The 57,671-nt window shown below is 38.0% G+C and carries 47 protein-coding genes and 2 pseudogenes; 21 read left to right on the top strand and 28 right to left on the bottom strand.

Annotation, left to right across the window (positions count from 1 at the left end):
* Positions 1-206 precede the first annotated feature (206 nt).
* Positions 207-758, top strand: coding sequence for an SHOCT domain-containing protein (locus ACPDHL_RS08000; RefSeq protein WP_430532252.1), 552 nt, complete (start codon positions 207-209; stop codon positions 756-758).
* Between the two features lie 320 nt (positions 759-1,078).
* On the opposite strand, the gene ACPDHL_RS07995 is transcribed toward ACPDHL_RS08000, so the two are convergent.
* The 6 genes and pseudogenes from ACPDHL_RS07995 to ACPDHL_RS07970 form a co-directional block, all read right to left on the bottom strand.
* On the bottom strand, positions 1,079-1,483 hold the full coding sequence (locus ACPDHL_RS07995; RefSeq protein WP_430532251.1) for a hypothetical protein: 405 nt from the start codon (positions 1,481-1,483) through the stop codon (positions 1,079-1,081).
* Entirely contained in the window at positions 1,464-2,567 is a 1,104-nt protein-coding gene (locus ACPDHL_RS07990; protein ID WP_430532250.1) for an RHS repeat-associated core domain-containing protein, read from the bottom strand. Before ACPDHL_RS07990 ends, ACPDHL_RS07995 begins: the two co-directional genes overlap by 20 nt.
* Before the next feature lie 280 nt (positions 2,568-2,847).
* Entirely contained in the window at positions 2,848-3,195 is a 348-nt protein-coding gene (locus ACPDHL_RS07985; protein WP_430532249.1) for a hypothetical protein, read from the bottom strand.
* A 4-nt stretch (positions 3,196-3,199) separates the two neighbouring features.
* Positions 3,200-4,054 (bottom strand): annotated as a pseudogene (locus ACPDHL_RS07980) (RHS repeat-associated core domain-containing protein); the annotation flags it as partial.
* A 122-nt stretch (positions 4,055-4,176) separates the two neighbouring features.
* Complete coding sequence (locus ACPDHL_RS07975) at positions 4,177-4,491, bottom strand: hypothetical protein (RefSeq protein WP_430532248.1); 315 nt, start codon at positions 4,489-4,491, stop codon at positions 4,177-4,179.
* A 216-nt stretch (positions 4,492-4,707) separates the two neighbouring features.
* Positions 4,708-5,025, bottom strand: a complete 318-nt coding sequence (locus ACPDHL_RS07970) for a CHC2 zinc finger domain-containing protein (RefSeq protein WP_430532247.1) — start codon at positions 5,023-5,025, stop codon at positions 4,708-4,710.
* Between ACPDHL_RS07970 and ACPDHL_RS07965 the strand changes: the two genes are divergently transcribed.
* Positions 5,008-5,349, top strand: coding sequence for a helix-turn-helix domain-containing protein (locus tag ACPDHL_RS07965; protein WP_430532246.1), 342 nt, complete (start codon positions 5,008-5,010; stop codon positions 5,347-5,349). The genes ACPDHL_RS07970 and ACPDHL_RS07965 overlap by 18 nt on opposite strands.
* Positions 5,350-5,457: 108 nt before the next feature.
* Here the strand turns inward: ACPDHL_RS07965 and ACPDHL_RS07960 are convergent, their stop codons facing one another.
* From ACPDHL_RS07960 to ACPDHL_RS07930, 7 genes are all read right to left on the bottom strand, one after another.
* Positions 5,458-5,994, bottom strand: coding sequence for a hypothetical protein (locus tag ACPDHL_RS07960; RefSeq protein ID WP_430532245.1), 537 nt, complete (start codon positions 5,992-5,994; stop codon positions 5,458-5,460).
* The gene (locus ACPDHL_RS07955) at positions 5,994-6,692 is read right to left on the bottom strand and encodes a hypothetical protein (RefSeq protein ID WP_430532244.1); all 699 of its coding nucleotides are present in this window, start codon (positions 6,690-6,692) and stop codon (positions 5,994-5,996) included. The genes ACPDHL_RS07960 and ACPDHL_RS07955 overlap by 1 nt, the downstream gene beginning before the upstream one ends.
* A 298-nt stretch (positions 6,693-6,990) precedes the next feature.
* Positions 6,991-7,314: a hypothetical protein gene (locus ACPDHL_RS07950; RefSeq protein WP_430532243.1), complete on the bottom strand. Its 324-nt coding sequence runs from the start codon at positions 7,312-7,314 to the stop codon at positions 6,991-6,993.
* Positions 7,314-18,122, bottom strand: coding sequence for an RHS repeat-associated core domain-containing protein (locus ACPDHL_RS07945; RefSeq protein ID WP_430532242.1), 10,809 nt, complete (start codon positions 18,120-18,122; stop codon positions 7,314-7,316). Before ACPDHL_RS07945 ends, ACPDHL_RS07950 begins: the two co-directional genes overlap by 1 nt.
* A gap of 12 nt (positions 18,123-18,134) precedes the next feature.
* Positions 18,135-19,901 (bottom strand): hypothetical protein, encoded by a 1,767-nt coding sequence (locus ACPDHL_RS07940; protein ID WP_430532241.1) that lies wholly within the window; start codon positions 19,899-19,901, stop codon positions 18,135-18,137.
* A gap of 677 nt (positions 19,902-20,578) precedes the next feature.
* Positions 20,579-21,205, bottom strand: coding sequence for a 2OG-Fe(II) oxygenase (locus tag ACPDHL_RS07935; RefSeq protein WP_430532240.1), 627 nt, complete (start codon positions 21,203-21,205; stop codon positions 20,579-20,581).
* Between the two features lie 172 nt (positions 21,206-21,377).
* Positions 21,378-22,304, bottom strand: coding sequence for a bestrophin family protein (locus ACPDHL_RS07930; RefSeq protein ID WP_430532239.1), 927 nt, complete (start codon positions 22,302-22,304; stop codon positions 21,378-21,380).
* 246 nt (positions 22,305-22,550) lie between these two features.
* Between ACPDHL_RS07930 and ACPDHL_RS07925 the strand changes: the two genes are divergently transcribed.
* The 6 genes from ACPDHL_RS07925 (at position 22,551) to ACPDHL_RS07900 (ending at position 29,648) form a co-directional block, all read left to right on the top strand.
* Positions 22,551-23,147, top strand: coding sequence for a superoxide dismutase (locus ACPDHL_RS07925; RefSeq protein WP_430532238.1), 597 nt, complete (start codon positions 22,551-22,553; stop codon positions 23,145-23,147).
* A gap of 1 nt (position 23,148) precedes the next feature.
* Positions 23,149-23,595, top strand: coding sequence for a tetratricopeptide repeat protein (locus ACPDHL_RS07920; protein ID WP_430532237.1), 447 nt, complete (start codon positions 23,149-23,151; stop codon positions 23,593-23,595).
* A gap of 16 nt (positions 23,596-23,611) precedes the next feature.
* A complete protein-coding gene (locus tag ACPDHL_RS07915) occupies positions 23,612-24,583 on the top strand; it encodes a ribonucleotide-diphosphate reductase subunit beta (RefSeq protein ID WP_430532236.1) in 972 nt (323 codons plus the stop codon).
* 28 nt (positions 24,584-24,611) lie between these two features.
* Positions 24,612-26,945 (top strand): ribonucleoside-diphosphate reductase subunit alpha, encoded by a 2,334-nt coding sequence (locus ACPDHL_RS07910; protein ID WP_430532235.1) that lies wholly within the window; start codon positions 24,612-24,614, stop codon positions 26,943-26,945.
* 210 nt (positions 26,946-27,155) lie between these two features.
* Complete coding sequence (gene nhaC / locus ACPDHL_RS07905; protein WP_430532234.1) at positions 27,156-28,601, top strand: Na+/H+ antiporter NhaC; 1,446 nt, start codon at positions 27,156-27,158, stop codon at positions 28,599-28,601.
* 138 nt (positions 28,602-28,739) lie between these two features.
* Entirely contained in the window at positions 28,740-29,648 is a 909-nt protein-coding gene (locus ACPDHL_RS07900; protein WP_430532233.1) for a DUF4822 domain-containing protein, read from the top strand.
* A 56-nt stretch (positions 29,649-29,704) separates the two neighbouring features.
* On the opposite strand, the gene ACPDHL_RS07895 is transcribed toward ACPDHL_RS07900, so the two are convergent.
* On the bottom strand, positions 29,705-30,604 hold the full coding sequence (locus ACPDHL_RS07895; protein WP_430532232.1) for a helix-turn-helix domain-containing protein: 900 nt from the start codon (positions 30,602-30,604) through the stop codon (positions 29,705-29,707).
* Between the two features lie 142 nt (positions 30,605-30,746).
* On the opposite strand from ACPDHL_RS07895, the gene ACPDHL_RS07890 reads away from it, so the two are divergent.
* On the top strand, positions 30,747-31,370 hold the full coding sequence (locus tag ACPDHL_RS07890; RefSeq protein WP_430532231.1) for an urease subunit gamma: 624 nt from the start codon (positions 30,747-30,749) through the stop codon (positions 31,368-31,370).
* A 21-nt stretch (positions 31,371-31,391) separates the two neighbouring features.
* A complete protein-coding gene (gene ureC, locus ACPDHL_RS07885) occupies positions 31,392-33,098 on the top strand; it encodes an urease subunit alpha (protein WP_430532230.1) in 1,707 nt (568 codons plus the stop codon).
* 208 nt (positions 33,099-33,306) lie between these two features.
* On the opposite strand, the gene ACPDHL_RS07880 is transcribed toward ureC, so the two are convergent.
* The 5 genes from ACPDHL_RS07880 to ACPDHL_RS07860 all read right to left on the bottom strand — a co-directional run bounded on the left by ACPDHL_RS07880 (position 33,307) and on the right by ACPDHL_RS07860 (position 36,591).
* On the bottom strand, positions 33,307-34,422 hold the full coding sequence (locus ACPDHL_RS07880) for an FUSC family protein (protein ID WP_430532229.1): 1,116 nt from the start codon (positions 34,420-34,422) through the stop codon (positions 33,307-33,309).
* A 238-nt stretch (positions 34,423-34,660) separates the two neighbouring features.
* Positions 34,661-35,194, bottom strand: a complete 534-nt coding sequence (locus tag ACPDHL_RS07875) for an NADPH-dependent FMN reductase (protein ID WP_430532228.1) — start codon at positions 35,192-35,194, stop codon at positions 34,661-34,663.
* Positions 35,195-35,338: 144 nt separating this feature from the next.
* Complete coding sequence (locus ACPDHL_RS07870) at positions 35,339-35,596, bottom strand: DUF6952 family protein (protein ID WP_158963096.1); 258 nt, start codon at positions 35,594-35,596, stop codon at positions 35,339-35,341.
* Between the two features lie 18 nt (positions 35,597-35,614).
* Complete coding sequence (locus ACPDHL_RS07865; RefSeq protein WP_430526921.1) at positions 35,615-35,923, bottom strand: thioredoxin family protein; 309 nt, start codon at positions 35,921-35,923, stop codon at positions 35,615-35,617.
* A gap of 29 nt (positions 35,924-35,952) precedes the next feature.
* Positions 35,953-36,591 (bottom strand): peroxiredoxin, encoded by a 639-nt coding sequence (locus ACPDHL_RS07860; RefSeq protein ID WP_430532227.1) that lies wholly within the window; start codon positions 36,589-36,591, stop codon positions 35,953-35,955.
* 324 nt (positions 36,592-36,915) lie between these two features.
* On the opposite strand from ACPDHL_RS07860, the gene ACPDHL_RS07855 reads away from it, so the two are divergent.
* Positions 36,916-37,248, top strand: a complete 333-nt coding sequence (locus tag ACPDHL_RS07855; protein ID WP_430532226.1) for a hypothetical protein — start codon at positions 36,916-36,918, stop codon at positions 37,246-37,248.
* 77 nt (positions 37,249-37,325) lie between these two features.
* Positions 37,326-37,787 (top strand): annotated as a pseudogene (locus tag ACPDHL_RS07850) (inner membrane CreD family protein); the annotation flags it as partial.
* 513 nt (positions 37,788-38,300) lie between these two features.
* Here the strand turns inward: ACPDHL_RS07850 and ACPDHL_RS07845 are convergent.
* On the bottom strand, positions 38,301-39,689 hold the full coding sequence (locus ACPDHL_RS07845) for an aminopeptidase P family protein (protein ID WP_430532225.1): 1,389 nt from the start codon (positions 39,687-39,689) through the stop codon (positions 38,301-38,303).
* A gap of 54 nt (positions 39,690-39,743) precedes the next feature.
* Positions 39,744-40,457, bottom strand: coding sequence for an SDR family oxidoreductase (locus tag ACPDHL_RS07840; protein WP_430532224.1), 714 nt, complete (start codon positions 40,455-40,457; stop codon positions 39,744-39,746).
* 160 nt (positions 40,458-40,617) lie between these two features.
* On the opposite strand from ACPDHL_RS07840, the gene ACPDHL_RS07835 reads away from it, so the two are divergent.
* Complete coding sequence (locus ACPDHL_RS07835) at positions 40,618-41,970, top strand: amidohydrolase family protein (RefSeq protein WP_430532223.1); 1,353 nt, start codon at positions 40,618-40,620, stop codon at positions 41,968-41,970.
* 335 nt (positions 41,971-42,305) lie between these two features.
* On the opposite strand, the gene ACPDHL_RS07830 is transcribed toward ACPDHL_RS07835, so the two are convergent.
* On the bottom strand, positions 42,306-43,325 hold the full coding sequence (locus ACPDHL_RS07830; RefSeq protein WP_430532222.1) for a hypothetical protein: 1,020 nt from the start codon (positions 43,323-43,325) through the stop codon (positions 42,306-42,308).
* 419 nt (positions 43,326-43,744) lie between these two features.
* Here ACPDHL_RS07830 and ACPDHL_RS07825 point away from each other — a divergent pair, with 419 nt between their 5' ends.
* The 7 genes from ACPDHL_RS07825 (at position 43,745) to ACPDHL_RS07795 (ending at position 53,793) form a co-directional block, all read left to right on the top strand.
* The gene (locus tag ACPDHL_RS07825; RefSeq protein ID WP_430532221.1) at positions 43,745-44,560 is read left to right on the top strand and encodes a 2,3,4,5-tetrahydropyridine-2,6-dicarboxylate N-succinyltransferase; all 816 of its coding nucleotides are present in this window, start codon (positions 43,745-43,747) and stop codon (positions 44,558-44,560) included.
* Positions 44,561-44,639: 79 nt separating this feature from the next.
* On the top strand, positions 44,640-46,505 hold the full coding sequence (locus ACPDHL_RS07820) for an LTA synthase family protein (protein WP_430532220.1): 1,866 nt from the start codon (positions 44,640-44,642) through the stop codon (positions 46,503-46,505).
* A 75-nt stretch (positions 46,506-46,580) separates the two neighbouring features.
* Positions 46,581-47,330 (top strand): glycosyltransferase family 2 protein, encoded by a 750-nt coding sequence (locus tag ACPDHL_RS07815; protein WP_430532219.1) that lies wholly within the window; start codon positions 46,581-46,583, stop codon positions 47,328-47,330.
* Between the two features lie 40 nt (positions 47,331-47,370).
* Positions 47,371-48,135, top strand: a complete 765-nt coding sequence (locus ACPDHL_RS07810) for a glycosyltransferase family 2 protein (protein WP_430532218.1) — start codon at positions 47,371-47,373, stop codon at positions 48,133-48,135.
* Between the two features lie 50 nt (positions 48,136-48,185).
* Positions 48,186-49,673 (top strand): hypothetical protein, encoded by a 1,488-nt coding sequence (locus ACPDHL_RS07805; protein ID WP_430532217.1) that lies wholly within the window; start codon positions 48,186-48,188, stop codon positions 49,671-49,673.
* Between the two features lie 67 nt (positions 49,674-49,740).
* Positions 49,741-53,409 carry a phosphoribosylformylglycinamidine synthase gene (purL, locus tag ACPDHL_RS07800; protein WP_430532216.1) on the top strand — a complete coding sequence of 1,223 codons (3,669 nt, stop codon included), beginning with the start codon at positions 49,741-49,743 and terminating at the stop codon, positions 53,407-53,409.
* A 159-nt stretch (positions 53,410-53,568) separates the two neighbouring features.
* Positions 53,569-53,793: a hypothetical protein gene (locus ACPDHL_RS07795; protein WP_430532215.1), complete on the top strand. Its 225-nt coding sequence runs from the start codon at positions 53,569-53,571 to the stop codon at positions 53,791-53,793.
* A 127-nt stretch (positions 53,794-53,920) separates the two neighbouring features.
* Here the strand turns inward: ACPDHL_RS07795 and ACPDHL_RS07790 are convergent, their stop codons facing one another.
* The 6 genes from ACPDHL_RS07790 to ACPDHL_RS07765 all read right to left on the bottom strand — a co-directional run bounded on the left by ACPDHL_RS07790 (position 53,921) and on the right by ACPDHL_RS07765 (position 57,224).
* Complete coding sequence (locus ACPDHL_RS07790) at positions 53,921-54,238, bottom strand: rhodanese-like domain-containing protein (protein WP_430532214.1); 318 nt, start codon at positions 54,236-54,238, stop codon at positions 53,921-53,923.
* A gap of 86 nt (positions 54,239-54,324) precedes the next feature.
* Complete coding sequence (locus ACPDHL_RS07785; RefSeq protein ID WP_430532213.1) at positions 54,325-55,341, bottom strand: hypothetical protein; 1,017 nt, start codon at positions 55,339-55,341, stop codon at positions 54,325-54,327.
* A gap of 17 nt (positions 55,342-55,358) precedes the next feature.
* A complete protein-coding gene (locus ACPDHL_RS07780) occupies positions 55,359-56,006 on the bottom strand; it encodes a hypothetical protein (protein WP_430532212.1) in 648 nt (215 codons plus the stop codon).
* A gap of 511 nt (positions 56,007-56,517) precedes the next feature.
* Positions 56,518-56,760 carry a hypothetical protein gene (locus ACPDHL_RS07775; protein WP_430532211.1) on the bottom strand — a complete coding sequence of 81 codons (243 nt, stop codon included), beginning with the start codon at positions 56,758-56,760 and terminating at the stop codon, positions 56,518-56,520.
* Positions 56,738-57,010, bottom strand: a complete 273-nt coding sequence (locus ACPDHL_RS07770) for a hypothetical protein (RefSeq protein WP_430532210.1) — start codon at positions 57,008-57,010, stop codon at positions 56,738-56,740. Before ACPDHL_RS07770 ends, ACPDHL_RS07775 begins: the two co-directional genes overlap by 23 nt.
* Positions 56,997-57,224 carry a hypothetical protein gene (locus tag ACPDHL_RS07765; RefSeq protein ID WP_430532209.1) on the bottom strand — a complete coding sequence of 76 codons (228 nt, stop codon included), beginning with the start codon at positions 57,222-57,224 and terminating at the stop codon, positions 56,997-56,999. Before ACPDHL_RS07765 ends, ACPDHL_RS07770 begins: the two co-directional genes overlap by 14 nt.
* Before the next feature lie 127 nt (positions 57,225-57,351).
* Here ACPDHL_RS07765 and ACPDHL_RS07760 point away from each other — a divergent pair, with 127 nt between their 5' ends.
* Positions 57,352-57,648: a hypothetical protein gene (locus ACPDHL_RS07760; protein WP_430532208.1), complete on the top strand. Its 297-nt coding sequence runs from the start codon at positions 57,352-57,354 to the stop codon at positions 57,646-57,648.
* The last annotated feature ends 23 nt before the right edge of the window (positions 57,649-57,671 follow it).

The raw sequence follows: 57,671 nt of genomic DNA, 5'->3' as shown, positions 1-57,671 counted from the left end.
CCTCTCTTTAGTTCAATTACCTATTTTCTCCTTAGGTCTCCGCTGCCTAACCCCTTATTTTTTTATAAAAGTGAAAATTCGTATTAACATAAAAACAACTAATTTAGGAAAATGTATAAAAAAATTAGGTTATAATCTAGATCAATGTTATTTTTATAAGATAACACAAATTAAAATTATATCCATTAACTTAATTATATCTAAATATGGGATTTTTTTCTTTGCCAAAATATCCAATTTTTTCAGAAACTTATTTATCTGGTTTTTCATTTTGTAAAAACAAAGCCCCTATCACCTTTCAAGTAGCCCCTGAGGGGATTCATCTTAAACTACTGATTGGTTTCAAAAGTAAAAAAATCTTCATTCCCAAAGAGGATATAACCGAAATAGGACTTAATCAAGAGACCTACCGATCTGCGGGAAAAGCTGCAACAGGAGCCATTATAGGTGGTGTTTTAACGGGGGGGATAGGATTTATTGCTGGTGCGGCTATAGGCGGGAAACGCAGAAAAGAAAATGAATTAACTTTAGTAGTGAATTATGAGAATGAGAGTTGTTACCTTGAGCTTAAACCAAGTAATTCTATTCCTAAGCTTTATCAAGAGTTAAAGAAAATAATGCCTATTGAGGAACAAAAGGAAACCACTACTGCGACTAGTGCTGCCGATGAATTAATGAAATTTGCTACGCTACGCGATCAAGGTATTCTTACCGATGAAGAATTTGAAACGAAGAAAAGACAATTACTAGGGTTGTAAAGAACAAGCTTACCTTTTTTACTACTACGAAAAAATCTAGGTTGTTATAGAGCTAGCCCAAGCTTTACAAATCTCCTTAGATTACCTAGTAGGAGTTACAGCTATTCTCCTAGACAAAAATATCGTTAACAAAGTACTCGATATACAAAAATTAAACGAAGAGGATAAAAAACACGTATTTGCACTGCTAGACGCTTTTATCAAACAAAGAAAATTACAAGCTATTTTATAAAAAACAAACCCGCTAATCGTTGTTCGATTAGCGGGTTTGTTTTTTATACTCTTTTTAAATCAAAACAAGTTAATTTGGGATGCTTGTTTTACTTCAATTTAGTAAGCTTTATTTTAACACCATCTTCTTTATACTTCATATATTCTTCCTTCCAATTAATCATATAATATTTTGGTAACCAATTTGTTATAAAAGCTAAATTTTCATTATCAACTTCACTTAAATAAAAATAAATCACCATATCATTATTAATAACACTAAGTTTATTTTGTTCATGGAAGAAACTATATTTACAATCTTCCTCACCATTTCTTATAAACAAACTATCTTTTTCCAAAGTGACTATACTTCCTACATCTATTAAACATTCATTAAATAATCGATAGTCTTTAATATCTACATATTCGATTTGGTAAGTTTGAATATAAGCTTTGCATGAACTCAAAACAAATACTATTACAAATCCTATAATTCTATAATTTTTTATTATCATATTTAGCTTTCGACACTCTTAATAAATTTTTTAATCCACTTTTACTATCATCGGAATCCATTGCATCTCTATCTGCATTTCTAAAAACACCATTTTCTAAATAACGATACCTACTAAACATTTGGGATTGTTGGTCTTCTGTTTTTGTTTTATTCTGAGAAATATTCTCTGACATAAAAGTTGCTCCCTTATGATCTAACCCCATTAAGTGCCCAAACTCGTGTTCCTCTACTGTATTAAAACCATTTAAATAACTACTTTGTAACAACGTCACATTTCCATCCATTTCAGCTATACCTGCTTTATTTGATATTACTCCTTCTTTATTTGTCGGAGTAAAAGAATCGACAATTCCTATAACATGGTCATTATCATCTATATCAGATATTTTATTAGCTATAGTTAAATTCACCTGTACATTAACATTGATTTTTACTCCATCATTTGTTGTAAAACTACCACTTAGAGCCTTTTCTAAATTTGATTTAACCTTATTCGAATATGAAGGAAGATGTATACTACCTGATGTTGTTAAATCTATTATTTTTCCTGTTATTGAAACATTCATTGTTTGACTACCGTCTTTACCTTTTAAATTAGATATGACTATTTTTCTCCCATCAGGATCAATAAGCATTATAGGATTATTAGCCACATATACATAAGGATTTATTTCAGGGTACTTTTCAGCATGCGGGTCCACACTCAGAAATATACTCGCACCAGGGTCATAGTATCGTGCACCATAGTAATAATACCCTGTCTGTGGATCTAGCTCTTTGGCGTTGAACTTATACACATTCTCCAGAATGTTGTTCGTACTCTGTTCCACCATCACTTCCCCAAACGGTAGGTACTCAATGTATTGCACGGGTTTACCGAGAATATCTGTAATATACGTTGTACTACCTAAATGATCCGCGTGATACCACCACACCGGGCCTATTTGTATGGTTGGATTAGCTATAATCGTAGGATTGTTTGTTGGTGGATTGTCTCTCCACGTATCTCCAACCGCTGGTGGTAGTACAATAGGCGGAAATTCCGGTTCTTCCTCTTCTTCTGGTTCTTCTCGCGAACTCAACCTTTATCTTAAAAAAACCAACTGTTCTTATAAAAATAAGTTTTTTTTTGATTGAAAAAGACCTACTTAACAAAATTACGGATATCCAAAAACTCCCAGATGATAAAAAACATGTGGTCATGGAACTGCTCGATTCCTTCCTTAAACAAACTAAATTGAAAAGTATTATGTAAATAATAAACCCGCTAATCTAAGACTAGCGGGTTTATTATTTTTATTCTTTTTTGATATAGGCAAAAATATCACTTCAAAAGAGTGATTTTTTTAAATAAAACTATTATCACTTCTTTTTCAGTAAAATATCAATCGTATTCTTTTTATTATATATCTCCCTAGATTCATGTCCTTTACTATATCCTCTCAAGGCAACTTGTACTTCTACAAAAGCTCCTTCAGCAAAATGAACTTTATATTTACCTTCACTATCCGTCCTAACAATTTTAATTTCATTTTCTGAATAACTTTCATCAGGACTATTTTTATACTTCCAACAAACTATTCCAACTTCTATTCCACTAATTGGTTCTTTATTTTCAGCATAACGCACTATTCCTTCTACAGTAATGTCCTGCACATCTTTATTACAAGAAAAAAAAAGGATTACTAATGGTAAAATATAATTTCTCATAACTTTATCTTTGGTCTATTGTACTATTTATTAAAGGTTGTATTATATTTTCAGATTTTTGCTGGATATTACCATGATTAACACCTGATCCTATTATTTTTTTATTTAAAATATTAGTAGAATTAGAATTTACCGCCTTGTTGGGACCCCCTTTCGAACCTGGCGAATTACTACTCCCACTATTACTTCTATTACTGCTTCCACTACTATTACTTCCGCTACTACTACTGGTTGCTCCTGAAGACGAACCTGTCGATCTAGAAGAACTAGAAGCCCCTGAATTATTAGTTTGATATATGTTTAAATTTGTTTCAACATTTTCAGGAATGGTGGTATTTACTGTCATATTTTGAAATGGTCCATCTGATCCATCAACAGTAACAAGTAAATTAACCCCTATTCCTGATTCGTTAAGGTTATGAGTTAAATCAACAGCTACATCAACTCCATAACTATACCCATATATAATAACTTGATCACCTTCCTGATAATTTTGATTAATAAAATCATACCCAGTTTTAACGCCTGAAGCAGAAGTCAAGCCTGGAGCGATAATGGTTCCTGAAAAACCTCTTCCCGAATTTGATGCTGCAGATTGAGTATTGCTATATATTTGACCTGTATATCCCGCATTAGAAACCGTAGTTTGTTTTCCTCCTCCTGTTGGTCCACCATGATAAAATACGGCTATGACTTTCCCTCCACCTGGATTTTGTGCACTCATCCCTGTCGGATCCACCAAATTAATCGGGTTATTGTGTACATAATGGTATGGATTCCATCCTGGAAATTCTTCCGCCAATGGATCCACACTCAGAAATATACTCGCACCAGGGTCATAGTATCGTGCACCATAGTAATAATACCCTGTTTACCTCACCTAGCTTATATTTTGTTTTGGTGTTTGATGAATCTCAGCTTCGCTTCGATTTGCGGATCCAACAGCACTACGTGCGGTTCGTTCGCCTAAAGTTCATCACTTTAGGCTCCGAAAAGCTTGAACTTATACACATTCTCCAAAATGTTATTCGTACTTTGTTCCACCATCACTTCCCCAAACGGTAGGTACTCAATGTATTGCACGGGTTTACCGAGAATATCTGTACTATACGTTGTACTACCTAAATGATCCGCGTGATACCACCACACTGGACCTACTTGTGTAGTTGGATTAGCTATAATCGTAGGATTGTTTGTTGGTAGATTGTCTCTCCATGTATCTCCAACCGCTGCTGGTAGTACAATAGGCGGAAATTCCGGTTCTTCCTCTTCTTCTGGTTCTTCTCGCGAACTCAACCTTTATCTTAAAAAAACCAACCGTTCTTATAAAGATAAGGTTTTATTTAATAGAAAAAGACCTACTAAACAAAATTACGGATATCCAAAAACTCCCAGACGATAAAAAAAATGTGGTCATGGAACTGCTCGATTCCTTTCTTAAACAAACGAAACTGAAAAGTATTATGTAAATATAAAACCCACTAATCTAAGACTAGCGGGTTTGTTGTTATTTTAAACATGAGCAAAATACTGATACATATTCCCTAAAAAGTTAGAGGCAGGCAATACCCTACTTTGTTCTCCTGTTGCAACACCTAGTATCGCTTTGCATTTGTTGATGGCCTCTGCTTTAGTAGCGTTTTCTTGATGCATCACAAAATCAATCACATCCATACTCTTGCCATGAGTTTTGCAGTTGCTGCTAAAGCAATAAGCCGTTTGGGTTTTGTAATACACCTGCAGACTCGGGGTTTTATCCTCGTGGAACGGACAGTGCAACCGACTCTGCTTGTCGGGCTTTAAGCCGTAATAATGCAAGACCATTGCCATACTAAAGGATTATCTCAAAAAGAGGTAGCTTTGTCTTTAGGTATGAACCCAAGCCAATACTCTAAAATTGAGAATGGTAAGGTTGACCCACAATGCTCGTCTATTGAAAAAATAGCTAATGCACTCGGAATTAGTTTAGCAGATATTTTTACAGAAGAAAATAGTTTGAAAGATATAAACTCTATTGATAAATCAATTATTGAAAAGGTACAGCTTATCGAACAGCTAGACGATAAACAGAAAGAATCTATTTTTAGTATTATTGATATGGCTATTTATAACCTTAAACTCAAACAAACGCTGTCTAATGCGTTGAATTTATAAAAAAATACCCCCAACCATAAACAAGTTGGGGGTATTTTTACTTAACGCACGGACTGCAACTCCGCGCGATCGGGGTTTTTATATTAGCCAATTGGCAAAAAAAACTATTTACACCTTATTTAAGCTAATAAAATCTATACTTCCTAACAATAAGAAATTTTCTAAATTATTATAGCTATTGAATAATTTTGTCTCAATGGTGTTCCCATCACTTATTGGAGTTGACAAGACAAAATCATTATTAAAAATTAATTTCACTCCTAACAGCAAATTAGTGTTCAGCGTGATTAATTCAACATCTAAAATCTTTTGCTTTACAATATTGTTGAATAAATTACTATCCGATACCTCATAATATTCAACATCCATCTCCATTCCTTCTTCACAGCTCATCCATCGTTTCATTCTTTGTTCAAATTCTATCCAATTTCTTTTTATACTAGGAATGGGTAAATATTCAATTATTGGTGTTGTCAAGTCATTTTTATCCGTCGTTATTACAACTAGCTGATCTACTGAATCTTCAAAAACGTAACCTGCCGATAAATCAATTTGAGAGATATCACTTTCTCCGAATGGTGGCCAAACAACTAAATAGAATTGTTTAACTGTTTTATCTTTAATTTTTTTTAATTCATTTATCATTATCTCAAAGTTTTTGCGGCATTATACCACTGATTTGCAGTTTTATTTATTACAGTAATAAAAGTTCCATTAGCTTCAGTAACAATCATTTTTCCATTACTAATATACATAATTGCATTTTGATGACCATGCCACTGACCAACACGGGTTAATGCCGGATTAGAGTTTTTTAATAATTGATTTGCAACAGCTTTTAATTCTGGTACTATTTTTTGAGCTTGTTGAGCAGAAACATTACCAAACCCTAAAACATCTCTATGTTTTACCAAATGTCCAGCAGAATTTTTACCCCAAGATAAAGCTTTAGAAGTATTACCTAATAGTAATCCTTCAATAGGTATAACTGTTGATGCAATTCCACCTATATAATTCAACATAGTTTCCTTAGCTCTTGCAGTCTCTCCTGTTGCATTTACCCAACCATCATAAGCCATTTGTAAATTACCCATGACACTTTTGTCATTTTTACGCTGATAATTTACATTTGTTATTCCGGCTTTATTAAGATCTTTTATACTATTATAGGTATCAATAGATCCATCATTATTGTGAACTGAAAAAACATCAGTTGGGTCTCCTTCCCAATCAGTACTCGCTACTTCATAAGCATTATAACTTCCTTTGTTGTTATTATCTGGAAAGACCTTCCATGCTGTTAATCTTCCTCCATCTCCTCCAGTTGTATCTTCTGCACTCATCCCCGTCGGATCCACCAAATTAATCGGATTATTGTGTACATAATGATACGGATTCCATCCTGGAAATTCTTCCGCCAACGGGTCCACACGGAACTACCGTTGGTTATTTGATTGGCGAGGCTAAAGAAGCCCAGTTTTTAAAAGACCCTACTATGTTGAAGAGATTTCAAGAGATTGACCAGCTCACAGAAAAAGACAAAGAATGTGTGTTTTCTTTACTTGATGCCTACCTTGCTAAAAGTAAATTACAAGCGTTTTTAAAATAAACAAAGTCACTCAATGAGTGGCTTTGTTTTTATTAAGGTTCATCTTTCCATTTTTTAGTTTCTGAAGAATATGTTTTAGTATTATCAAAACCAATATTGAAATAGACTATATAGCTTAAACTATCTTTCTTCTCATAATAAGGTCCCTCATTCATTGGTTCTACCAATCCTAATTCTTCTACTGTGTTTGGCACTCTGTTATGTTCACTTCTAAAAATTTCTATCTTGTTTACAAGCTCTTCTCCTTGATTTTTGTAACTGTCATTTTCTTTATTTCTAAACCAAAAAATTACCAAGGTTACAATTACCAATTTTAGAGCAAAAAACAAAAATACTTTTTTATAAATTACTTTCATTATGGGTTGTCTTTAATATAAACAGGTGTTGTTGTGTTATTTGTTCTTGTTGGCTTATCTGTGGGCTCCATTGTTGGCAAATTATTATAATTAGGTGCATTTTTAGGGTCTGTTGCTCCTAATCCATTTAAATAATTTTCCAATTGTTCTCCAAAGGTTAGCTTACTGTTGGGATCAAAATAATTTGCTCCAAAGTCTGCACCGTATTTATCACTTGGTAAGTCTTCATAACTATATGCGGAGTGTTTAGCTGCAAATTTATCACTCATTTCTTGATGATAACCATCTTGAACGGCTTCTCCAACAGGATCCATTGTAGCTTGTCTTATTATAGTTTCTTGTCCGTGCCTCATATACTTAAACGACTCACTATTCATTAGCTCTTGTGCTTGCTGTTTTTGTTGCTTATAGCCATAAGCCTTTCCTGCATAGAACATAAAATGAGCCATATCCATCCAACCTCCTTTTTCGGTATAAATATAACGTCCTGCTTTTTTGTTAAAATACCCTGTCTGCGTTGGTAATGGTCTCATCTGTTTCCAACTAAATTCAGTATTACCTAAACTTCTTAAATAATTCCCTGCTTGTGCTCCTGTATAATTCCCAACTCCTCGAGGACTATTATTCAATAAAGCTCTAAACATAGCAGATGTACCAACATAAGGTTTTATTGGTTCACGTCCATCAGGATCTATTAGATTGATTGGATTATTCAGCGTATATGCATAAGGATTCCAACTTGGCATTTTCTCCGCCAACGGGTCCACACTCAGAAATATACTCGCACCAGGGTCATAGTATCGGGCACCATAGTAATAATACCCTGTCTGCGGATCCAATTCTTTAGCGTTGAACTTATACACATTCTCCAAAATGTTATTCGTACTTTGTTCCACCATCACTTCCCCAAACGGTAGGTACTCAATGTATTGTACGGGTTTACCGAGTATATCCGTTATATACGTTGTACTACCTAAATGATCCGCGTGATACCACCACACCGGACCTACTTGTGTAGTTGGATTAGCTATAATCGTAGGATTGTTTGTTGGTGGATTGTCTCTCCACGTATCTCCAACCGCTGGTGGTAGTACAATAGGTGGAAATTCCGGTTCTTCCTCTTCTTCTGGTTCTTCTCGTGGTAAGGGTGGAATAACCAATTCACAAAATTGAATGTAAAACCCCTCTTCTGTACGGATCCAACTTACATCTTCTCCTCCATCTTCTCTCACAAAAACAATACCAGGCAAATCATAACATTCTTTACATTCGGCATCTTTACAAATCAAACACCAATAGTACTTGAACAATAAATCGTAGATCGCTGGTTTATCTTCCCGATCTTGATAGTATTCTATAAAATTAAGAAATTGATTGTAACAATCCAACTCTAGGAGATTGAAATCTACAATCGTCCCTAAATCAATTGGCTCGCGAGTAATGGGATCCAAAGGTACTCCGGTCAAGGGATCATACACATAACCCGTATCTGGATCAATCACTAAGCCATCTGGTGTTAGTTCTACGCAACTCTCTCTGTTGATTTTCTCTAAAGCCAAACAATAATCTGTACCTATCACATAAAGTTGGATTTTTATACAGATACCAGCAGCATTAGTTTCAATACAGCGATTTCCATATTTTTTACTATTCTCAATAATATCCAAAATTTGCTGTCTACAATTGCGTCTTTCAGGCGTATTATAGAGTGAATTCAATAAAAATTCAATTTGATTTTTACAAATTTCCTCTGATGTTTGGGTTGGATCAAAAATCCAATTATCCCCAATTCCTCTGGTTGCCTGTACAGCTGTACTATTCATTCGACCACCCCTTGGCGTACGGGGAGATACCTCAACCTTATTGTAATCTTCTCGTTTAAAATCTTCTACATCTTCCACTTTTCCTATACGCGAAGCAATGCGTTTTGAATTGGCATAATAGTGCTTGGTGTAGGTCCCCTTAGTATACACTAAATAACCATTGGGATAGAGCACTTCTCCCGCATGGTAGGATCCATGTAAATTCATTCGTCCATTGATATTCAAATTGGAGGATACACCAATTCGCTTACCTACGCGCTCGCCTTTTCCATCATATAAGTAAATACTCGAAAGATTCCCATCATCCGTAATTTCCGTAATATTATTATTGGCATCCCATGTAAAAGCTCGATTTCGATATGCTACAACATTCGAAGTATTACCCGATGTTTCTATCGCTTTTATATTTCCAGTTGCTGTATAGCTAAAACGTTGTTCAAATCCATTACCATTATCACTTACAGCTTTAATAAGAGTGAGTTGAGGTTGCCTAGCATCCTCATACAAATAATTCCTCTTCACGGAATTTTCAGTATAGGTTTTGTCTCTTGTATTTTTGTCTATTACAACATGTTGCTGTATTTTATTACTGATAGCATGGTCTTGGTTGTAGTCCATATCCAACTTATAATTGTGTTCTTCTAACAAGCCATCCCACGTTCCTTCTGCACTTTTCAGTCGGTTAAATGCATCGTATTTGAATATTTTACTATACGTTCCTCCTATATTTAATCGCTGATGCTGGCTGAAATTATTGTAAATCCCTCTCACATTATTATTTCGGTCATATTGATAGACATTGCGTAAAAACACACTGAAACTGCTCGGATTATTTGCCTGTGGTGCAGCCAATTGAGCAGCACGCAAACGCTCCGTTAGGTCAAATTCCTGCTTCATTTCTACCTTGTTTCCATATTGAATATAGTAGGGTTGATCAAAGTAATTGTACTTGACTTGACTTAGATATTCGACTCCTTCATCATTGACCATACTCGTCAATTGTCCCACACTGTTGTAGTGGTAGTTGACCTTTTCTCTATCGGGATACACTATCTCCAAAATTCTACCCCAAGAATCGTATTTATACTTGGTTTTAAAATAATGTGGACTGCCGTGTTCATCAGGAATGAATTTGGTTTCTTCTACGACTTCACCCAATTTTCCATACTTAAATTGATGGGTACCACTTCGATCAGTCATTAATTTTAAGCGCCCTTGTGGTTCATAAGTAAAATCGGCATTAATCTGATCGCCTACTATTTTTGTTAAACGATTAAAGTCATACGTATAACTAATTGTTCGATTCGTCGCATCTACTTTGGTCTTAATTTGCCCTAAATCATCATAGGTAAACGCAGTAATCCCTGAGGCTGAAGCCTCTTTTTGCGTTATGCGTCCCAACAAATCATAATCGTAATTCGTAAAGTGATCCATGGCATTGGTCACTTGTTTGACTTGTCCTAAATTGTCATAACTAAATCGCGTAGCTAAATTTTCTCCATTAGTACCTAACTGTTCTTCTCTGGTTTTTTGCCCCAATTTATCAAAATAGCTAATGGTCGTATTTCGCTCTGGTAAAATAACTTTTTGGGTCAACAGTGTACCTGCATAGCCATAGCTAGTTGTAGTCACTGCATTAGTACCATAGATTTTTTGTTCTAAAACGCGATCTTGATCGTCATAGGTCGTCATGATTTTGCGTTCTTCTACATCTGTTGTTCGATAAAGAGTCGTCAACATCGACTCTACCGTTTGTTGTGGTCGCAATGGATCACAAATCAATTCTTCCTCAGACAAATAGTTTTCGACTACACGGCCAAATTCGTCGTACTTTATTTTACCAGAAACCGCCAAGCGAAGTCCGGGTGTGCTTCCACCACAACCGATATATTCTTCATCATTTTCCAATTGTTTTTTCACTTGAATCACACGCCCTAAACCATCAGTAAACATACTGGTATTCAAGACATTGCCATCGCCTAAATTGTGCTGGGTCATCGATTGTCGATTGCTGATATATTTATTTTGAATCGTCCAATCTTCCTCATAAGGTCCTTTTACTTTTAACAAGCGATTAAAAGGATCATACTGATAGTGGATTTCTTCTCCGTATGCATCTCGTACTAATACAGGTAATCCAAAAGCATTAACTAGTTGTCTAGTAACATGGCCAAAAGGATCGGTAATTCGCGCTGGTACAACCTTAAAATAATCGCCGTGATACTGTGGATATACTATCGTATATGGCCCATAATCGTAGGTATAACTAAAGCCACCTGGTAGGATTTTTTTACTAAGATTTCCTAAAATATCGTATTCATACCTTATTGTTGTGAATTGTGTATTCGTAACGTACTTATTGACTTGCGCATACTTCGCTCCATTGGATGTAACAGAAGCTGTCGTTAGACGCAACTGTTGATTCGTACTCGTTAAACTAACCTTATGACTAATTGGCAAGGTTTTTACTCCTAAATTATAAGCAATATCAACGGTTAACCCTCGATCAACATCCACATATTTTTTTACATTCCCCAGTTTATCATAGCCTTGAAATTTTTGTTCGGTCTGATTGACAAGTGCACTGCTCCCCGTTTCACTTTGATAGGTCCAATTTTTTGTTTGTATACTCGTGACCAAAGGCAATACGGAGAGTTTTTCTGTAAAAACGCTGACCTCTGCAGGCGACGTTGTTGCTGTATTAATATCGGCTGTTACCAAGCGATTTTCGTAAAACTTATACGCATAAGTCGTTTCTGTTAACGGTCGTTTTCTCTTGTCTAACGTATAGGTCTTCTTCGGCAATCCTTTTTTGTAGAGGTACTGTTTAAGCCCTGAACTAGTTCCGGGTTGATATAGCTCATTCTCTGTCATGCCATCCAATAGATACTCTGTTACTGTGGTGCGGAACGGAACACCTTCCCTATTTAACAGGTGGGCTTTTGTCTGACCAAACCCCAAGAAGTTGCGTTCTTTTCTGTCTTTGTATCCATTAAAGTATTCATACGCATAGCGCGTAGTATTTTCTCCATCTCCTTCAAAGCCATCATAAACGGCTACTTTGGTCAAAGCCCATTTTTTATACGGCATCTTGTAGGTTCCTCCAATGGTTGATTGATCAACGGGATTGGTAATATCGTAATCCAAATCAATTTTTGCTCCTGTACTTTGAGTAACTGTTTTCAGCAAATTCGTGCGTTTAATACGCGATTTATAAACCGTTATGCTTTCATTGCGAGAGGAAGTAACATAATCGATAAATCCATCTCCATCGAAATCCATATAACGCCCTTCTTCACTCGAAATATTTTTACCCGTGGCAGCACCTGCTGAAAAGCAAAACTTAGGTCCCGTAAGAATAATAGGAATAATAAAATAAATACAAAATGTTGCATTGCCATTAATTCCTCCATCGATTGATTTTTGGGATTGACTACCTGGCATATTACGTCCAGTTGCCTCAAAACCTGTTCCTGTATTAATGTAATATTTACCGTCATGAATTCGCTCAGGTAATCCATCACCATTCAAATCAATATACGTCGTATAATCACTTGATGTACTTTCAGAAAGACTGAGTCCAAAAGATAAGTCCAAATTAGATATCCCAGTAAAGCCGCCACCGCCACCTCGATTTTTTGTACGAGTTTTACTTTGTTGAAAAGATAACGATCTCCAAATGGTGCTTTCTCGAAATGTCCCACCATAATTTAGCAATACTTTTCCATCACTTTGGACAATATCCACCAGGCCATCTCCATTGATATCTACGTAAAATCGATTGGTGGTATTGGTCGTATTAAATGAACTAGCATTAATTGAAGCACTGCCTTGATCTCCTATTTTTACAGCTAAACTATTGTTGCCTCTCCCAAAATTAACACCTGCAATACCCATAGCTGCTCCACCCGTTAGAGAGCCTGTTCCTCTTAATGCAGTTCTTATCGTAAAATCTGCTTGTACAATACGATTAGACAATCCTCCTCGTTTGGCGGTCAATTGAATGCGTTCCCCTATAATATCCGGAAATCCATCGCCATTAACATCCATAAATTCATTCAACAATTCACTTGTCCCATCTGTTTTTGCACGTCCAGCATTAACAGGTCCAAAGCCTAATGTTTTATTCGAACTCTTGTTTCTAATGGACGTATATTTATCAATTCCCGCTGCGCCAAAGTTACCAACAGCTACAGTTGGTGGGCGTAAATCGGGTATATCATCCGTTAAAAATCGAGTATAAGGACTGATTGCTGTTGCCGATACATATAAATGTTCATGACTTTCCCAACGACTCTTTTGTTTATTTGGTAATAACATGGCAAAATACTCTGACATAGTACCTCCTGCACTTTGAATATCTACCATATCCAACTCTACTTGATCCAACGTCAGATTTGGATCCGTCAGCGTATTATTAGCTGTTGCATTAGATGTTACGGCTGAAGGATGCACATTTCTTCCTACAATAGGTTGGTATGTCGCTTGAGGCTCTGCTCCTTTATAAGCAAATTGCCCCCAATTTCTGTACATCGCCCCCCAAGCTTCTGTTGGTTCCGCAGTGTATACATTTGCTTTTACCTTCCCATTGACATCTACCCCAGACATATAGGTACTAGGATTTGCCCCACTTGCAGTTACTTTTATTAATGGCAGACCATCCCCTTCTTGATAACTATCTAGTAGTTCCCCTATCTTATATTCGGTCGTGTAATATTCAAAAAAGTATCTCGATCCTATACCTGGCGTTAAAGAAAAGTTATCAGTATCACCTAAATTTTGATATTGGTTGTTTGACATCAAACGCTGTTTCTGAACAATATTTCCTTCAGCATCAAATTTATAACGGAACTTCACATATCCTCTAGGTACATCGGAATTGCTAGAACTCACTAAGGATATAATACTTCCACTAGGATAACGAGCAACTAAATAGACATAGCGATCCTGACAAACAGCTGCTGTACATCCTGGTAATTTAAAATTATTCTTTATTGTAACACTAACGCGGGATCCATTTGCTGTGTATTCCAAAGGAATATTGCTCGTATGCACTTTACTGTAATTAGAGTAATAAGGCACTACATAAACATCGGGATTTGAAGAATTTAAGGAGACTAGTTTGGGTTTAAATTGGGTGTCAATGGTCTTCCAATCTATTTCGGAATCACTCAACACTTCGATCTTTATATAGTGAAAACTATCAGGTACCGAAGTGATCGTTTCCATATCTAAGGTTTGATTTGGAGAAGTAAAGGTAGTCGTTCCCTCAATGCTACTAGTTTTTTCGTAAATCACCACATTATTTCCGATAATTGGTAGATTTCCACCATTAGCTGTTCCCTTTTTAAAATAAGAAACGCGGATCGTTACTCGATCATTGTCTATAATGGAAAAGCTTGGCCATTCTAAACGGTATTTTCCAGACTCTTTAAAGAGGTGTTCCATCTTGCTTCCTACAATAAATCCCTCATTATAGGTTGATGCATGTCTAGATGACGCTATAATAGGATCTGGATTTGTTCCTGTATATTCCACTTTTGGATTCCAACTAACTCCTAGCTCTTCCAATGGGATTTGATTGGTATGCACTCTAAAGAACAACAGTTCACCTTTTTCAACCGTTAGGGTATGATTATGTGTTTCTCTTGTGGATAGCATTAGATTAGGTCCCAATACAAAGGTTGCATTTCCCATTTCATTATCTTTCAATCGCTCGATCGAAAATTTTACTCCACTGTCTAAAGCAATATGTTGCTTGCTAATCGTTCCCGTTACTTTCACTTGTCCAGGTTTGGGTGCACGCCATACCATAACCAGGTCCATCGGACCATTGGTCAGATCTACTGCTGGCTCTGGATTCAAAACAGGGGCTACTTCTTCTTCTTTCAATACAATCGCAGGCGTGATTGAACTGTCTAAGCTATAGGTAGGCGTTTTGGTTTGCGGATCGATATACCCAAAGTACACCCGTTCATTATCAACAACATCAAGGATGCCATCCGCATTGACATCCGTCATATAGGTCGACATTTTAGACGAACTCTTAGCATTAGATTCAGAAAGATTTCCAACCATAATGTTGACGCTAAATCCTTCTTCACTATTTTTGTTTTTAGTATAACTTAAATTTGGTAGATTCTTAATTGGATAAACCTCGGATGAAAAAACATTACCTGTATTCTTGCGGTAATAAAATTGCTTCCCACTTTTAAAAATTTTATCTGGTAAACCATCTCCATCTATATCGGTCATCATTACTTTAGTCTCCGAATTAGAAGAACCTCCTCCAAAATTCTTACCAAAAGTAGCAGACCAACTAAAGGGCAACCAAGAACTTGGTATAAAAGTTGTAACAATTCCCACTGAGCCTCCTCCATTAAAATTTGTTGATTTGCCCTCCGAACCTCCTAAAGCAGAGATATATACCCCAAAACGATCGTAATCTGTGACATAATCTTTATAGGTATTAATCGTTTGCCCTGTACTTTCAAAAAGGGATCCCGTACCAATATCATCGTGGTAATCGAAATTATATTCTTCTATTACGGGAGTCGAGGGCATCGCAGTGGGAGTAACATCCTTATTGTTGCTATTCGTATTAATAATGCGATAGAGCAAACTCCTACCAAACTGTCCTGCTTTGTAAAAAAATTGATATTCATTATGCGCATATCCCAACGACATTTTTCCTTCATCAGCATCGACCAAAGATCCTTTAGGCTCCATTTTTATCACAATTTTATCAATTAAATCCACACTCTTCGATTCTACACCATAGCGGTTCGTTGTCTTTACATCTAAACGAGGTCCTCTAGGAGAATCTATTGTATTTTTTCGTGTAATTAAAATAGAAAATTCATGAAAATTATCACTTCTAGCGGTTAAGGCTTGATTTTTATTATATCCTATACTTTGCAATTGAAGATCTCCACTTGCGTTTTGGTTGTATTGATATTCCATATAATTGCCATACGCATCCATTACTTTAGTCAAATACCATTTTCCTTTGGCATGGGTCGTATAATCATACGTCCATCCAGAAGATCGATCCACAATTTGCCAGGTATAATTATTCACAGAGCCCAAGCGTTTAATTTCCTGATTGGGGCTATGTTGGGCTTTTTGGAACGTAGCATTACTCACGCGGTTGATCAACGGATCTTTATGCGGAACATACATCGTACGATCGGATTTAACCAGTAACAATTCCTCTCCATTCAACAAGTAGGATTCTGTTTCTTTGGCCGTATCGTACAAAGGCACTCCCCAACGCGTATCTACGGATATTGTTGGTACGGATAAACTCCATCCCAAACCAAAATCTCCTTCATCTGCCCCACTGTTGTAGTTGACTGATAAATCGGGAGTCATACCTTGTCTACCTACAGGTAAAATCAAAGGAAAAGTAAGTGCTGCATCCCCGCGATCATTAATTTGAGGGACACTGACCATCGGAATATTTTCCGCCGGATTAACAGCTTGTATCCCACTCAGTGTCGTGGGTGAAAAAGCATCGCCATCGGGACTCTCGGGTTCCTGAATCACCCCTGCTAAATAGTCTGTAAAGTGTGTCGTTAAAGCAACGACTTGCTGGCTCTCTTCCAAAACATCAATCACCTGAACCTTAGCCCATTGTTTGATCGTTGTATCAAAGTAAAACACTTGTATATCCTTAGCGCTATACCCACGTGGTAAAGCCGTAGCGTCATAAGGTAAGCGCAGGGTAACTGCTTGATCAAATTGAATGCCATCTGGTAAAAAGCGATAGGCACTCTTCTCAGGCGTAACGTTTATTAATGTCATCCCTGTAGGCGCATAATCACGAGGTCTTAATTCTTGAATCGACAGGGTAAAATCTTCTTTAAAACTCGTCGATGGAAGTTCAATCTCGACTTGATCGTGTTGAAACACTTGGGATTCGCCTTGTTTTTGAACGGCAAATTCATGGCGTCTAAAGGCCGTTGTTAAGGGAGTGACTTCAGCAATAACAGGGGTATTCTCCAGTTGAATTTCCTGTATGGCCACGACTTCCCCTTCTTTTTTTACTTCCGCTAACAACGGTGTTGTTAAAGAATCTTCTATTGCTTCTAGGTATTCAAACGTATGCTGAATAATGGGAATGCGTTTTCCCGAAATATACAATTCGGACGCTTGTCCAACAGCAACAACCCCAGATACGTATACTTGCCCTGTTATACTATCGCGTACGGTTGCATTGATCTGAAGTAATTCTTCTGTTTCTTGTGTTACGCGTTTTTCGATTTGCAAATTGCGCACCAAATAAGGCGATTCGGGTTGCTCATCTGCTGTGAACAAAACAGTATTCACCCCCTGTTTTAAATTAAACGGAGCAATATACTCTTCTACACGGGTCCACACTTGATTTTTACTTTGTATATAGCCTCCGACACTCGTACTGGTATTGATACTTTTAGCCACTGCTGTTGAACTCGAAGCCCCATATAAATCATAAGATAACACATAGGTAGCCTTAGCATCAATGGCTTCGGATATGGTCACCTTAAACAGGTTATCTTCAGGATCATCATACGGTTGATCAGCCGCTATACCAATCATCCCATAAGGAATATCGGCACCATATAAAATAACCGTTTCCCCTGCGTGGTCAACTGTTGACTGAACGACAGCCGTTTGGGTTGCTACTCTTTTCTCCTTGCTTATTTCCTCCTCTACTAGTACTTCATCTGTTTGATCGTCTATTTTCTCTTCTACTGGAGATTCCACTTGGACTGGAGATTCCACAATAGAAACGATATCCTCCAGATGCACCCTATCATCCGCTGCTGTATTTTTCAATAACAAGCGCTCTTCTTCTTCATCCATAGGATCGTAGAAATAAGCGACTGGCTTCATCGGAATTGGGTTGGCATAGGCGGCAAACACTTCAAAAACAAAACTTTGTAGTAAGCCGATCAAAATAAAAGTTGAGATTTCTCTTTGGTAACGTTTAAAAAATTGCATACTCCTACGGTTTTATTTGACAATTAATTTCTGAAGTGATGTTTTACTATTGATGATAGAGACCAACAGATAGGTGGTTCGTCCAGCTAAGTGATAGGCAAAGGTTCCTCCTTTGATAAGGCCGTGTTTCTCGCGTTGAATAAACTTCCCATCGAGGGTATAGATATAAAAATCAACGTGTTTTTCTGATCCAAATACATAGTGTACCTTGAATTCTTCTCCTGCTTTTACGGGATTTGGACTGACAAACCAGTGTTCATCTAGTGAAGAGTCTCGCTGAGTTTCTTGGTCAACAGTAAAACCAAAACGCTGGTATTTCCCTTTGTGATCCACCACTTCCAAGGCAAAAGTCCCAGGGTAATTGACCCGTAAAACAGGAGCGGTAGAAATGACTCTATCGCCTAAATACCAGCGGTACCCATAAGAAGTGCTTGGTTTCTTGAGTTGCGGCTGAATAGCAAGCAGGTCTCTTCCATTCAAGGTCCACGTTGTTGGCATGACAATCAAATTCGACGCGTCAAAATCTAAGGCGATCGACTCGATGGTGGCTTGTTGTTCTTGACTATCGCGTACGGTAAAGGAATAGGTCGACTTCGGTAGCTCATCCAAATCAAATGGCATATTTTCTGCGACAAAGAAGTACTCCTCTTGTGTGTTTAAATCCATCGCTTGAATTGCATAAGGCGGTTCACTTGCTCCATGCGTCAACAATTGATAGCTGTGATTAATCCCCAAGGTATCTTGCTCTATATCAATAGCAAACGGTCTTACTCTTCCAATTGACCAATACGTATCGGTCTGTGTATTGACAGTGATATTTTTAAAGCTCAATTGTAACGTATCAGATGTATCCTGGGCGACTTCCCCTCCTGCAGCGGTATAGAGATAGTAATCGATATCCTTTTCGGGAGTTACTGCAACTGAGAAATCTACTGTTAGATCGTGATCTCCTTTATTTTGCACCAACCATTGTCGTTTCAATCGATTGCTTTGTGCATCGAAAGCTTTTTCTTTGCCATTATCGCCGATCAACACAAAGCTTTGATTGGCGAGAACCTCCCCATTATCCGTTTTTTTCAATACAACAGCGGGCTCTTCATTACTTGCTGTTGCTAGCTGTTCTAACCCAAAATAGCGATCCTTGGCAAGACCTATAATATGGTTATTAAAGGTGGCATTGAGCTGTGCATCCCAAAGCTGTACCTCATTACTACTCCAATACTTGGTTTTATCATCTAAAGTGATGCCGTATTTCAATGCCAAATACGTTTCTATTTTATTTCGCGTGGTTGGATTTCCGCAGTCGTTGCAAATTAAAACCTCATACAGTGCGGTATTGGATTTGTCATAGGTATTGTCTAAATAGAAAATACGTTCTCCATATTTATTGCGATAATTGGCATTGACAAAGTTAAAATTAACAATAGCGCCTTGAGCTAGATATGCTAAGTCGACCTTTACTTCCAAGTCCGATTTAATCACATCCGTATAGAACGTGTGTAATGCTCCATCATCATATATTGAAAAGAGCTTTTCATTTTCTTTGATGCTCTTGACCACATAATAAACGTAACTATGTTGGGACGTTGCCCATTTTTTATTGAGTACAGGAAAGGCTCCACCAACGTGAATTCGCGTATTATAATTAAATCCAGCTTCGGACAGTCCTGTTGATAATCCTTTGACCCAGACCAATTGATGGGTATCGCTTATTTTTTTTTGTGCAAAACAATTCAAAAAACAAAACAGGAGAATAAAAGAGAGTAAGGCTTTAAACATATGCTTAATTGTATAAGATTGGATCGATTAGAAGTAGTCGAATCCCTCAACTGAAAATTCTAATACGTTCCAAAATGATCAGATGTTATGAAGAAATTTTAGGTGGTCAAAACCTTCATTTGAAGATTGTTTACAAGTACATACTAGCACGTGAACGTCTAGGGAACAAAAAATTTATTTATGTGAATTTATTTTAAAAAAAACACAAATAAAAAGCCTTATTTGAATTATTAATCAAATAAGGCTTCTTGCTTTCAATTTATAAAGTAAAAAAACGATGTATTCGTTTATTGTTATCTTATTTGATCTAATACAATACTAATAAAATAAAACGAAATAAAAAATTAAGTTAATTTTATTAAATACAAAGCATCAAAATAGAATAAAAGATATTTAAATCACTAATTTTAGTTAATTAATACCTAAACAACAACAACAACAAACAAGTTAAAAAAATAAAATAAAAAAACAATATCAAACCAAAAACACAATGAAATTACATTTTTTTATCAAAAAAAAAAATACAATAAACCAATAATACACTCTCAAAAATAGATAAGCATTATTAAATTATCTTATATATTCATGATATGAGATTTTTTTATATTTTTCATCCAATCCCGTACCTGTTATTTCGGTATTCACTATAAAAAAAGAGTTAGGTTTTCCTAACTCTCTTATCTTGTTTTCAACCATCCCGTAATACTATAACGGGGTTTGTGCACCGTTCGAACCTCGTGTTCGATGGATTTACTGTCAAAAATAACCAAACGCCCTGGTAAAGCATAGACAATTTCTTCGCGTTCCCCCCCTGCTTCATCGGGTAAAAACAACACCAGTTCTCCTCCATTAGCAGGCGTCCAATCCTTTTCATTGAGATACAACACCACCGAAAGCGTTCGACGCGTATCTTTGTGAAATACATCCAAATGACGTTGATAGCCCGTTCCAACAGGATAACTCGCATAGTGGAATTCCCCTTGCTGAATCCCCAAGTAACAAGTGCGATTGACATAAGCAATAAACGCATTCATCTTTTGAAAGTACATCGCCTCCACTTCATCTGGCATCTGCTCATTCAACCACAAAATAAAATCACCCCTCACTTCTTCTACCACTTGCTCCTCACTCGCCTGACCAATCGCCGCTTTTTTAAATACCTGCAAATCTTGCTTCATGAAAAAATTTGCTCGCAACAGGTCTATTTCGCTCTCAGTGAAAAAACAGTCTACCACAGCGTAACCACGATTCACTAAATCGTGTATTATTAACTCATAAAATGAATTTACTTCAAAGTCACCCATATATCATTAGATAAAAACTAAGCAAAAATAATTTACAAGACAAAAAAAATAATGCGATAAAGGCACTTTTTTTTTATCTGTATTGCGTTAATTTTTTCTTAATGAAATAAAGGTTATGGTTGATGACTCACCACTCTCCACTCACTACTCACCACTCACCACTCACCCTCTCCTATTTTACAATATAATTCTCATCAGGTACTACCAATTCCGGCAAAGGCAAATCTGAAATTTCCGATAGTGAATAGGAAATATTACCGCAGATTTGATCCAAGGCCAAGTCATTTTCTTCCTCCCCAAAAGGTTCTGAAATCTCCGCAACTACTGCATCTAATGCAATAAAAGTATAGGCAACAAACGTCACAAAAAACGGCATCGTCCACACAATTAAATCAATTAATCCAAAAGGCAACAGAAAGCTATAGACGTAAACGGTACGGTGAAGGATAATAAAGTATACAAAGGGAATTTTAGTGTGAACAATGCGCTCACATCCTCCTAAAATAATAGACATTTGCCCCAAATGCTCATCCATTCTCGCCTGAGTAATTGAGTCTATTCGCCCTGCTTTGTACTGCGCATTGATCCATTTGGTCAATTCACTCAATAAAAAAACAGGCTTGAATCGCTTGGTCATCATCTCTTGATATACCTCTTCGGATAGATAGGAACGTACAATGTCTAGATCCGTTTTATTTCTCAACTGTTTATTCAACGCATAACAAAATGCAATGATCAGTCGTATCCCATATTGCTTGTCCTTTTGGGTAAATTGATCGTCCTCTTTGATGAAATGCAAAATTTGAAAGGTCAACGATCGACTGAAAATCAATAAATTCCCCCACTGCTTACGCCCTTCCCAATAGCGATCATAGGCTGCATTGTTACAAAAACCCAAAAAAATCGCTAACGAAATCCCGACCAAGGCAAAAGCACCTACATTCAAAGGAATAATGATTTCTGGAAAAAAATAATGACTCCAATACACCAACCAAGAAAAGAGAAAGATGGCTATTAACGTCGGGGCGATTTTTTTTAGCACGGATCCCTTCCAAATAAAAAGCATCTGAACAATGTGCTTTTTGTCTCTAACTATCATAGACTTAAGAATTAATACCGTACAAAATTACAAGATAACAACGGAATAAAAGGAAATTCCCCTGTTTAATTCCCAATAACTTTTATCCTTCTGATCTATTGCTTGTTCAAACACAAATCGAAATCAATCTAAATATAATTTTAGAGTTATCTAAAATTATATTTTTATAATACTAAATAACTTTTACCTTTGTGGTCAGGTAAACAGTAAACAGTGAACCATAAACAGTAAACTAAATTATATCTCATGAAAATTGACTTACAACTACCAGAATTACCCTATGAAAAAAGTGCGCTTACGCCTTTAATCACCGAAGAAACATTCGATTATCATTATGGCAAGCACCACGCTTCTTATGTCAACAACCTCAAGGATATCATCCAAGATACGCCCCTTGTTGATCAAACCGTGGAAGCGCTCATCCTAAAAGGGCATCAAAACCAAGACCTTGCTCTTTTCAACAATGCCGCACAACACTGGAATCACACCTTCTTTTGGCATTGCTTATCTCCCAATGGTGGAAAAGAACCAACGGGAAAAATAGCAGAGCTAATTCTACGTGATTTTGGGAGTTTTGAGCAATTCAAAGCGCAATTTTCAACCACGGCAGCGAAATTATTTGGTTGTGGTTGGGCTTGGTTGGCACAGAATGATCAAGGGCTATTGGAAATCATTCCCCTAAAAGAAGCCAATACGCCGCTGACCGTCAACAAAACGCCAATCTTAACCTTAGATGTTTGGGAACACGCCTACTATATCGACTACAGAAACGCTAGACCTCAGTTTATTGAAAACTTTTGGGAAATCGTCAATTGGGAATTTGTAAATCAAAATCTAAAATAAAATGAGTGATACCTGTATGAATCACCTGGAACGCTATTGGAAAACCTTAACCGTGTCCAGCAATGAAAATTTTAATCAAAAAAACTATCTCGAAGCTTTAAAAGGCTACAAAGAGGCGATGTATAGAGCCGAAGTATTGAACAATCATTGGGAGTTGTGTGTGCAATTAAAAATTCCGGTCATACAGGTATACCTCATTTCATGTAACAACCTGGCGTATACGTATGAAGAACTCAACCAATTGGATCAAGCACAGAAATTCTTAAAACGAGCTATCTACTTCTTGATTCACCTATTGGAACACACCGAAATTTCAAGTATGGAGATTCAAAGTGATCTCAAACAAGCGCTGTTGACCTATTCCGATTTTACTCAACGTACTCCATGCAAGACCACGACGGATAAAACCTGGGATGCCCTGATGCAAACCCTAACGAAACACCAATAAAACACATTAAAATGCTATGATAGAACCTATTTTACAAGAAAATAATGACCGTTTTGTCATTTTCCCCATTGAACATTACGATATCTGGGAGTTTTACAAAAAAGCGGAAGCTAGTTTTTGGACGGCTGAGGAAGTGGATCTTTCCTCAGATCTCTCGGATTGGCACCATAAATTAAAAGAGGAAGAACGCTTTTTCATCTCTCGGGTATTGGCGTTTTTCGCTGCAAGTGATGGTATTGTCAATGAGAATTTAGCGATCAACTTCATCCAAGAGGTACAATATGCAGAAGCACGATGTTTTTATGGTTTTCAAATTATGATCGAAAACATCCACTCCGAAATGTATTCCCTTCTTATCGATACCTATATCAAAGATCCCAAAGAAAAAGACTATTTACTGCGTGCCATTGACACCATTGATTGCGTACAAAAAAAGGCTAATTGGGCACTGAAATGGATTGAAAGTGATACCTTCGCTGAGCGTTTAATCGCCTTTGCTGCGGTAGAAGGTATTTTCTTTTCGGGCAGTTTTTGCTCTATCTTTTGGCTGAAAAAACGAGGATTAATGCCTGGACTAACGTTCTCCAATGAATTGATTAGCCGAGATGAAGGACTTCATTGTGATTTCGCTTGTTTACTCTATATCAACCACATACAAAACAAACTTTCAGAAGAAACGGTACACAGCATTATTCGAGATGCCGTGGCCATTGAAAAGGAATTCGTCACGGAAGCACTACCTGTTCGACTCATTGGCATGAATGCAGCCCTCATGTGTCAATATATTGAATTTGTAGCCGATCGTCTACTTGTCACATTGGGATATGCCAAACTGTGGAACGCAAGTAATCCTTTTGATTTTATGGAACTCATCTCCTTACAGGGCAAAACCAATTTCTTTGAACGCCGAGTGGGTGAATACCAAAAAACAGGGGTAGCCCAACAAGCGACAGCAGCAACTACTTTTTCGTTGAACGAAGACTTTTAATACCAACCACTTATAAAACAAACACAATATGTATGTAATAAAGAGAAATGGCAAAAAAGAAGCCGTACACTTTGACAAAATTACCGCTCGCTTACACAAGTTGGTGTATGGACTGGAAATTACGGAGAATGAAATCATCGAAATAAGCAAAAAAGTCATCCAAGGAATATACGACAACGTCACAACGACAACCCTAGATACGTTAGCCGCAGAAACCGTGGCTGCTTATACCACAACCCACCCCGATTTTGCTATTTTGGCTGCCCGTATTGCAGTAAGTAATCTTCATAAAAACACGCTAAAATCGTTTGCTGAAACAGCAGAAAAATTATATCATTATATCGATCCGATCACCCAAACTCACGCCCCACTGCTGGCGGAAGAAACCTATCACATCATTCAACAAAATGCCGATCGATTAAATAGCAGTATTATATACGAACGCGATTATTCCTTCGATTACTTTGGGTTTAAAACGCTGGAGAAATCCTACCTCCTTCGCACCAATAACACAATCGTGGAGCGCCCACAACATCTGTTTATGCGCGTCGCAATTGGCATCCATAAAAATGATATTGATGCCGCTATCGAAACCTATAACCTCATGAGTAATAAATGGTTTATTCACGCCACTCCTACACTATTTAACGCGGGAACTCCTAAACCTCAACTATCTTCTTGTTATTTATTGACTATGAAAGAAGACAGCATCCAAGGCATTTATGATACGTTAAAAAATTGTGCGCTAATCTCTCAATCGGCTGGAGGTATTGGTCTTAGTATTCACAATATACGCGCTACAGGAAGTTACATCAAAGGGACAGGAGGTGTTTCCAATGGGATTCTCCCCATGTTGAAGGTTTTCAATGAAACGGCGCGTTATGTTGATCAAGGGGGAGGCAAGAGAAAAGGTGCAATTGCCGTGTATCTCGAACCTTGGCATGCGGATATCCTCGACTTTTTAGACCTCCGAAAAAACCACGGCAAAGAGGAAATGCGTGCGCGCGACTTATTTCCTGCCTTGTGGGTTCCCGATCTCTTCATGAAACGCGTAGAAGCAGATGCGCCTTGGTCCTTGTTTGATCCCAATGAAGTACAAGGTTTATGTGATTTGTATGGAGAGGCCTTTGACGAACAATATATCGCTTACGAACAAGCAAATAAAGCCCGCCAAACCCTACCCGCACGAACTTTGTGGCAAGCTATAGTTGAAACCCAAATTGAAACGGGAACTCCTTTTATGTGCTACAAAGATGCTGCCAATCAAAAATCCAATCAACAGAACTTGGGTACGATTCGCAGTTCCAACTTGTGTACGGAAATTATGGAATACACCGATTCCGAAGAGATAGCCGTGTGTAACCTCGCTTCTATTGCGTTACCCCGCTATGTAGAAGACGGGGTATTCGACTTTCAAAAGCTGTATGAAGTTGCGAAAATCATCACCAAAAACCTCAATAAAATTATTGATCACAACTACTATCCCCTACCAGAAACTGCGCGTTCGAACCATCGTCATCGCCCCATTGGTCTTGGTGTACAAGGACTAGCTGATGTTTTTATGTTGTTGCGCTTGCCTTTTGAAAGTGAGGAAGCTCAAACCTTGAATCGCGACATCTTTGAAACGATCTACTTTGCTGCTTTAGAAGCTTCCATGACCTTAGCTAAAGAAAATGGAAGCTATGAAACCTTTGCTGGATCTCCTCTTTCTCAGGGTATTTTTCAGTTTGATTTATGGAAAATTTCTCCCTCCGATCGATGGGATTGGTCTAGTTTAAGCGAACAAATTAAACAATATGGCGTACGAAACTCCCTTCTTCTTGCCCCAATGCCAACGGCTTCCACTTCGCAAATCTTGGGAAATAACGAGTGTTTTGAACCTTATACGAGCAATATTTACAACCGTCGTGTGCTATCTGGAGAATTTGTTGTGGTGAATAAACACCTGCTCCAAGATTTAATACAGCTGAATTTGTGGAATCCTACGGTAAAGAATCAACTCATTGCCGCCAATGGCTCTATTCAATCCATCCCTAACATCCCCAAGGATATAAAGGCGCTGTACAAAACCGCTTGGGAAATCAAACAAAAAACCCTAATTGACATGGCCGCAGATCGCGGAGCCTTTATCTGTCAATCCCAATCACTCAACCTATTTTTAGCTGAACCCACCGCGAGTAAACTAACCTCCATGCACTTTTATGCCTGGAAAAAAGGGTTAAAAACTGGGATGTATTACCTGCGAACAAGACCCGCTGTTGATGCCATCAAATTTACTGTTGATACGGGGCTGCTTCAACGCCCCTCCCCTACAAGCAGTTGTTCCCTAGATGATCCGGAATGCCTGTCTTGCGGAAGTTGATTTTTTTTTTGCGCGCGGTGTGTGCTGTTCGTGCGGTTTGCACGGTTTGTTATTTATAAACAAATTTACAAACCGCGCAAACCGCGCAAAAACAAACCGCGCGAAAAACAAACCGTGCATTTTTGGTACAGTTTATGTGCATAAAAGAGCAGTACTCAGCTAAATTAAGTACTTTTACTTTTTTATTCACCCCTTTTAAACTGAATCAACATGCAGGAAAAACAAGAAAAGCCTATTTCATTAGCACAATCACTAATCCCTGTTGTATTACTCGTTGTCTTATTGGCTATTAATGTTTTTGTTTTCCGGGATGACGCACTATCAGGAACGAATCAATTTATCTTACTTGTAGGTGGTGCAATTGCCATTACTGTCGGTTTGTTTAACTGTGTTTCTTATGACAAAATACTACAGCAAATTGTAAATAACGTTCGCGATACCTCCAATGCTATTTTTATTTTATTGCTTGTAGGCGCCTTATCGGGTACTTGGCTGTTAAGTGGTATTATTCCCAGTATGATTTACTACGGACTAGAACTCTTACATCCCTCCATTTACCTCCCTGCCTGTCTAATTATTACCTCCATCATTTCCATTGCTACAGGAAGTTCATGGACAACCTCTGCAACAGTGGGAATCGCGCTTGTGGGCATTGGTAATGCCTTGGGCATGCCCTTAGGTGTTATTGGTGGAGCGGTTATCTCAGGGGCTTATTTTGGAGATAAACTATCCCCTTTATCGGATACAACCAACCTTGCGCCTGTTATGGCAGGTACGGATTTGTTTACTCACATTCGCTATATGTTATACACCACAGTTCCAACCTATGTGGTCACGCTGATTCTATTTAGTATCTTAGGTTTTATCTATGGTGCCGATGGGCAGGTAGATACAGCAGAAACACTAGCTGCTATTAGCGATACCTTTCACATTACGCCCCTCTTATTTATTGTCCCTGTTTTTGTAATTATATTGATTGTCAAAAAAGTACAGCCTATCGCTGCGCTACTGATTGGCACTTTATTAGGCGCGGTCTTTGCCCTTATTTTTCAGCCCAATATTGTTGTCGATGTTGCTGGTGGTGATGTGTTTAATTTCTATAACGCCTACAAAGGAGTAATGCTTGCATTAACTACAGATATCCGTATTTTGTCCCCCTTAGAAAGTCTCAATGGACTATTTGAAGCCGGTGGTATGGCTAGTATGCTCAATACCGTTTGGTTAATTCTTTGTGCTATGTTTTTTGGGGGTGCTATGGAAGCTATTGGCGCTTTACAGAAAATATCCCTATCGCTATTGAAAATCGCCAATAACTTATTTGGACTCTTCGCTAGTACAGTAGCTAGTTGCTTGGCCATCAACATTATGACATCCGATCAATACCTCTCTATTGTAGTACCAGGTAAAATGTTTGCTGATGCATATAAACAGAAAGGACTCGCTCCAGAAAACCTCAGTCGAACATTAGAAGATTCTGGAACTGTAACCTCCGTATTAATCCCGTGGAATACCTGTGGTGCTTATCACGCAGGTGTACTTGGTATTCCGACCTTGACCTATTTGCCTTACGCCTTCTTCAACTACCTAAGCCCTTTTGTTACCCTGTTATACGCGGCATTGGATTTTAAAATTAGACGAATCATCAAAAAATCATAAAGAATACGACCATCATTCCTGATTCGCATACAATTCAATAGGAAGTCCTAAATTATCAAAACGGTAGATAAGAATATACCTTTTTGGAAAACAAATCCGGCATTTAGTTTTTCATTTGTTCTCATAAAATTTAACTATATGAGAATAAAATTTTTTTTAGTAGCGCTATTTCTAGCTACTTTCAGTGCTATCACATTGCCCTCTTGTTCTAGTGATGATCACAAAGGCTCTAACACAATACAAGAAACTAAAACAGCTATGCTTGCCAAGCACGTATGGAAAACGACTGAAGTAAGAGACAACCAAAAGAAGAAGCTCGATCTTGGCGTTCAACCAGCTAAAACCTATGCTGGATTTGCGTATTACCGTCCTGATGGAACATTTCGCATCATTGATTTTAATGATCGACCTAAAATGTTTGGTAGATGGAAGTTAACAGATGGTGAAACAAAACGACTGTTGACGGTATACAACAACGACAATACCATTGCGTATGCACGTACAATTGATTTTCTTGCGCTGAACAACAGCTTATTTACCTATAGAGTTGTTCCCAATGCCAGTCAACCAGCTGTATATTACGACGTGGACCATCAACCTGTGACCAATCACCCAGAACCTTTAACTCCCGCGCAAATTTTAGCAGCTGTTGATTGGAAAACAGTAGAAGTTTTAGATATTACAGCAGGTATTGAACGGGCGAAAAAACTGAATATGAACGTAGCTCCTGCAGCTAGTTTCTCAGGAGATGTATACTATACAAATGCCCACGGTAATGCGTACTTCCCTAAAAACAAAGAAGGTAAATACGCCAATGGTTCCTTTATTTTTACAGCCTTTAACAACAAAAAAAAGGTACGTTCTACAGGAGATTGGTACGTCTCTGTTGATGGGACCCAACGCACGCTCATGGCCCGAAATCCAGACCGATCGATTGCATGGGAACGCAAGGTGCGTATTGTAGAGCTAACCACAGCTGTTTTTACCTATGATATCCAAGTAGGCCAGCAACTGCTGCGTGTGGTTCATCGTCCTTTAGCAAATTAGCATCTAAATTAAATGATTGCAAGGCTCTTTTTTTACAAAAAAGAGCCTTGTTTTTTTTATTTCCAACGATCTAAAATAGTTGTTCGTTCACTCGTTCTATATTCATTCGGTGATACTCCCATTTCCTTTCTAAAGAACTTGGAGAAATAGCTCGGTGATGGATACCCCAATTCAAATGCAATAGAGGCAATATCTCGCGTGGTATGAACCAGAAGTAATTTGGCATAGGCCACATTAACTTCATTAATCAATTGTTTGGCAGAACGTCCAAGCACTGTCTTACTGCATCGATTCAAATAATTTTCTGACAAACACAAGGAACTCGCGTAGTAGCTCACAGATTTCTCTCGAATATGGGAGTCAATCACCAATTCTTTAAATCGAAAGGCAATCTCTAAATCTCTTGAACTAAAGGTATAATTAGCCGTATAACAGTTTAATCGCGATAAAATGGAGTAAAAAATAGGGACATACACACTAGGTCTGATCGTACTCAACCCCAATTCTCCATAGAGCAGCAATAGACTAGCCGTCAGCGCTTGTGCATCATAATAGTCTAACTTGTAGTAAGGCATATACTTGATCTCCTCCTTTTTGTCGTGCATCAACAAATACTGCGTAAAAATGTCTGATTCATAGAAAATAATAAATCCTTTGACATCTTCTGATAGGTATTGCGTAGCCGTCCAAAGTCCTTGTTTAACATGTAAACACTCCCCTGAAACAATGCGATACTGTTGAAAGTTAATCAGCTGTTCAAATTCACCTTGGGTAACAAAAATAATAAAGCTAAAGGCCGTTCGGTAAGGACTTACTGGTTTTACGATACCCGTTAAATATTCTTCTATTTTATAAACTTGAAGGGAGTTGGTGTTGCTTGCTATTGCAAAATCGAGATAGGGTAAATATCTTTTTTTATAATCGTAACTAGATAAAATCGAAGCAACCTCTTTCATATAAAAATACAGTAAAAAACACTGCTAAAGGTAAGTAAAAAAACAACAGTTTAGCATAGCATGAAAAAGGAAAGTATTGGCATGATATGGCTATTTACTTGAGCGAGTCAAGCCCTTACTTTTGTACAAAACTTTAAGAACTATGTATTTAACTCACCAAGAAAAGGAGAAAATGCTTCTTTTATTTGCGGCAATTGTCGCAAAGAACAGAAAAGAAAAAGGATTAAAACTGAGCTACCCTGAAGCTGTAGCCTATTTATCTGGGCATGTGATAGAGGGAGCAAGAGAGGGCAAAACGGTACAACAATTGATTGGCGAATGCAATCAACTGCTAAGCAGTGAAGATGTAATGCAAGGGGTTCCCGAATTAGTCGAACAATTACAAGTGGAAGCGATGTTTGTAGATGGAACAAAACTCGTTTCACTCAATAATCCTATTCCATCTAGTGCATCAACGGCACAACAACCTGGAGCCTATGCCTATGTATCCGATGATATTGTACTATCGGCAGGTAGAAAACGCCTTCAACTTTCGGTTGTCAATACAGCGGATCGCCCAGTACAAGTGGGATCTCATTTTCATTTTTACGAAGTAAACCCAGCTTTGGCTTTTGATCGTGAACAGACCAAAGGTTACCATTTGGATATTGCTTCTGGTTTATCTATTCGCTTTATGCCTGGCGTAACTGAAACAGTAGAGCTTGTAGAATATGGAGGAGAAAAGATCATCCATGGTTTTACAGGAAAGATAAATGGTTCGATTTAATTTTAAACGCGGAAAAGTAAAATGAAAAAAATATCACGTAAAGAATATGCTAGCTATTTTGGTCCAACAACAGGAGACAAAATACGTTTGGCGGATACCGATCTTTGGATCCAAATAGAAAAAGACTACACTACTTATGGAGATGAATTAATTTTTGGTGGTGGAAAAGTGGTACGCGATGGCATGGGACAACATCCGTTAGCGACAAAAGAACAGGTTTTAGATACCGTAATCTCCAATGCGATCATCCTCGATCATTGGGGAATTGTAAAAGCCGACATTGGCATCAAAAATGGCGTTATTGTAGGCATCGGAAAAGCAGGTAATCCCCTGACGATGGATGGAGTATCTCCTCATATGATTGTAGGTGTAGGAACGGAATACATCGCGGGTGAAAACCTGATTGTGACAGCAGGAACCATTGATACCCATGTGCATTATATCTGTCCACAGCAATTCGATGTGGCACTACAATCGGGAACAACAACCGTTGTTGGTGGCGGAACAGGTCCTGCAGCCGGAACCTTAGCAACCAACTGTACTTCAGGCGCATGGCATTTACAACGCATGGCATTGGCAACGGACAAAATACCAGTAAATTTCATCTTTTTAGCCAAAGGAAATAGTTCTAGCGCAACTGCTTTACACGAAATCGTAACCGCAGGTGCAGGTGGAATGAAAATTCACGAAGATTGGGGAAGTACACCTTATGTGCTAAATAAGTGTTTGGAAGTTGCTGATGAAGCCGATATTCAAGTTTGTATTCACACCGATACCCTAAACGAAGCTGGATTTGTAGAAGATTCGCTCAATTCTTTCAATGGGAGATCCATTCACACCTACCATACTGAAGGCGCTGGTGGTGGACATGCCCCTGATTTATTGAAAGTGGTGGAGTATGACAATATATTACCTTCTTCTACAACACCGACCAATCCCTTCACCATCAATACCATTGATGAACACTTGGATATGATGATGATTTGCCATCACCTCGACAAGAATATACCCGAAGATATTGCTTTTGCCAAATCGCGCATTCGCGAGCAAACCATTGCTGCAGAAGGAATTTTACACGATATGGGTGCCATTTCGATGATGAGCTCTGACTCCCAAGCCATGGGGCGTATTGGTGAAGTCGTAACGCGTACTTGGCAAATTGCCGATAAAATGAAGAAAGACTTTGGTCCCTTACACCCTGATGCCACAAGTGACAACTTTAGAGCCAAACGCTATGTAGCAAAATACACCATTAATCCAGCTATTACTCATGGTATCGCCGATTATGTAGGCTCTATTGAGGTAGGTAAAATGGCTGATTTAGTTTTCTATCGACCGTGCGCTTTCGGAATTAAACCTGAGATGGTACTCAAAGGAGGGGTAATTGCCTATGCTGGAATGGGAGATCCCAATGCATCTATTTCAACCCCACAACCTTATATGTATCGTCCAATGTGGGGAACATTCGGCAAAGTAGTAGGCGAAATTTCGGCCCTATTCGTAGCGCAACAAGCCATTGATCACGGTGGATTGCAAGAATTAGGGGTTGAAAAAGCCCTAAAAGCAGTAAAAAATACCCGTCAAGTGAAAAAATCAGATCTAATTCACAATGCGAGTCAACCGCATATTGCCATGAATCACGAAACCTATGAGATTCACATTGACAATCAACCTGTATCGATTCAACCATCACAATCCTTACCTTTGAGTCAGTTGTATCATATTTAGGTGAATGGAAATTGAAGACGAGTGATGGATAAAACTCATACCTCAAATCATCGATTCTTCATGTATTATAATTCAACAAAAGGCTATACTTAGTATTAGGTATAGCCTTTTGGTTTATAGTTGACGGTTCATAGTTAACGGTTTACTGTAACTCACCACTCACCACTTACCACTCACCACTCACCCTTCTCCCATTTCCCATTTCCCATCACGATTCCATCTTCTTTCGCTTTCTTTTCCAAACAATGCGCGTGCTTCTGATTTGATCCACGGTATGATGTCGAATATATTCGTGGTGTAAAAGCCATCCGCCAATTCCCCCAAGTAAACTACCAATAATAATATCGATTAAGCGGCTTTGAATTAAAGTGTTAGGGGCATGTATTAATGGGCTTCCTGCTTCAGCTAGTAAAACAGTTAAAGCGGTGATGAATACAACAGCAAAGGTGTAATTACGCGAGATGAAAATCTCAATAATAAATTGCAGCAACATGATACAGATACACAGGTAGAGGGGCTCTTGAGAGATGGAGATCAACGCCCAACACAATCCGATGCCGATAAAGGTTCCTGCAATGCGGTGTAAGGCACGTTGCCATACGTGATACAGCGAAATCCCCTGCATAATAGCTAAGCAAGAAATCGGAATCCAATACGGATTATTGAAATGGAGTAAATTACCAAGCAGTAACGAAATAAACATAAAGGCTCCCACAATCAAAGCGCGAATGAGGTAGTCCATTTGTGTTTTAATGGGAACAACGGGTATGATTCGCACTGGTGTTTGAGGCAAATATCGACGTCCGATGATAAAGCTATAGATTAAGGCGAGAGTACAGGCAAATATAGTTCCCAAGACAAAATAACCAATACGAGTGGCGATGGTATCAAAATCAAAAGGCGTATTACTCGCCATAGAAGCGATCATAATAAAGAAGAAACTACCTGGGGGCGGCATAGAGAAATAGAGCGAAATCCAATGAACAGCCGTGGCAAATAAACCAAATACAACAGCTGAAACGAGATAGTTAAAGCTAAAAATAACACCGACCACATAGGAAAACATAAAGCCAAAAGAGCACACCAACATAATAAACATACGCTGAGGCGTTGGTAAGTGCGCAGGCACATATAGAATAACTAAACCTGCTAAACACGCGAGTAAACCTGCTTGTAAATTATCGAAATACCACCCCGTTAGCAGGGGAACGCCAATGGCAAACATCGCCATAAAGGGAACGTGCCATAGACGATCACTGTGCTTCAGTTGAAATAGATTTTTACTTTCTTGTTTAATTAATTGAACGAATAAATTACTGCTCATGGTTAAAATGGTTTTTCAGCTTACAATGAATAAACTGTTTTCGATTGAGTACTAGGATCTTGTATAAGGAAACAAGACCACTGCTACTGCTTTTTAAAGTAGTGCAAAGGTACGAATCAATTTGCAGTTTAAAAACAGAAGAAAGGCGCAAAATAGTGGATAAAAAGCAGAGTGATCTGTACTACAATAAAAAGAGGCTATCCCTATGGAATAGCCTCTTGCGTTGAAAAAGTAGTTGTTAGTTTTGGTGAAGGGTTGATTTAAAGTCGTTTAATCGCGCTTCAAATTCTATTTTTAAATGATCGTTGACAATATGACCTGCTCTAAAATTATCCTGAAAACTAGGCAGTGAAAAGTGAGAGGCAATATTTCCACCAAAGAAGGGGAAGATATTTTTCGCTGATTCCATCACGAATTGCCCTCCTCTTGGTCCTGGAGAAGTGGAAAGTAAAAACATGGGTTTTTGTTGGAAAAGCCCTTTATCTGCACGAGATCCCCAATCGAAAATATTTTTAAAGGCTGTACTAAATGTTCCGTTATGTTCTGCTAAACCAATAATTAAAGCATCACTTTCTTTTAGTATTTGATTAAAGGCTAATGCTCGAGCAGGAACTCCTTCTTGGTTGCGTTCTGGTGAATAAATGGGCATTTCATAGTCATTTAAATCCAAAATCTGAATGTCGTGTTCTGTCAAATCTCGCACAGCGTGTTTGACTAATTCTAAGTTGATGGATTGTGTACTATTACTTGCTGCAAAGGCTGTTATTTTCATGGTTGAATGATCTTTTATTTACCTTACAAAGGTAGGGAGCCTGTAGGGGATTATCGCTTAACCTAAAACAAGAAAGTAGAAGAGAGAGAATAAAAAAAAGCTACGAAGTTTACCTCCGTAGCTTTTTTATGTAAAATATAAAGATTATTTGTCGATAGACCCTAATACTCTTTGCATGAAGCTATTTAGCGCTTCTTTTTGCGTCGCACCTTCTTTCATTAATTTTTGAACTTCCAGTGCCCCGTACATATTAGAAATTAATTCACCAATAACATCCAATTCTTCGTCTTTTAACGATGGAACTTCCGTTAGGTTTTCCAATACTTCTAGGGTTTCTATGATATAGTCTTGATCATTATCCTCAATAAATTGAGTTAAATGTTTGATAACAGGTAATTTCATGCTCTTTGTTTTTTAGAATTAAGCGATTTCTCCCACTAACTCGTGTAAAACTTCCGTTTTATTTGTCTGTGTTTGGTTCACCAATTTTCCGTTAACAAAAGTAGCGAATGTAGGTAAATTACTCACGTCAGCTAGTTTTCTCGATTCAGGAAATTTCTCAGCATCTGCAATAACAAACGTAATGTTTTCCTTTTCTGTCGAAAGCTTTTTAAACTTCGGTTTCATAATTCTACAATTACCGCACCAAGTAGCTGAAAATTGAACAACTACTTTTTCGTTTTGGCCTACAATCTCTTGTAAGTTATCTTGTTCTAATTCTAAAAGCATTTTTTGTTTTTTTTTACGTTAATATCTAATTAGTGTTTGCTTAAGTATTCAGCAACACCTTTTCTGTCTGCATTCATTGCGTCTTTTCCTTCTTCCCAGTTTGCAGGACATACTTCACCATGTGTTTGAACGTGTGTGTAAGCATCGATTAAACGCACATACTCGTTTACGTTTCTTCCTAATGGCATATCGTTTACTGACTCATGGAAAATTTTTCCTGTTTCGTCAATTAAGTAAGTCGCTCTATATGTAACGTTTGATCCTTCGATTTGTACTGAATCTAACTCTTCGTTATACACTTCGCTTTCTACGTCTAAAATTCCTAATACAGAAGATAAGTTTCTCTGTGTATCAGCAATAATAGGGTAAGTAACGCCTTCGATTCCTCCGTTGTCTTTTGCTGTATTTAACCAAGCAAAGTGAACTTCGTTTGTATCGCAAGATGCTCCAACTACCATCGTATTTCTTTTTTCAAATTCAGGTAGAGCTTCTTGGAAAGCGTGTAATTCTGTAGGACATACAAAAGTAAAGTCTTTTGGATACCAGAATAATAATACTTTCTTGTTGTTTTTTGTTGCTTCTTCGAAAAGGTTAATTCTTAAATTATCACCCATTTCTGAAATAGCATCTACTGTAATGTTTGGAAACTTTTTACCTACTAAAGACATATTATTTATTTTTTAAAGTTAATATTTGTTCGTTTCTATCTTATTTCTCTTACAAAAGTAGCTTACAAATTTGGCATAAACTATTATTTTTGATTATTGTTTTTTATTTTACTATAAATTTTATTTATCGCAAAATACCACTCTTTTATCCCAATTTTACGGAAGACGGTAAAACTTATTTCGAGAAGCCTAAATATAAGAATAAAAAACGAAATGCTGTGTGAAGGATTTGTTATAAAAAAGGAAATTGAGCGATGAGATTGATGAGAGGATGAGAAATCCAAACCGAACAAACAGCAAATAGCAAATAGCAAACAACTACTCATGAAGCAAAAAAACAAAATTATCGTTTGTAAGTATCTGCCGAATCACATCGCAGCCATTACCCTATTTCCTTTTATAATCTACAAAAAAGCGTCTTATGCACAAGATCCTGTATTGGTCAACCATGAACGCATCCACCTCAAACAACAAATCGAATTGCTTATTCTCCCCTTTTATCTTTGGTATGGGATCGAATTCTTGTTGCGTTTGCTCTACTTTCGAAATAAACAAAAAGCATATCGTTCCATTTCTTTTGAACAAGAAGCTTATACGCACGAAGCAGACCTTACCTATCTAAAGAAGCGAAAGCACTATGCTTTTTTGAGACGATGAGATTGATGAGACGATAAGAAAAATCCAAGCCGAACAAAAAACAACGAAAAACAAAAAACAAAAAACGAACAACAAACAACAAACAACGAACAGGAAAAATTGATCGTTCCATCAAATATGCCCTGCTTTTTGTTGGGTTGACTTTTCTTGTTTTTTACTTTTTAGAAAACATCAAAAACCTAAAAATCAATTTAATACAATATGCTTTAATTGGTTTTGCGATCTTCTTAAACTACATTTTATTGCTTTCTTTTTCTGAATACCTCGGATTTACGCTCTCTTATTTTGCTTCTTCCCTAGCTACTATTGTGTTAATCACCTCCTTTACGTGGAAAATTTCAAAAAACAGGGGCAGTACAGCCACGATATTTGGATTATTGTTCCTCTTATACGGATTGCTTTACTTTTTAATCGAACTCAAAGAAACCGCTCTTCTTGTGGGTAGTATCAGTGTCTTTGTGATCCTCGCTGTACTGATGCAATTCTCGATTCGCATGACAGAAAGCAAGTCTACAAATGAAACCGAACCTATAGCCTAATAAAAAAGAGGGTGTCCCAAAAGGTCACCCTCTATTGTATTATACAAAAGGGATCGTAAGGGGTTTGTAAAGGGTTTGTAAAGGGAAACATTGGTAAAAAGGCCTAAAACCCTTGTAAGTATTAACTATCCCCTTACAAACCCTTTACAAGTACTTTTCTTGTTTACTTCAAAATATTGAATTTCAGTTTGTTATGGTTTTTTGTTTCGAAAAATAAAGGAAAAGAACTCTTTTTTCCAAAAATGGAAGAAAACGGAAGGGGGGATTTCGGGTTATTTTCAACTTGCCTAGTTTTTTTTTGCATTTGAAAAAATAGAATACAACTAAGTAGAGCTATAACAAGAGTTTGCCAGTTGAGCAAAACATCTCGTATCATCGTAATATAAACAGCAACAATCAAGGCAACATTCACAAAAAAAACCTCACCTAAAATTAGATGAGGTTCTATCTTGTAACGCTTATTAGACAGCTTCTTTTTTATCTTGATTTACAGCGAAGAAAAACGGTCTTGTTCTACTGTAGTTTTATATTTTCAATTTCCTCTACGGTACGGATTAACTCAGGACCTAATTGACGGTACCCCTGTTCTTCAATACGGAAATTATCTTCAATTCGAATACCTCCAAATGTTTTGTAAGCATTCAGCTTGTCATACTGGATAAAATCACTGCATTTATTTTCTGCTTGCCAGCGTTCGATCAATTCGGGAATAAAGTAGATTCCCGGTTCAACGGTTAGCACATGTCCTGTTTTCAACGCCTTACCCAAACGCAGGGATTTTAATCCAAACAGCTGTGTTTCTTTTGGTTGTTGGGGAGTGTACCCGACATATTGTTCCCCTAAATCTTCCATATCGTGTACATCCAATCCCATGAGATGTCCCAAGCCACATTGAAAAAACAACGTATGTGCATGGACCTGCACAGCATCTTCTGCACGGCCTTTCATCAAACCAAAATCGATTAATCCCTGTGAGAGGATCAACGCTGCATGTAGATGCACATCTTTAAATTTCACTCCTGCTTTCAACTGATGCTTCGCCCCCTCAAAAGCGGCCAATACAACCTGATATAAATCGCGTTGTTCTGGGGTAAATTTGGAATCCACAGGAAACGTACGCGTTAAATCGGAGGCATATCCACTAGGAGTTTCACATCCTGAATCATTCAGCAACAATTGACCCGATTGCAGCGTATTGCCTAAATAATGATTGTGCAAGATACCTCCATTCACTGTAACAATAGAAGGATAAGCGAGTCCACAATTTTCACGAGCGGCAACCGCTTGAATTGCAGCTGCAATTTCGTACTCTTTTACCCCTGGTTTTGCCATGCGCATAGCCGTTAGGTGCATGGCATTGGAAACAGTCAGTGCCTTTTCGATTTCACTGATTTCTTGTTCTTCTTTGATTTCCCTTTGCCCCACAACAGCTTGAATAAAAGAAACCGAAGGTCGAAAATCGGCAATTGAAATTTGCAGTAACTCACCTAATAAAATCTTATTAGCAGGTTGATAAGGCGGCAAATAGTGTATTTTTCTTTGGGTGGTCATCGCCGTAGCCAAATAATGGGCGAGTTCCGCATAGGAACGCATTTCAGTAACCCCAGCTTTTTCACATTTGGCTTTCAAGGTTTCTTGTCTTCCCATCCAAACCAAAGCATCCATCGACATTTCATCGCCAAAAATTACCGTTCGATTCTCATCCAAATCGACAATAGCAGCAATATGAGGCTGCTGAATTCCAAAATAGTACAAAAACGTACTATCTTGTCGAAAGGGATAGGTATTATCCTCAAAATTAATGGGATATTCTCCGTTGCTTAAAAACAAGAGAAGTCCTTGACGTCCCATTGTTTTGATCAATACTTCTCTTCTTTTTTGATACGTTTGACTACTAAACATCTTCTTTCTTTTTAATCTTTATACGATACCATTTGTTTGCTATATTCTCGTCTTTTAGACGTTAAAATCTTTCATTGCAGGCATATTGATCTCCTTGACACAAGTTGCCCTGCTGGTTTGTAAGATAAATCGAATCGCTGCTAATACATCGGCTAAAGGAATCAGGGCCCCATCAGTATCCGATATAACTTCCTCTACATCAACCGAATAATCATACTCCGTTGCTAAATACCCTAGGTTTAAAATACTGATACCGATGTTGTATTCGCGTAGTGTTTCCCTCAAGGCATGTACAACCCCTCTTAAAGCAAATTTTGAAGCCGAAAAAGCCACTTCTTTCCCTTTGTGATTTTCCAATCCCCAAGTAGAGCCAATAAGAATGATTTTGGCATTGGCACTCTGTTTCAAATTGGGGATAAACGCTTGCAGGGCCAAGAGACAAGAGGTGATATTGGTTTGAATGATTTGAACAATCTCTTCCGTCGAAGACTGCTCAAAGTCATACGTATCTTCAAAAGCTTCCTGTTCCCAAATACCGACATTATAGATAAGGTAATCTAAGGGTTGATCCTCTATCACCTCACGCACCGCAGCTACTGCTTGGATAGGCTGGGATAAATCAGCAGAAATCCACCTGTTATTTGGTGCTGATTCAGCAGGTTTGGATCGAGAAATCCCATAGACAAGATCTGATTCTTCGGGAATTACTTGAGCTATTGCTCGTCCTAATCCTTTACTTACGCCATATATTAAATAATTTTTACGCATGGTTTACCCTTTTATACAAAGCTAAGTGAGATTTGCATACACTACGCGATTTTATATAAAATTTAAAATAATCTCACCATACACCCAAAATAATATACTTTTTATCAAAAAAAGCAGAAATAACAATTTAATTACTTTATATTTACCCTAAAAAATAAACATGACACAAAGATTTTTAAAAATTAGTATGCTTTTTGGTGTACTTTGTTTAACGACTATAGGTTTTGCTCAAGACTTCCCTCAAGACAGAATTATACTCAAAAACGTAGAAATTTTTAATGGTAAAGACGCGGAAACTCGAATGGGTTCAATCGTTATAGAGAAGAATAAAATTAAAAAAGTTGTACTAGGAAAAGGAGAACTTCCTTCTTCAGAGCTTGTTGGTGCAAGAGTGATTGATGGCAAGGGAAAATTCGTAATGCCTGGGATGATTGATTCTCATTGGCATTCGTTTTTAGCGGCAAATTCCAATCAAGCGATTATGTTGGGAGACGAGAGCTTCTTGTTTATCAATGCGGCAAAAGAATCTGAAAACACCTTACAGCGTGGATTTACAACAGTCAGAGACTTAGGTGGTCACGTAATGGGAATCAAACAAGCCAATGATTATGGCATTAACAAAGGCCCTCGAATTTACCCTAGTGAAGCGATGATTTCACAAACAGGTGGACACGGAGATGCTAGTTTTCCGTGGTCTGAACCGCGTATGGTGGACCACACACCTCCTCGATTTCAGGTATTAGGAGGAAGTATTATTGCCGATGGAGAGCAAGAAGTTACCGTTGCAGCTAGAGAACAGTTGAGAAAAGGAGCTTCTCAATTAAAAGTGATGGCGGGGGGTGGCGTTGCTACGATATACGATCCGTTAGACGCAGCACAATACACAACCAAAGAGATCAAAGCTGCTGTAGATGCAGCAGAAAACTGGGGAACCTATGTGACAGTTCACGCCTATACACCAAAAGCCGTTAGACAAGCGATTGACGCAGGGGTTAAATGTATTGATCACGGTCATTTGTTAGATGAAGCTACAGTAAAAATAATAGCAGAAAAGAACCTTTGGTTGAGCATGCAACCGTTTGACGAAGATGCAAGTGCTTATACCAATCCCGAACAAATTGCCAACAAAATACTAGTGGGTAAAGGAACTGAAAATGTGTATACATGGGCAAAGAAATACAAAGTAAACCTAGCCTTTGGAACGGATTTAGTTTCTCCTCCTAAAAATCCATTGAGACAAAATGAATTGGTGGTTAACCTAAAACAATGGTTTACCAATTACCAAATTCTAAAAATGATCACCTATGACAATGCCCAACTGCTTAAAATGAGTGGACCTCGAAATCCCTATCCAGCAGATCTAGGTATCATCGCAGAAGGTGCTTATGCTGATCTCTTGCTTTTCGACAAAAGTGCGCTGGAAGATATCAGTGTAATTGGAGATCCCAAAAACAACTTACTGCTCATTATCAAAGATGGCAAGCTATACAAAGATCAATTATCTGCGAAATAATCGCCTTTTATACAGCGAAAGAGGGTGGCCGTTTGGGGTCACCCTCTTTGTATTTTTATCCCCCTGCCAAAGGGCTACAAGGAGTGATCAAGCCTATCTCATCGGTATGCTAGCGCATTATATCTATGGTGTGTCCATCGTGCGTCTATAAAAAACCCTTGTTTTAATAGAGTCACTATGGAGTCACTATGGAGTCATACTGGACGCACGCCAAAGAAAACCTTATCATGCTCCTTTCATGCTCCTCTTCTACTATACAAGGCAAGTAAAACAGGTCCTACTAGTTGTTTTTCAACTCTTCTTTTCACCTTCACAGATGGCTTAAGTCCCTTATTTTATTTACTTATACGGTTAAACTCCAACGTATAGCGATCTGCTTCTTTTAACACCTTCATTACTTCTTGAGGTTGGTATAGATCTACAGATGGCTCAAACAGACCAAAATTCCCTCCACCTGTAAGATCATTTACTTTTTTGGTGTCTGACTTACTCAACCCTGTAAAAAACAACACCTTGGACATTCCTCCTTCTGAGGCACTTTGATACATGCTATACACATTGTTATTTTCGGTGTCTTCGGTGTATTTTACTCCTTCAATCCAATTCGTCATGTAGTTGTCCAACACTTGATCTGCAAAAATTAAATCTTGGTGTTTACTGACGTAATTTGCTGGAAAAAAAGCTCTTCCTATCCCACTAACGACAAACGTACTATAGCCTTTACTCCCCATCCAACGCGGGGTTAAATTCGCATTGAGAAGCAGTGTTTTATTGGATGATAGGGATGTATTATAGGCAGCACCCAATCCGACAACAGCAGTCGATCCTCCAAAGATCACACGTCCTTCATCGAGGTACTTCCCTTCGCTATCTGTAATCCGATCAGCCATACTCAATAAGGCATAAATTGCACTTTCTTCAAAGGATTTTCGGTTGTCATAATAACCAAAAGGTTCACCATTTGCATTTTTACCTACTTTACTCCCACCAAAGCCAATTCGATCAATCGCAATGATGTGGTACTTACTCATCAGTTCTTCATCCAAAAAATAGGGCAAAAAACGCGTAATATTATCTCCATTCTCTGGAATTAAAATCAGGTAAGGGTTGCGAACCCCACCTAAATAATCATATCCCTCCACGTAACGTTCTCTTTTATTACTCAAATAGCCAATTTTTAAGTTACTCACCCTCAAAGTATCATAAATAGGCACTCTGAGTTTTTTGTCTTTAAATTGTTGCTCCATTTTCACAGGATCATACTCTTGATAAAAGAAGTCGTATTTACACCAGGTATAGAGATAACACAACAGAAGTAGCCCCCCTATACCCAGCCCTATTTTTTTTACTTGCATATTTGATTTTCTTATTTTCACATTTTCCGCAAAATTACAGTTAAAATCACAATATCATTCGATCCACCCCTAAAAACGCCAAAAGCAAAGGATACACCTCTTTTTTTTCGGTTAGCTACCCCTTGATTTCCCACCTAAAAACACGAGATTTCCCCTACTACTCTTCACAATTTCTAAACATTTATACTTATATTTGCTTCTATTTAAAGTATCAACAATACGCATTTCACCTTACTAGATACGCGCATGAAAAACATCGGGTAGATCGGGTTAGGTTCTAGGAATAATCCATTGGGAGTAAACCTAGTAATTTAGCAAAACAACCCGTTGATCAACTGTTGCATTCGATTTTAGTAAAGCGGATTTAATGGCCATAATTCAAGCCATTGGAACAAAAAAATAATCTCAAAAAAGCAAAGATGAATCATCTCCAACACATTATTGAACAAGCCTGGGCAGATCGTTCGCTGCTACAGAATCAAGATACACAAGACGCTATTTGCGCGGTCATTGAAGCCATTGACCAAGGTAAATTGCGCGTTGCAGAACCAACTGCAACGGGATGGCAAGTAAATGAATGGGTAAAAAAAGCCGTTGTTTTATACTTTCCCATTCAAAAAATGGAAACCTTTGAGGTGGGAATTTTCGAATACCACGATAAGATGCCATTAAAACGCAACTATGCAGCCAAGGGCATTCGCGTGGTTCCCAATGCAGTAGCTCGACATGGGGCTTATATTTCTTCTGGTGTCATCTTAATGCCCTCTTATGTCAATATTGGAGCTTATGTAGACGAAGGTACCATGGTAGATACCTGGGCAACCGTAGGTTCTTGTGCGCAAATTGGCAAACATGTACACTTGTCAGGTGGTGTGGGAATTGGCGGGGTTTTAGAACCTTTACAAGCGGCTCCTGTCATCATTGAAGACCACGCTTTTATCGGTTCACGTTGTATTGTTGTGGAAGGTGTTCGCGTGGGAAAAGAAGCGGTTTTAGGCGCCAATGTCGTTTTAACCGCATCGACAAAAATCATTGATGTAACGGGAGAACAACCCATCGAAATGAAAGGATATGTACCCGAACGCGCCGTTGTAATTCCCGGTTCGTATACCAAAGAATTTCCTGCGGGAGCGTATCAAGTACCTTGTGCCTTGATCATAGGGCAGCGCAAAGCCTCTACAGATTTAAAGACATCGTTAAACGACGCATTGAGAGAATATAACGTTGCAGTGTAATACCGCCGCAACAGCAACATACAATTACCACAGTATGAACATACTGTGGTAATTTACGTTTAAAAGACAAGAGAATTTTATGACTAAGCTATTTTCTAAAAACCTCAGCGTATTTACCTTGAGATTTTTACTTATTTTCGCCTTTTACCAACTGGTTCGCTTTGGTTTTTACTGGTACAACGGACATTTACTTGACCCCATGGACTTCAAGGTACTCTCAGGAGGTATTCGCTTTGATTTATCCGCCTTAGGTTTTATTAACCTTGTTTTTGCGCTCTTGCATCTCTGGCCGGGAAAATTTCAGACAAAAAAAGGCTATCAAACCTTTTTGTTTTACAGCTTTTATCTAGTCAACATACTGATTCTCTGTTTAAATTTCGTTGATTTTGAATACTTTAGATTTATTGGTAGACGTAGCTCCTATGCCTTTATCACTGCATCGGGTATGGAAAACGAACTCCCTGGGTTATTGAAAAACTTTATTGTTGACTATTGGTGGATTCCTTTGTTTATGTTGGGATCTTTTGTCTTCTTTTGGCTGATTTACCGCAAGATAAACTACAAAATATACGATTCGCGTTTTAATTTTCCACAAGCCATTATTGCCCTGGTTGTAACAGGTGTTTTATTGCTTTTTGGTCGTGGGGGATTACAGCCCAAACCTATCCGATTGGTAGATGCAGCAGGTTATGGCGGCCTAAAAAACACCGCCTTGGTATTAAACACCCCTTTCTCCGTATTGAAAACCATGGGTAAAAAGGAAACACTCCCCGACTATAATTTCTATAGCGAAGAAGAGTTAGTAAACATCTTTAATCCCGTTCAAACGTTCCAATACGATTCAATCAACAAAAAGAACGTAGTCTTGTTGATTGTTGAAAGTTTTGGTCGAGAGAATATGCATATTGGCTTGACGCCCTTTATGGATTCTCTAGCGGCAAATAGCTATTTTTTTGAGTATGGTTTTGCCAATGGCAAAGTTTCTATTGACGCTGTTCCCTCTTCTATTTCGAGTATTCCCAGTCTAATGGATCGCACGTTTATCACATCGAGCTATGCGTTAAACGACGTCTATCCTTTACCTAAAATACTCAACGAACAAGGTTATCACACCGCTTTTTTCCACGGCGCCTTCAACGGAAGTCAAAACTTTGATCAATATGCCAATGTTGCCGGATTCAAAGAATACTATGGCAAAAACGAATACGAAGGTCCAGAAGCCTTTGATGGCGCTTGGGGTATTTTTGACGAAGAATTCTTGCAGTTCTTTGCCAAAAAACTCGATCAGTTCCATACGCCTTTCTTCTCTACTCTATTTACCATTTCTTCCCATAATCCGTACACGATTCCAGAGAAATACAAGGGTAAATTCCCGAAAGGAACGGGCGACATACACGAATCTATTGCCTATGCGGATTATTCGCTTCGCCAATTTTTCAAAACAGCACAAACAAAATCGTGGTATAACAACACCCTTTTTATTGTTGTGGCGGACCATACCTCTTCGGACGGACGAGAAGAAAAATGGAAAACCAATGTGGGGAAATTTAGAATTCCCATCTTGTTTTTCGCGCCTGGAGATCCGTCTCTCCCTGTGACTAAAGTCGAACGCAATTTCCAACAAATTGACTTATTACCTAGTTTGATGGATTACTTACAGCTTAATACTCAAGTGGTTTCTTTTGGTAAATCATACCAATCTGAGCAAGATTTTGCCATCAGCTATTTGAGCAATATTTACAATTACGAAGAAGGCGATTATTACCTTGCTTTTGATGGAAGCAAGAGTTTGGGGCTTTACAATTGGAAAACGGATCCAGAGTTAAAAGATAATCTCCTAACCAAAGAAGTAGAAAAGGTAAAAGAAATGGAGCGTTTTCTAAAGGCATACATCCAAACATTTAATACGCGCGTAAAAAACAATCAATTAATTATTAAAAAATAATTGATTGTTTTTTAGCATCTTTACGACAAAATAACAACCGTTTAACTTGATACGTTATAAAAAACAACAAACACTATGGCAATCAGTGGATTAGTAATTACATTTAACGAAGAAAAAAACATAGGAAAGTGTATTGATGCTTTATTTCAATACTGTGATGAAGTCATCATCATTGATTCCAACAGCAAGGACAACACCGTTGAAATTGCAAAGAGCAAAGGAGCACAAGTTTACCTTCAGGCGTTTTTGGGCGATGGACCGCAGCGCTCCCACGGGCTACAATACTGTAAAAACGATTGGATTATGAATTTGGATGCGGATGAGTTTTTGGATGTCGATGCGCTGGCTTTTATCCAGTCCAAAGCTTATGAAAACAGCCCTTATGACGGATTCAAGTTTCGAGTTAAAAACTTCTTAGGCGATAAGTTAATTAATTTTTCGGGTTGGTATCCCGATTCTAAGGTGCGTTTTTTCAACAAGAAGACAGCTCATCCTTCAGCGGATATCACCCATCAATATATTGTAACCACGAATGAAAAGAGTGTCAATGTTCACATTTTGCACTATGGTTGGCAGAACTATAAACAGGTGATTGACAAAAAGAACCAATACTCTACATGGGCCTCCCAACAAATGTTTGAAAAAGGGAAAAAAGTATCTGCTTTCAAACCGGTGTTAAATGGTACGGTTTCCTTTATTCGATGTTATTTTTTCAAAAAAGGTTTTCTCCATGGCATTGATGGCTTAGCTTTTGCAATAATTCAATCCTTCTTTTCGTTTATGAAGTATGTAAAACTAATTCGATTACATAAATCGAACAACTAGATTGAATTCCAAAACACATTAAATTGCTCATAACATATTTATGAAAAAAAAGATAACTCTTTTAATTCCCACCAAGAATGAGGAGTCTAATATTAGGGACTGCATTTTATCTGCTAAAAACTTAGTAGATGAGATTTATCTTGTTGATTCATTCAGCACAGATAAAACAGTAGACCTTGCTCGCGAACTCGGTGCTCACATTCTTTCTCGTCAATTTGACAACTATTCAGATCAGAAGAATTGGGCGATTGCACAGGTTCCTAGCGATTGGATTCTCCTACTTGATGCGGATGAAAAGATCACACCAGAATTAGAGCAAGAAATCACCACTTTAGTGGAACAAAACACACTAGATCAATGCAATGCTTATTGGGTTTATCGCAAAAACTTTTTTTTTAATCGCGAAATAAAATATTCGGGTTATCAAAAAGACAAGGTCATTCGTTTATTTAAAAAAACAAGTTCACGATACACCAATCGCGTACACGAATGTTTACACGTTGAAGGAAAAGTGGGCTTTTTAACGGAGAAACTCTATCACAATACTTATCGCGGATTTGATTTTCACTTAGCGAAGTTGAGTCGTTATGCCAGTTTACAAGCGGAAGATTACGACAAGAAAACAGGAAAGTTAACAGGCTTTCACTTTGTTGTAAAACCAGGCATGCGTTTTCTCAAGCACTATATTTTAAAACAAGGGTTTAGAGATGGTATTCCAGGGTTAATTCTCTCCTCTCTCAACGCTTATGCCACTTTCTTGCGCTATGTAAAATTGTGGATGTTGCGCAATAAAATTGAAAGTTAGTCGCAACCCCTTTGCATTATTTTCTTTATCTTTACGACTAAACGCACCTTATGAATACGCTACGGTTTTTACTTCTATGTATTATTTTGTTCAGCTTCACTAGTTGCCGAACGGATATGGATTTTGAACCTGTAGCTCAATCTTTGCGCTTTTCTGCGGATACCGTTTACTTGGATCCTGTTTTTTCAGAAACTCAGTCGAGTTCCTATTTGGTAAAAATCTACAATACGAGTAATAAAAACATAAAAATTCCACAACTTACGTTGGGTAAAGGCGAACAGTCCTACTTCAATTTGTTGGTGGAAGGCCAAACGGGCAAGCAGTTTTCTAACGTGGAGCTTTTAGCCAAAGACAGCTTATATGTATTTGTTCACACTTTGGGTAAAGCCGATCCAAAAACAACGGAATTCATTTATACAGATCAATTACGTGTAATGGGTAATACACAGCCCCAAAGCATTGAATTGGTTACCCTGATCAAGGATGCTTATTTTTTACATCCGGGCAAGGTAGAACAACAAGTGCTCCACAGCGTAAAGCTAGCGGATGAAACGACAATTGAGGGATTTTACTTGGGTGACACCAACGTTCACACTAAAAACACACTGCACCTAGACCATACGAAACCGTATGTCGTGTATGGGTATGCAATTATTCCCGAAAATCAAACTCTTTATTTAGCAGCGGGTACTCAATTGTACTTTCATGAGAATTCGGGCATTATTGGCTTAAAAGGCAGTGCTATCCAAGCACAGGGTACACTGGAAAAACCCATTGTTTTTCGCCATGATCGCCTAGAAGCTTCCTATGCCTATACTGCAGGACAATGGTCGGGTATTCGCCTACAAAATCCTGGATCTAGTACCTTGGATCACGTGCGCATTGAGCAAGCGAAAATTGGACTATACCTTGATCACGCCGTTGATTTCACCCTAAAAAACACCCAATTATACAACCATTCCTATACCGCTTTGGAAGCGATAAACTCAACTATTGTAGGACAAAATATCGTGGCTGCTACGACGCAAAATGCAACAGTCGTTTTGCGCGGTGGCGGAAACTACCTTTTTCAACATTGTACATTTAGCACTAGTGGATTCCGTCCCGATCAACATGCCTTGCGTATTGACAATAGTACAGCGACACCGTTTACGCGTATCCTCATTCAAAACAGTCTTATTCACAGTGCTATTGCGCAAAGTTTTGCCTTTACTGGGGATGAGGCTCCAGCTCATGTTCGATTTGACTCCAATGCGCTAAAAGATACGAGTAAGCGAAATACAACTTCTTCGGTTTACAACTACGACAATGAATCGATGTACCACAACAATATTTTCTTAAACACACCTGCACTCGCCACCATTGATTTTCAGGATCCCAAAAAGAACCTCTTTTACTACTCCAGTCTGATGACACACTTAATTGGCAAAGGCAATCGGGCAATTGCGGCAAGTGTTCCTCAAGATTTAAATGGAAAAGACCGAAGAAACGCTCCTGATTTGGGGGCTTATCAGCATATTGAAACTACGAAAGAATAATTTTTTAATTGTCTTTTTTTAGTATATTTTTGCATCTTACAACAACAACTAAAATAATCTTATCGCAATGATTTATTTCTTCGAAAACCCTTCGAAAAAGTTCTACGCTGTTCAGGTGGAGAACGCTTTATCTATTGAAGATATTCAAAAACTAAACTGGCTTTTTGGCAATGCTACGCATCTAGATCAAAAAGTAATCAACAACAAATTTATTGGTCCACGTGCAACGATGATTACTCCTTGGAGTACGAATGCAGTTGAAATTACACAAAACATGGGCATCAATGGAATTGTTCGCATTGAAGAATTTTTCGAAGCAAACCAACAAGAGTTTGATCCGATGTTGTCTCAAGTATTTGAATCATTAAATCAAGATATTTTCGCGATTCACATTCAACCAGAGCCAATTCTGTACATCGAAGATATTGCGAAATACAACCAAGAAGAAGGTTTAGCGCTAAATGAGGAAGAAATTGCTTATTTGGAAGACTTAGCTCAAAAAATAGGACGTAAACTAACAGATTCAGAGGTATTTGGTTTTTCACAAGTAAACTCAGAACACTGTCGTCATAAGATATTCAACGGAACATTTGTCATTGATGGAGAAGAGCAACCTACTTCCCTATTCAAATTAATCAAAAAGACATCGGAGATGAATCCGAATGCTATTGTTTCGGCGTATAAGGATAACGTTGCTTTTGTAAAAGGACCACGTGTTACTCAATTTGCTCCTAAGTCGGCAGATAAACCGGATTTTTATGTAGAGAAAGAATTTGATTCTGTGATTTCATTAAAAGCAGAGACGCATAACTTCCCTACAACAGTAGAGCCTTTTAATGGAGCTGCAACAGGATCAGGAGGAGAAATTCGCGACCGTTTAGCGGGAGGACAAGGGTCTTTACCTTTAGCGGGAACTGCAATTTACATGACTTCTTACTCGCGTTTAGAAGAGAATCGCCCGTGGGAAAAAGCCATGGATGAAAGAGCGTGGTTATACCAAACCCCTATTGATATTTTAATCAAAGCTTCGAATGGAGCTTCTGATTTTGGAAATAAATTCGGTCAACCGTTAATTACGGGATCTATCCTTACCTTCGAGCACGAAGAAGACGCGCGCAAACTTGGTTTTGACAAGGTTATTATGCAAGCCGGAGGGATTGGTTATGGAAAATTAGACCAGGCGAAAAAACACAAACCAGAACAAGGAGACCAAGTGGTGATCCTCGGTGGTGAGAACTACCGCATTGGTATGGGAGGAGCTGCGGTTTCTTCTGCCAATACAGGAGCTTTTGGTTCTGGTATTGAGTTAAATGCCATTCAGCGTTCCAATCCAGAGATGCAAAAACGCGCGGCGAATGCAATCCGCGGTTTAGTTGAAGCAGACCACAACCCTATTGTATCGATTCACGATCACGGTGCAGGTGGACACTTAAACTGTTTATCGGAATTAGTAGAAGAAACAGGTGGACATATCAACTTAGATCAATTGCCTGTGGGTGATCCAACGCTTTCTGCAAAAGAAACGATCGGAAACGAATCACAAGAGCGCATGGGATTGGTTATTGCCCAAAAAGACATGGATACCTTAACGCGTATTGCAGAAAGAGAACGCGCACCGATGTATGCTGTGGGTGAAATCACCAATGATCATCGTTTCACTATCGAATCAGCAAAAACAGGAGCAAAACCAATGGATTTTGCTATTGAGGAAATGTTCGGTAGCTCGCCAAAAACAATTATGGCAGATCAAAAAATCGAGCGTATTTATGCGGATTTAGATTATAGTGTTGAAAAAGTAGACGAGTATTTAAACCAATTGTTACAATTAGAAGCTGTAGCTTCCAAAGATTGGTTAACCAATAAAGTAGACCGTTGTGTAGGAGGTCGCGTGGCTAAACAACAATGTACAGGTCCTTTACAATTACCGTTAAACAACTTAGGGGCGATGGCTCTTGACTTCAAAGGAAAAGAGGGAATTGCTACAACAGTAGGTCACTCTCCTGTGGTTGCCTTAGTTGATCCAACAGCAGGAAGTAGAAATGCTATTGCGGAAGCTTTATCTAATATTGTATGGGCTCCTCTAAACGAGGGAATGAAAAACATTTCCCTATCTGCTAACTGGATGTGGGCCTGTAATAACCCTGGAGAAGACGCTCGTTTATACGAAGCTGTACAAGCCTGTTCGGATTTTGCAATCGAATTGGGAATCAATATTCCAACGGGAAAAGATTCACTTTCAATGAAGCAAAAATATCCAAATGACGAGGTAATTGCTCCAGGAACAGTTATTATTTCTGCTGCATCAAACTGTACGGATATTACGAAAATCGTTGAACCAACCTTGAAAAAAGACGGTGGATCGATTTACTACATCCGCTTATCTCAAGATGAGTTCAAATTAGGAGGTTCTTCTTTTGCACAAATTTTAAACAAAATTGGTCAAGAGGTTCCTACGATTCAAGATGCGGCTTATTTCAAAAAGGCATTCAATGCGGTTCAAGCCTTAGTTGACAACAGACAAATTGCTGCAGGTCACGATATCGGAAGTGGTGGATTAATCACCACCCTATTGGAAATGACGTTTGCTGATGTAAATTTAGGTGCCGCTTACGACTTGACTCCTTTACATGAAAAAGATACGGTAAAAGCGCTTTTCAACGAAAATATCGGTTTAGTTCTTCAAGCGAAAAACGACAGTGAATTCGAAAAAGCACTAGCAGCAGCAGGTGTTGAAGCAACTAAAATCGGAACCGTTCAAACGACGGAAACGGTTTCATTTAAAAATGGAAACGACAGCTTTAGCTATAGTGTTCCTGCGATTCGCGATACGTGGTTCAAAACGTCGTATTTATTGGATCAAAAACAAACGAAAAACGACAGAGCGACGGATCGCTTTACCAACTATAAAAACCAACCGCTACAATTTGCTTTCCCTGCTCAATTTGACGGGAAGAAACCTGCAATTGACGCGTCTAAACCACGTCCAAAAGCAGCGATTATCCGCGAGAAAGGAAGTAACTCTGAGCGCGAGGTTGCCAATGCGATGTTCTTAGCTGGATTTGACGTAAAAGACGTTCACATGACGGACTTAATCTCAGGAAGAGAAACACTAGAAGACATCCAATTTATTGGAGCCGTTGGTGGTTTCTCCAACTCTGACGTATTGGGATCTGCAAAAGGATGGGCGGGTGCTTTTATGTACAACGAAAAAGCCAATACCGCTTTGAAAAACTTCTTTGCACGTAAAGACACACTTTCTGTCGGTATTTGCAATGGTTGTCAGCTATTTATGGAATTAGAGTTAATCAATCCAGAACATGCGGTACACGGAAAAATGTTACACAACGATTCTCAAAAACACGAGAGTAACTTTACGTCTGTTACGATTCAAGAAAACAACTCCATCATGTTATCTACACTAGCAGGTAGTACGTTAGGGGTTTGGATTTCACATGGTGAAGGTAAATTCAACTTACCTGAATCAGAAAGCAACTACAATATTGTAGCGAAATACGCGTACGATAGCTATCCAGCTAATCCAAATGGATCGGATTACAACACAGCGATGTTATGTGATACTACAGGACGTCACTTGGTGATGATGCCACATATTGAGCGTTCTTTATTCCAATGGCACTGGGCGAATTACCCAGCAGGTCGTCAGGATGAAGTATCTCCTTGGATGGAAGCTTTTGTTAATGCACGTCAATGGATTGAAGCAATCAACGAAAAATAATATACGCAAAAGCCCTCGATATCGAGGGCTTTTTTTATGGGTCTTAACAAGTAATTAGCAGCAAACCAATCGCTTTGTCAAAAAAAATATGTAGCTTTATGGAAAGGCACTTGAATGGAGTGCACTTGTGAATTGAAAAACATGTAAAAAGAAATCATTATGAAAGTAAGACCTATTCGTACGGAGGAAGATTATCACATGGCTATGATAAAGGTACAATTATTAGAAAGTACACCACAAAATAGAGATACTGCAGATGAATTGGAGGTGATGCAAATTCTAATTGAAAAGTATGAGCGAGACAATGCTCCCATGGGAATGCCAGATCCGATTGACAGTATCAAAATATACAACCAATATTTTTCTGATGAAAAAGAAGAGTAACTAAAAAAACCAACACTCGCTTTGAAGCCAGGTGTTGGTTTTTTTGTTTTATTTTTACTCGATCAAAGACAGTGTACGATCTTTTACGTTTTAATTGTTCTTGTGAAAAAGAATCACTACTCTCCCTCTACCCTATTTGTTTAATGACAGTTCGAATCCCACCTGCATTATACACCTGTTGATAGCCTAACTGTTCCAATACTCTTTTTGCCTGTTGGCTTCGCATTCCACTTCGACAGAACACAACGATTGGTGTTTCCTTACTATAGCGACCTATTTTTGCCGTTAATTGATCTAAGGGGATATTTACAGCCTTCTTTGCGCTTCCGCTCAGGTATTCTCCCTGCGTGCGTACATCGATGAGTATGGCTCCCTCTTGTACTTTCTTGGCTAGATTTATTTGTGTTTCCCCTGAGCCAAATAGGCTTTTTAACCACTGTAACATGTTTTTCTCTTTTAGACATACAAAGATAGCATAGCCTTATGATCTATATCGTAACTTATGTTACACTGCGCTTCTTTTGCATTCACTTAGTCTCTAAGCTTAAAGAAAGGATATACTTCCTCATAAAAATCGTGGGTTAAAGCCACATCGCGAAAAAAGCTAACAAAGTCCATTTTAAAATCATATCGCGTATAAGAAGTATGCCTCATGCTTTGGTGCATGGCTTGACTCACTGCTTTTTGCTGCTGTGCAGGAGCACTATCATACAGCTGTTTTAATAGGAGTGCGTCTGTAGTCCACTGACCGCTATGTTGTATAAACACTTGATTCAAAATTTGTTTCACTTGGGTTTGCCACTGTTTTTCGCTTTGCATATTGTTAAGCGATAAGGCAAACCAGGTGCTGTATTGTTGGTAAAAATCCTCAAACTTCTTACTGTGGTGCGAAATGCGTTTATCAAAGGCTTTCATCGTATTCATAATCGTTGCAAACAAAGCATAGGCAATGGGTTTATCGAGGTTTACGGTGATGAAATCGTTGACGGGTTCAAAGGCAATTTCTAGCGTATCCAAGATCTTTTTAATCTTTACTCCTTCCAGGGTTTTTCTTTTTCCAGCAACCGCCTTGAAAGTTTGCTCCATAATATCGGCCACATAAGTGGTGGTATAGTCTGTTTTTTCTTGCGAGAAAGTAACGATAAATTGCTGTTCTAAGGTTTTGTTTTTCTTGAATATTTCTGCCAACCACTGCACTAGGGTTTCTTTGGTTTGCCCTTCTAACAAAGCACCACTGGCAGAAACCTTGCCTTTTGCTCTTCCTTTTTTGGCCAATTGTGTTGGTGCAACTTTTACTCCTTTTTGGGCAATATGCTGCAATACCGCTCCCTGGTGAATACACAGCCTTCCCTCCTCTCCACAGTCACACGTCATCTGTTGGACACCCAGCTCATCTAGCTGTAGGTGAACGTCATAGGTTGCTTCTCCTTCATCGACAAAAGCGACAAAACACCCTGATTCTTCTTCATCTAACTCTCTAACTTCTACGGTCTTCATTCTCGCTTTTTCTTGGGTGGTTAAGCGTTGAAGTAGTTCTTGTATCGTCATGTATGCGTTGTATTATCCTATTTTTTTGTTTGTTCACCGTCTAAAGCTTTTTGAACAAGATCAATTAATTCTTCTTTTGTCATCAATTGATTGAGGTAATCTTCTAAACTTCCCTCGTTGGTCATTTCACTAAAAAACACTTCGTGATCGGTACCAAAAACGGTTGGGTTTTCTGGTTGAGGATCCTCTAAACTGATATACAATTGATCTGGGAATCCGTAACTGTAAAACAATTGTAAAAATTCACCATGTTCTTTTCCCGTCACTTTTTGTACTTCGCTTAGATTCACAAGGGTATCATCGTCAAAATATCCGATATACCACTCGTCATAATCTGCAGTACCAGGTGTGAAAGGCGTAAATAATACAGGTTGCCAAAAAGTTTGTCCATGAGGTTCTTCTGTCAAGACATAGAAGTGATCTAGGATTTTTTGATACAATAATTCGCGGTTGTTCTCTACTAAATCACGATGTTGTTCAATAAATTCGCCTAGTCCATGAATAGGTTCTGTTTCTACTGCTGTTGCCCAAGGGGTATCGACAGGTTTTCGGTATAAAACAGTCGAAAAGTCAATACTTAAGAGATCTGCTACACGCGAAATACCTTTTACTTGACGGATATTTCCACCTAATTGACTAATTCGTTCTAAAATTTCTTTTTTCATCCTCTATTTTTTTCATCTAACAACTGTATATCTTTTTCCAATTAACAAGCTAAATCGCTCCTATCTGCCTATACCAGATGATAATCACTAATACCTCCAAAATTGGAGCATGCTCAGCAGTTTGATTTCTCAAATATACGACAAGTTTACCGTGGACGGTTTACAGCTTAGTTTACTTCTCTTTGTATTGAATAATCTTCCTTCAACCGTTAACAGTAAACTGTTAACTAAGTTCACTGTTGCTTTTTTGTAGGCTTCGGCTGTACTTTACCTTTTGAAACACTTTGCCATTGTCGTTGAATATGTCAGGGCCGAGCGTTAAGAAAATGTCTGGTAGACATTTTTAGCGATGGAGCCAGGTGGCGTGGTGGCCAAATAGTGTAACGGTGGTGGGGTGTTTCTTTTTTCTATTAAACAATCCCCCCTTAAAAAAAGTCTTTTCTAATTGTCATACTGAGTGAAACGAAGTAAAAACCCCTTTGATCCGTTTGGGAAGGTTGGGGTGGTGTTTTTATTTATTGTTACTTTTATACAAAGCCTTATATAAAACTTCGTCATTTTGCGTTACTGTTATCATAACTTCCTCTTCTTTCATTGCATTATATCCATCAAAGTCATTAAATAAATTCGTATCTAAATCATTGTATTGAATCTTTATTTCGGAAAGTTCTACTAAAGGATCTGTTATAATTAACTTATAATAACATTGCTTATTTACTGTCACTCTATGTTTAAATAATTGTAATACCCCCATAACTTTTTGAATAACTAAAATCATATTTATAAACATAAAAGCTATAATTCATTTTATTAGTATAAACAATGTTTGGTTCAACTACTTCTATAAAAGTTTTATTTGCAATTGCTTTTTCTTTTGGTACACTAACTATTTTACCAATATGTATAAAAGTATTATGTGGGCTAATCATTAATGATCCAATAATGTAAACTACAACGATTACCAAAAACCATAGTATTTTTTTAATTGTCTTATTTTTCATCATTCCTTTTACTTACATCATTAATGTTTAATTTGTTATCAATACGCTCACCACTATTTTTTCTTTCAATATCCTTAAAATACGAATTAGTCCAAAAAGTAGTTTTGTCTGCACCTTCTAATCCACCTGCTTCAACTGCCTCATTGACATTATCCGTACACCAATTAAAAAACTCAGTATAATCTTTTTCAGTAATATCTTTCGCTGTATTATACATATCTAAATCCTGCTTTTCATTTGTAGAAATCTGAAATGCCTTCTCATATCGTTGACGAAGATTACCGTCTCTAACTCACTCTGAAGTTTCAAAGCCTTTTCCATCGTAATAATTTTCCTTAAATGTATTGTGCTGTGATTGTGCAAATTCTTCAACAGACCTATATTTAGCTCGAAGATATAGAATTACCACAGATTCTGACCACAATTATTTAGTAGTTGATAATATCATAGATAGAGCATTTACACAAACCAAACCAGGTAAAGCTTGGGTATCCGATATGACTTATATCGCTGTAAAAGAGGGGATTATTTATCTAACTACAATAACAGATTTATTCGATAGAAAGGTGATTGGATGGAGCCTGAGTTGGGTATTTCGGTCAGACCGTGCCACCTATTTCGGTCAAATGGTGCCACTTTAAAAAGTTATACAATAATACAAAAA

The sequence above is a fragment of the Myroides sp. C15-4 genome (assembly GCF_050522745.1).
Taxonomy (GTDB): Bacteria; Bacteroidota; Bacteroidia; order Flavobacteriales; family Flavobacteriaceae; genus Flavobacterium.
This window is presented reverse-complemented; position numbering and strand designations above follow the sequence as displayed.

What these genes read in the sequence shown, in the direction of transcription:
- ACPDHL_RS08000 (WP_430532252.1), top strand. Translation starts at nt 207, where the DNA reads ATGGGATTTTTTTCTTTGCCAAAATATCCAATTTTTTCAGAAACTTAT.
- ACPDHL_RS07995 (WP_430532251.1), bottom strand. Translation starts at nt 1,483, where the DNA reads ATGATAATAAAAAATTATAGAATTATAGGATTTGTAATAGTATTTGTT.
- ACPDHL_RS07985 (WP_430532249.1), bottom strand. Translation starts at nt 3,195, where the DNA reads ATGAGAAATTATATTTTACCATTAGTAATCCTTTTTTTTTCTTGTAAT.
- ACPDHL_RS07965 (WP_430532246.1), top strand. Translation starts at nt 5,008, where the DNA reads ATGCAAGACCATTGCCATACTAAAGGATTATCTCAAAAAGAGGTAGCT.
- ACPDHL_RS07970 (WP_430532247.1), bottom strand. Translation starts at nt 5,025, where the DNA reads ATGGCAATGGTCTTGCATTATTACGGCTTAAAGCCCGACAAGCAGAGT.
- ACPDHL_RS07960 (WP_430532245.1), bottom strand. Translation starts at nt 5,994, where the DNA reads ATGATAAATGAATTAAAAAAAATTAAAGATAAAACAGTTAAACAATTC.
- ACPDHL_RS07955 (WP_430532244.1), bottom strand. Translation starts at nt 6,692, where the DNA reads ATGAGTGCAGAAGATACAACTGGAGGAGATGGAGGAAGATTAACAGCA.
- ACPDHL_RS07950 (WP_430532243.1), bottom strand. Translation starts at nt 7,314, where the DNA reads ATGAAAGTAATTTATAAAAAAGTATTTTTGTTTTTTGCTCTAAAATTG.
- ACPDHL_RS07945 (WP_430532242.1), bottom strand. Translation starts at nt 18,122, where the DNA reads ATGCAATTTTTTAAACGTTACCAAAGAGAAATCTCAACTTTTATTTTG.
- ACPDHL_RS07940 (WP_430532241.1), bottom strand. Translation starts at nt 19,901, where the DNA reads ATGTTTAAAGCCTTACTCTCTTTTATTCTCCTGTTTTGTTTTTTGAAT.
- ACPDHL_RS07935 (WP_430532240.1), bottom strand. Translation starts at nt 21,205, where the DNA reads ATGGGTGACTTTGAAGTAAATTCATTTTATGAGTTAATAATACACGAT.
- ACPDHL_RS07930 (WP_430532239.1), bottom strand. Translation starts at nt 22,304, where the DNA reads ATGATAGTTAGAGACAAAAAGCACATTGTTCAGATGCTTTTTATTTGG.
- ACPDHL_RS07925 (WP_430532238.1), top strand. Translation starts at nt 22,551, where the DNA reads ATGAAAATTGACTTACAACTACCAGAATTACCCTATGAAAAAAGTGCG.
- ACPDHL_RS07920 (WP_430532237.1), top strand. Translation starts at nt 23,149, where the DNA reads ATGAGTGATACCTGTATGAATCACCTGGAACGCTATTGGAAAACCTTA.
- ACPDHL_RS07915 (WP_430532236.1), top strand. Translation starts at nt 23,612, where the DNA reads ATGATAGAACCTATTTTACAAGAAAATAATGACCGTTTTGTCATTTTC.
- ACPDHL_RS07910 (WP_430532235.1), top strand. Translation starts at nt 24,612, where the DNA reads ATGTATGTAATAAAGAGAAATGGCAAAAAAGAAGCCGTACACTTTGAC.
- nhaC (WP_430532234.1), top strand. Translation starts at nt 27,156, where the DNA reads ATGCAGGAAAAACAAGAAAAGCCTATTTCATTAGCACAATCACTAATC.
- ACPDHL_RS07900 (WP_430532233.1), top strand. Translation starts at nt 28,740, where the DNA reads ATGAGAATAAAATTTTTTTTAGTAGCGCTATTTCTAGCTACTTTCAGT.
- ACPDHL_RS07895 (WP_430532232.1), bottom strand. Translation starts at nt 30,604, where the DNA reads ATGAAAGAGGTTGCTTCGATTTTATCTAGTTACGATTATAAAAAAAGA.
- ACPDHL_RS07890 (WP_430532231.1), top strand. Translation starts at nt 30,747, where the DNA reads ATGTATTTAACTCACCAAGAAAAGGAGAAAATGCTTCTTTTATTTGCG.
- ureC (WP_430532230.1), top strand. Translation starts at nt 31,392, where the DNA reads ATGAAAAAAATATCACGTAAAGAATATGCTAGCTATTTTGGTCCAACA.
- ACPDHL_RS07880 (WP_430532229.1), bottom strand. Translation starts at nt 34,422, where the DNA reads ATGAGCAGTAATTTATTCGTTCAATTAATTAAACAAGAAAGTAAAAAT.
- ACPDHL_RS07875 (WP_430532228.1), bottom strand. Translation starts at nt 35,194, where the DNA reads ATGAAAATAACAGCCTTTGCAGCAAGTAATAGTACACAATCCATCAAC.
- ACPDHL_RS07870 (WP_158963096.1), bottom strand. Translation starts at nt 35,596, where the DNA reads ATGAAATTACCTGTTATCAAACATTTAACTCAATTTATTGAGGATAAT.
- ACPDHL_RS07865 (WP_430526921.1), bottom strand. Translation starts at nt 35,923, where the DNA reads ATGCTTTTAGAATTAGAACAAGATAACTTACAAGAGATTGTAGGCCAA.
- ACPDHL_RS07860 (WP_430532227.1), bottom strand. Translation starts at nt 36,591, where the DNA reads ATGTCTTTAGTAGGTAAAAAGTTTCCAAACATTACAGTAGATGCTATT.
- ACPDHL_RS07855 (WP_430532226.1), top strand. Translation starts at nt 36,916, where the DNA reads ATGAAGCAAAAAAACAAAATTATCGTTTGTAAGTATCTGCCGAATCAC.
- ACPDHL_RS07845 (WP_430532225.1), bottom strand. Translation starts at nt 39,689, where the DNA reads ATGTTTAGTAGTCAAACGTATCAAAAAAGAAGAGAAGTATTGATCAAA.
- ACPDHL_RS07840 (WP_430532224.1), bottom strand. Translation starts at nt 40,457, where the DNA reads ATGCGTAAAAATTATTTAATATATGGCGTAAGTAAAGGATTAGGACGA.
- ACPDHL_RS07835 (WP_430532223.1), top strand. Translation starts at nt 40,618, where the DNA reads ATGACACAAAGATTTTTAAAAATTAGTATGCTTTTTGGTGTACTTTGT.
- ACPDHL_RS07830 (WP_430532222.1), bottom strand. Translation starts at nt 43,325, where the DNA reads ATGCAAGTAAAAAAAATAGGGCTGGGTATAGGGGGGCTACTTCTGTTG.
- ACPDHL_RS07825 (WP_430532221.1), top strand. Translation starts at nt 43,745, where the DNA reads ATGAATCATCTCCAACACATTATTGAACAAGCCTGGGCAGATCGTTCG.
- ACPDHL_RS07820 (WP_430532220.1), top strand. Translation starts at nt 44,640, where the DNA reads ATGACTAAGCTATTTTCTAAAAACCTCAGCGTATTTACCTTGAGATTT.
- ACPDHL_RS07815 (WP_430532219.1), top strand. Translation starts at nt 46,581, where the DNA reads ATGGCAATCAGTGGATTAGTAATTACATTTAACGAAGAAAAAAACATA.
- ACPDHL_RS07810 (WP_430532218.1), top strand. Translation starts at nt 47,371, where the DNA reads ATGAAAAAAAAGATAACTCTTTTAATTCCCACCAAGAATGAGGAGTCT.
- ACPDHL_RS07805 (WP_430532217.1), top strand. Translation starts at nt 48,186, where the DNA reads ATGAATACGCTACGGTTTTTACTTCTATGTATTATTTTGTTCAGCTTC.
- purL (WP_430532216.1), top strand. Translation starts at nt 49,741, where the DNA reads ATGATTTATTTCTTCGAAAACCCTTCGAAAAAGTTCTACGCTGTTCAG.
- ACPDHL_RS07795 (WP_430532215.1), top strand. Translation starts at nt 53,569, where the DNA reads ATGAAAGTAAGACCTATTCGTACGGAGGAAGATTATCACATGGCTATG.
- ACPDHL_RS07790 (WP_430532214.1), bottom strand. Translation starts at nt 54,238, where the DNA reads ATGTTACAGTGGTTAAAAAGCCTATTTGGCTCAGGGGAAACACAAATA.
- ACPDHL_RS07785 (WP_430532213.1), bottom strand. Translation starts at nt 55,341, where the DNA reads ATGACGATACAAGAACTACTTCAACGCTTAACCACCCAAGAAAAAGCG.
- ACPDHL_RS07780 (WP_430532212.1), bottom strand. Translation starts at nt 56,006, where the DNA reads ATGAAAAAAGAAATTTTAGAACGAATTAGTCAATTAGGTGGAAATATC.
- ACPDHL_RS07775 (WP_430532211.1), bottom strand. Translation starts at nt 56,760, where the DNA reads ATGGGGGTATTACAATTATTTAAACATAGAGTGACAGTAAATAAGCAA.
- ACPDHL_RS07770 (WP_430532210.1), bottom strand. Translation starts at nt 57,010, where the DNA reads ATGATGAAAAATAAGACAATTAAAAAAATACTATGGTTTTTGGTAATC.
- ACPDHL_RS07765 (WP_430532209.1), bottom strand. Translation starts at nt 57,224, where the DNA reads ATGTATAATACAGCGAAAGATATTACTGAAAAAGATTATACTGAGTTT.